Origin of the sequence: Geodermatophilus sabuli (genome assembly GCF_010686765.1) — a bacterium.
GTDB classification, from domain to species: domain Bacteria; phylum Actinomycetota; class Actinomycetes; order Mycobacteriales; family Geodermatophilaceae; genus Geodermatophilus; species Geodermatophilus sabuli_A.
Map to the genome: position 1 here is coordinate 57,672 of NZ_JAAGWF010000004.1, position 55,996 is coordinate 113,667.

The 55,996-nt window shown below is 72.1% G+C and carries 55 protein-coding genes and 2 pseudogenes (2 of these 57 only partly in view); 27 read left to right on the top strand and 30 right to left on the bottom strand.

Annotated features, from left to right (window positions below; genetic code table 11):
- Positions 1-646, top strand: the 3' portion of a protein-coding gene (locus GCU56_RS03095) for an NAD(P)/FAD-dependent oxidoreductase (protein WP_163480055.1). Its footprint begins 542 nt before the window's first position; only the last 646 of its 1,188 coding nucleotides appear in the window; its start codon lies beyond the left edge, outside the window; it ends in the stop codon at positions 644-646.
- Positions 647-902: 256 nt separating this feature from the next.
- Positions 903-1,805: an NADP-dependent oxidoreductase gene (locus tag GCU56_RS03100; protein WP_163480056.1), complete on the top strand. Its 903-nt coding sequence runs from the start codon at positions 903-905 to the stop codon at positions 1,803-1,805.
- A gap of 30 nt (positions 1,806-1,835) precedes the next feature.
- Here the strand turns inward: GCU56_RS03100 and GCU56_RS03105 are convergent, their stop codons facing one another.
- Genes GCU56_RS03105 through GCU56_RS03115 form a run of 3 tightly spaced genes read right to left on the bottom strand, consistent with a single transcriptional unit; the run spans position 1,836 to position 5,945 of the window.
- Positions 1,836-2,969: an epoxide hydrolase family protein gene (locus GCU56_RS03105; protein ID WP_163480057.1), complete on the bottom strand. Its 1,134-nt coding sequence runs from the start codon at positions 2,967-2,969 to the stop codon at positions 1,836-1,838.
- 28 nt (positions 2,970-2,997) lie between these two features.
- Complete coding sequence (locus GCU56_RS03110; protein WP_163480058.1) at positions 2,998-4,080, bottom strand: 2-oxoacid:ferredoxin oxidoreductase subunit beta; 1,083 nt, start codon at positions 4,078-4,080, stop codon at positions 2,998-3,000.
- Positions 4,077-5,945, bottom strand: a complete 1,869-nt coding sequence (locus tag GCU56_RS03115) for a 2-oxoacid:acceptor oxidoreductase subunit alpha (protein ID WP_239521695.1) — start codon at positions 5,943-5,945, stop codon at positions 4,077-4,079. Before GCU56_RS03115 ends, GCU56_RS03110 begins: the two co-directional genes overlap by 4 nt.
- 293 nt (positions 5,946-6,238) lie before the next feature.
- Between GCU56_RS03115 and GCU56_RS03120 the strand changes: the two genes are divergently transcribed.
- From GCU56_RS03120 to GCU56_RS03140, 5 genes are all read left to right on the top strand, one after another.
- Positions 6,239-6,748: a VOC family protein gene (locus GCU56_RS03120; protein ID WP_163480060.1), complete on the top strand. Its 510-nt coding sequence runs from the start codon at positions 6,239-6,241 to the stop codon at positions 6,746-6,748.
- A 5-nt stretch (positions 6,749-6,753) separates the two neighbouring features.
- The gene (locus GCU56_RS03125; protein ID WP_163480061.1) at positions 6,754-7,995 is read left to right on the top strand and encodes a CoA transferase; all 1,242 of its coding nucleotides are present in this window, start codon (positions 6,754-6,756) and stop codon (positions 7,993-7,995) included.
- Complete coding sequence (locus GCU56_RS03130; protein WP_163480062.1) at positions 7,992-8,762, top strand: hypothetical protein; 771 nt, start codon at positions 7,992-7,994, stop codon at positions 8,760-8,762. Before GCU56_RS03125 ends, GCU56_RS03130 begins: the two co-directional genes overlap by 4 nt.
- Before the next feature lie 100 nt (positions 8,763-8,862).
- On the top strand, positions 8,863-9,060 hold the full coding sequence (locus GCU56_RS03135; RefSeq protein WP_163480063.1) for a 4Fe-4S domain-containing protein: 198 nt from the start codon (positions 8,863-8,865) through the stop codon (positions 9,058-9,060).
- A gap of 95 nt (positions 9,061-9,155) precedes the next feature.
- On the top strand, positions 9,156-10,316 hold the full coding sequence (locus GCU56_RS03140; RefSeq protein ID WP_163480064.1) for an MFS transporter: 1,161 nt from the start codon (positions 9,156-9,158) through the stop codon (positions 10,314-10,316).
- A 50-nt stretch (positions 10,317-10,366) separates the two neighbouring features.
- On the opposite strand, the gene GCU56_RS03145 is transcribed toward GCU56_RS03140, so the two are convergent.
- The 13 genes from GCU56_RS03145 to GCU56_RS03205 all read right to left on the bottom strand — a co-directional run bounded on the left by GCU56_RS03145 (position 10,367) and on the right by GCU56_RS03205 (position 24,026).
- Complete coding sequence (locus tag GCU56_RS03145; protein WP_163480065.1) at positions 10,367-11,308, bottom strand: MBL fold metallo-hydrolase; 942 nt, start codon at positions 11,306-11,308, stop codon at positions 10,367-10,369.
- A 130-nt stretch (positions 11,309-11,438) separates the two neighbouring features.
- Positions 11,439-12,338 carry a sugar phosphate isomerase/epimerase family protein gene (locus GCU56_RS03150; RefSeq protein WP_163480066.1) on the bottom strand — a complete coding sequence of 300 codons (900 nt, stop codon included), beginning with the start codon at positions 12,336-12,338 and terminating at the stop codon, positions 11,439-11,441.
- Between the two features lie 3 nt (positions 12,339-12,341).
- Positions 12,342-13,208, bottom strand: a complete 867-nt coding sequence (locus tag GCU56_RS03155) for an HpcH/HpaI aldolase/citrate lyase family protein (RefSeq protein WP_163480067.1) — start codon at positions 13,206-13,208, stop codon at positions 12,342-12,344.
- Positions 13,209-13,332: 124 nt separating this feature from the next.
- Positions 13,333-14,274: a mesaconyl-C4 CoA hydratase gene (locus tag GCU56_RS03160; protein ID WP_163480068.1), complete on the bottom strand. Its 942-nt coding sequence runs from the start codon at positions 14,272-14,274 to the stop codon at positions 13,333-13,335.
- On the bottom strand, positions 14,274-14,744 hold the full coding sequence (locus GCU56_RS03165) for a nuclear transport factor 2 family protein (protein WP_163480069.1): 471 nt from the start codon (positions 14,742-14,744) through the stop codon (positions 14,274-14,276). Before GCU56_RS03165 ends, GCU56_RS03160 begins: the two co-directional genes overlap by 1 nt.
- Positions 14,745-14,755: 11 nt before the next feature.
- The gene (locus GCU56_RS03170) at positions 14,756-15,322 is read right to left on the bottom strand and encodes a hypothetical protein (RefSeq protein ID WP_163480070.1); all 567 of its coding nucleotides are present in this window, start codon (positions 15,320-15,322) and stop codon (positions 14,756-14,758) included.
- A gap of 63 nt (positions 15,323-15,385) precedes the next feature.
- On the bottom strand, positions 15,386-16,885 hold the full coding sequence (locus tag GCU56_RS03175; RefSeq protein WP_163480071.1) for an MFS transporter: 1,500 nt from the start codon (positions 16,883-16,885) through the stop codon (positions 15,386-15,388).
- A 16-nt stretch (positions 16,886-16,901) separates the two neighbouring features.
- Positions 16,902-18,149: a cytochrome P450 gene (locus tag GCU56_RS03180; protein ID WP_163480072.1), complete on the bottom strand. Its 1,248-nt coding sequence runs from the start codon at positions 18,147-18,149 to the stop codon at positions 16,902-16,904.
- The gene (locus GCU56_RS03185) at positions 18,146-18,985 is read right to left on the bottom strand and encodes an SDR family NAD(P)-dependent oxidoreductase (protein ID WP_163480073.1); all 840 of its coding nucleotides are present in this window, start codon (positions 18,983-18,985) and stop codon (positions 18,146-18,148) included. The genes GCU56_RS03180 and GCU56_RS03185 overlap by 4 nt, the downstream gene beginning before the upstream one ends.
- A 258-nt stretch (positions 18,986-19,243) precedes the next feature.
- Positions 19,244-20,119: an enoyl-CoA hydratase-related protein gene (locus GCU56_RS03190; protein WP_163480074.1), complete on the bottom strand. Its 876-nt coding sequence runs from the start codon at positions 20,117-20,119 to the stop codon at positions 19,244-19,246.
- Positions 20,116-20,814 carry an enoyl-CoA hydratase/isomerase family protein gene (locus tag GCU56_RS03195; protein ID WP_163480075.1) on the bottom strand — a complete coding sequence of 233 codons (699 nt, stop codon included), beginning with the start codon at positions 20,812-20,814 and terminating at the stop codon, positions 20,116-20,118. Before GCU56_RS03195 ends, GCU56_RS03190 begins: the two co-directional genes overlap by 4 nt.
- Positions 20,811-21,731, bottom strand: coding sequence for an enoyl-CoA hydratase/isomerase family protein (locus GCU56_RS03200; RefSeq protein WP_163480076.1), 921 nt, complete (start codon positions 21,729-21,731; stop codon positions 20,811-20,813). The genes GCU56_RS03195 and GCU56_RS03200 overlap by 4 nt, the downstream gene beginning before the upstream one ends.
- An 87-nt stretch (positions 21,732-21,818) precedes the next feature.
- A complete protein-coding gene (locus GCU56_RS03205; protein ID WP_163480077.1) occupies positions 21,819-24,026 on the bottom strand; it encodes an acetate--CoA ligase family protein in 2,208 nt (735 codons plus the stop codon).
- Between the two features lie 809 nt (positions 24,027-24,835).
- On the opposite strand from GCU56_RS03205, the pseudogene GCU56_RS25835 reads away from it, so the two are divergent.
- The 6 genes and pseudogenes from GCU56_RS25835 to GCU56_RS03235 form a co-directional block, all read left to right on the top strand.
- Positions 24,836-25,127 (top strand): annotated as a pseudogene (locus GCU56_RS25835) (transposase); the annotation flags it as partial.
- A gap of 448 nt (positions 25,128-25,575) precedes the next feature.
- Positions 25,576-25,764, top strand: coding sequence for a hypothetical protein (locus GCU56_RS03215; protein ID WP_163480078.1), 189 nt, complete (start codon positions 25,576-25,578; stop codon positions 25,762-25,764).
- Between the two features lie 257 nt (positions 25,765-26,021).
- The gene (locus GCU56_RS03220; RefSeq protein WP_204331393.1) at positions 26,022-26,318 is read left to right on the top strand and encodes a hypothetical protein; all 297 of its coding nucleotides are present in this window, start codon (positions 26,022-26,024) and stop codon (positions 26,316-26,318) included.
- 818 nt (positions 26,319-27,136) lie between these two features.
- Positions 27,137-27,361, top strand: coding sequence for a DUF7455 domain-containing protein (locus GCU56_RS03225; RefSeq protein ID WP_239521696.1), 225 nt, complete (start codon positions 27,137-27,139; stop codon positions 27,359-27,361).
- A gap of 143 nt (positions 27,362-27,504) precedes the next feature.
- Complete coding sequence (locus GCU56_RS03230) at positions 27,505-29,712, top strand: VanW family protein (RefSeq protein ID WP_163480079.1); 2,208 nt, start codon at positions 27,505-27,507, stop codon at positions 29,710-29,712.
- Positions 29,713-29,802: 90 nt separating this feature from the next.
- Positions 29,803-30,873 (top strand): YhjD/YihY/BrkB family envelope integrity protein, encoded by a 1,071-nt coding sequence (locus tag GCU56_RS03235; RefSeq protein WP_163480080.1) that lies wholly within the window; start codon positions 29,803-29,805, stop codon positions 30,871-30,873.
- Positions 30,874-30,934: 61 nt separating this feature from the next.
- Here the strand turns inward: GCU56_RS03235 and GCU56_RS03240 are convergent, their stop codons facing one another.
- Positions 30,935-31,162, bottom strand: a complete 228-nt coding sequence (locus GCU56_RS03240; protein WP_163480081.1) for a DUF3039 domain-containing protein — start codon at positions 31,160-31,162, stop codon at positions 30,935-30,937.
- 92 nt (positions 31,163-31,254) lie between these two features.
- Here GCU56_RS03240 and GCU56_RS03245 point away from each other — a divergent pair, with 92 nt between their 5' ends.
- The gene (locus GCU56_RS03245; protein WP_345771600.1) at positions 31,255-32,184 is read left to right on the top strand and encodes a pseudouridine-5'-phosphate glycosidase; all 930 of its coding nucleotides are present in this window, start codon (positions 31,255-31,257) and stop codon (positions 32,182-32,184) included.
- An 8-nt stretch (positions 32,185-32,192) separates the two neighbouring features.
- Positions 32,193-33,069 (top strand): annotated as a pseudogene (locus GCU56_RS03250) (carbohydrate kinase family protein).
- A gap of 58 nt (positions 33,070-33,127) precedes the next feature.
- On the opposite strand, the gene GCU56_RS03255 reads toward GCU56_RS03250, so the two are convergent.
- From GCU56_RS03255 to GCU56_RS03275, 5 genes are all read right to left on the bottom strand, one after another.
- On the bottom strand, positions 33,128-33,469 hold the full coding sequence (locus tag GCU56_RS03255; RefSeq protein WP_163480082.1) for a DUF3099 domain-containing protein: 342 nt from the start codon (positions 33,467-33,469) through the stop codon (positions 33,128-33,130).
- A gap of 164 nt (positions 33,470-33,633) precedes the next feature.
- Positions 33,634-34,218: an HhH-GPD-type base excision DNA repair protein gene (locus tag GCU56_RS03260; RefSeq protein WP_163480083.1), complete on the bottom strand. Its 585-nt coding sequence runs from the start codon at positions 34,216-34,218 to the stop codon at positions 33,634-33,636.
- Between the two features lie 71 nt (positions 34,219-34,289).
- On the bottom strand, positions 34,290-34,916 hold the full coding sequence (locus GCU56_RS03265) for a maleylpyruvate isomerase family mycothiol-dependent enzyme (protein WP_163480084.1): 627 nt from the start codon (positions 34,914-34,916) through the stop codon (positions 34,290-34,292).
- Positions 34,913-35,359 (bottom strand): SRPBCC domain-containing protein, encoded by a 447-nt coding sequence (locus GCU56_RS03270; protein ID WP_163480085.1) that lies wholly within the window; start codon positions 35,357-35,359, stop codon positions 34,913-34,915. The genes GCU56_RS03265 and GCU56_RS03270 overlap by 4 nt, the downstream gene beginning before the upstream one ends.
- A complete protein-coding gene (locus tag GCU56_RS03275) occupies positions 35,352-35,708 on the bottom strand; it encodes a metalloregulator ArsR/SmtB family transcription factor (RefSeq protein ID WP_163480086.1) in 357 nt (118 codons plus the stop codon). Before GCU56_RS03275 ends, GCU56_RS03270 begins: the two co-directional genes overlap by 8 nt.
- Before the next feature lie 312 nt (positions 35,709-36,020).
- Here GCU56_RS03275 and dtd point away from each other — a divergent pair, with 312 nt between their 5' ends.
- Both dtd and sigB read left to right on the top strand, forming a co-directional pair.
- The gene (gene dtd, locus GCU56_RS03280) at positions 36,021-36,452 is read left to right on the top strand and encodes a D-aminoacyl-tRNA deacylase (RefSeq protein ID WP_163480087.1); all 432 of its coding nucleotides are present in this window, start codon (positions 36,021-36,023) and stop codon (positions 36,450-36,452) included.
- A gap of 247 nt (positions 36,453-36,699) precedes the next feature.
- Complete coding sequence (gene sigB / locus GCU56_RS03285) at positions 36,700-37,686, top strand: RNA polymerase sigma factor SigB (RefSeq protein WP_163480088.1); 987 nt, start codon at positions 36,700-36,702, stop codon at positions 37,684-37,686.
- 104 nt (positions 37,687-37,790) lie between these two features.
- Here the strand turns inward: sigB and GCU56_RS03290 are convergent, their stop codons facing one another.
- Positions 37,791-40,574, bottom strand: a complete 2,784-nt coding sequence (locus GCU56_RS03290; protein ID WP_345771601.1) for a bifunctional acetate--CoA ligase family protein/GNAT family N-acetyltransferase — start codon at positions 40,572-40,574, stop codon at positions 37,791-37,793.
- Entirely contained in the window at positions 40,567-41,748 is a 1,182-nt protein-coding gene (locus tag GCU56_RS03295; protein WP_163480089.1) for an acetoin utilization protein AcuC, read from the bottom strand. Before GCU56_RS03295 ends, GCU56_RS03290 begins: the two co-directional genes overlap by 8 nt.
- 193 nt (positions 41,749-41,941) lie before the next feature.
- Between GCU56_RS03295 and GCU56_RS03300 the strand changes: the two genes are divergently transcribed.
- The gene (locus GCU56_RS03300) at positions 41,942-42,649 is read left to right on the top strand and encodes an iron dependent repressor, metal binding and dimerization domain protein (RefSeq protein ID WP_163480090.1); all 708 of its coding nucleotides are present in this window, start codon (positions 41,942-41,944) and stop codon (positions 42,647-42,649) included.
- Positions 42,650-42,742: 93 nt separating this feature from the next.
- Positions 42,743-44,839 (top strand): S9 family peptidase, encoded by a 2,097-nt coding sequence (locus GCU56_RS24985; protein ID WP_345771602.1) that lies wholly within the window; start codon positions 42,743-42,745, stop codon positions 44,837-44,839.
- Positions 44,840-44,845: 6 nt separating this feature from the next.
- Here the strand turns inward: GCU56_RS24985 and GCU56_RS03310 are convergent, their stop codons facing one another.
- Both GCU56_RS03310 and GCU56_RS03315 read right to left on the bottom strand, forming a co-directional pair.
- Positions 44,846-45,934, bottom strand: a complete 1,089-nt coding sequence (locus tag GCU56_RS03310) for a DUF4192 domain-containing protein (protein WP_163480091.1) — start codon at positions 45,932-45,934, stop codon at positions 44,846-44,848.
- A gap of 134 nt (positions 45,935-46,068) precedes the next feature.
- Positions 46,069-46,827: a hypothetical protein gene (locus tag GCU56_RS03315; RefSeq protein ID WP_163480092.1), complete on the bottom strand. Its 759-nt coding sequence runs from the start codon at positions 46,825-46,827 to the stop codon at positions 46,069-46,071.
- 234 nt (positions 46,828-47,061) lie between these two features.
- Between GCU56_RS03315 and GCU56_RS03320 the strand changes: the two genes are divergently transcribed.
- The 5 genes from GCU56_RS03320 to GCU56_RS03340 are packed head-to-tail and all read left to right on the top strand — an operon-like array spanning position 47,062 to position 51,973.
- Positions 47,062-48,315: a glycosyltransferase family 4 protein gene (locus GCU56_RS03320; protein WP_163480093.1), complete on the top strand. Its 1,254-nt coding sequence runs from the start codon at positions 47,062-47,064 to the stop codon at positions 48,313-48,315.
- On the top strand, positions 48,309-49,112 hold the full coding sequence (locus tag GCU56_RS03325) for a methyltransferase domain-containing protein (protein WP_163480094.1): 804 nt from the start codon (positions 48,309-48,311) through the stop codon (positions 49,110-49,112). The genes GCU56_RS03320 and GCU56_RS03325 overlap by 7 nt, the downstream gene beginning before the upstream one ends.
- Positions 49,113-49,149: 37 nt before the next feature.
- Entirely contained in the window at positions 49,150-50,190 is a 1,041-nt protein-coding gene (locus GCU56_RS03330; RefSeq protein WP_345771603.1) for a prenyltransferase, read from the top strand.
- Positions 50,187-51,038, top strand: a complete 852-nt coding sequence (locus GCU56_RS03335) for a glycosyltransferase family 2 protein (protein WP_345771604.1) — start codon at positions 50,187-50,189, stop codon at positions 51,036-51,038. Before GCU56_RS03330 ends, GCU56_RS03335 begins: the two co-directional genes overlap by 4 nt.
- Positions 51,035-51,973: a glycosyltransferase family 2 protein gene (locus GCU56_RS03340; RefSeq protein ID WP_163480095.1), complete on the top strand. Its 939-nt coding sequence runs from the start codon at positions 51,035-51,037 to the stop codon at positions 51,971-51,973. The genes GCU56_RS03335 and GCU56_RS03340 overlap by 4 nt, the downstream gene beginning before the upstream one ends.
- 61 nt (positions 51,974-52,034) lie before the next feature.
- Here the strand turns inward: GCU56_RS03340 and GCU56_RS03345 are convergent, their stop codons facing one another.
- From GCU56_RS03345 to GCU56_RS03360, 4 genes are all read right to left on the bottom strand, one after another.
- The gene (locus tag GCU56_RS03345; RefSeq protein WP_345771605.1) at positions 52,035-52,367 is read right to left on the bottom strand and encodes a TraR/DksA family transcriptional regulator; all 333 of its coding nucleotides are present in this window, start codon (positions 52,365-52,367) and stop codon (positions 52,035-52,037) included.
- Entirely contained in the window at positions 52,360-52,980 is a 621-nt protein-coding gene (locus tag GCU56_RS03350) for a class I SAM-dependent methyltransferase (RefSeq protein WP_345771606.1), read from the bottom strand. Before GCU56_RS03350 ends, GCU56_RS03345 begins: the two co-directional genes overlap by 8 nt.
- 14 nt (positions 52,981-52,994) lie before the next feature.
- Entirely contained in the window at positions 52,995-54,182 is a 1,188-nt protein-coding gene (locus tag GCU56_RS03355; RefSeq protein ID WP_239521697.1) for a YibE/F family protein, read from the bottom strand.
- Between the two features lie 171 nt (positions 54,183-54,353).
- Positions 54,354-54,662 (bottom strand): STAS domain-containing protein, encoded by a 309-nt coding sequence (locus GCU56_RS03360; RefSeq protein ID WP_345771607.1) that lies wholly within the window; start codon positions 54,660-54,662, stop codon positions 54,354-54,356.
- A gap of 234 nt (positions 54,663-54,896) precedes the next feature.
- Here GCU56_RS03360 and GCU56_RS03365 point away from each other — a divergent pair, with 234 nt between their 5' ends.
- The 3 genes from GCU56_RS03365 to GCU56_RS03375 all read left to right on the top strand — a co-directional run.
- The gene (locus tag GCU56_RS03365; protein WP_163480098.1) at positions 54,897-55,394 is read left to right on the top strand and encodes an Hsp20/alpha crystallin family protein; all 498 of its coding nucleotides are present in this window, start codon (positions 54,897-54,899) and stop codon (positions 55,392-55,394) included.
- Positions 55,395-55,470: 76 nt separating this feature from the next.
- Positions 55,471-55,821 carry a helix-turn-helix domain-containing protein gene (locus tag GCU56_RS03370; protein ID WP_163480099.1) on the top strand — a complete coding sequence of 117 codons (351 nt, stop codon included), beginning with the start codon at positions 55,471-55,473 and terminating at the stop codon, positions 55,819-55,821.
- 77 nt (positions 55,822-55,898) lie between these two features.
- Positions 55,899-55,996, top strand: partial view of a metal-sensitive transcriptional regulator gene (locus GCU56_RS03375; RefSeq protein WP_345771608.1) — the start only. Its footprint extends 196 nt past the window's final position; only the first 98 of its 294 coding nucleotides appear in the window; the start codon lies at positions 55,899-55,901; the stop codon falls past the right edge of the window.

The following is a 55,996-nucleotide window of genomic DNA, read 5'->3' on the forward strand; positions in this document are numbered from 1 at the left end:
GGTCCGAGGGCTCGGCCCCCGGATCGGTGAGGCGTTGACTCGTCGGCACCTCGCAGCCGGCATCAACCTCCGGATGGGCGTCGGCGTCGCGGGGATCGATGGCGAAGAGCAAGTCCGCGGAGTCCAGCTGACCGACGGCAGCTACCTCCCCACCGACGTCGTGGTGCTGGGGCTCGGAACGGTGCCGGAGACCAACTGGCTGGTTGACTCCGGTCTCGACCTTCGCGACGGCGTCGTGTGCGACCAGCAGCTGACTGCTCTAGGCGCGGAGGACGTCTACGCCGTGGGCGACGTGGCGCGCTGGCGTCACCCCCGCTATGGCGAGGACGTTCGGGTCGAGCACTGGACCAACGCGGTGGAGTCTGCCTCGGTGGTTGCGGCGAACCTGACCGGCACACCGACCGTCCACGATTCCGTGCCCTATGTGTGGACCGACCAGCTCGGCGGCAGGCTCCAAGTGCTCGGCCGGGTGCGCCCGCAGGACGAGGTCCACATGATCGAGGGCGACCTGAACGACAAGTTCGTCGCCGTGACCGGAGGAGACGGCGGGCTGCAGAGCGCCGTCGGTTTCAGCATGGCTCGCCCGCTGATTCGCTTCAGACAGCTACTGGCCGCCGGGGCCACATGGGAGGAAGCGCTGGCGTGAACCAGGCACAACGCACCTTGGCTTCGTCCTCACTGGCCATCTGTCCATGACCTCTTCCAGTACTTAACATAGTGCAGTAACCTGAGCGTCCAGGTGCAGCCGCTCAGCGCGGCGAGGTCATGCGCCTGGTCGACCAGGTCCTGTTCTCGCGGTCCAGGTCGGCGTCATTGACCGCAGTCGGTCGACGGTGACCGCCTGCTCGCCCACTGTTCCTCCATTGCGGAGGGCGGTAGGCCCACCGACTTCTGGAGGAACGATGCGTGCTGTCGGGTTGACCGAGTTCGGCGGACCGGAGGCATTGACGGTGCTCGAGCTGGACGAGCCGCATGCCAGCCCTGGCGAGGTGCGCATCCGGGTTCGAGCCGCGAGTGTGGTCCCGGCCGATGGCATGTTCCGCAACGGGGCGCTCGCAGCACGATTGACGTCGCCGGCCCCGTGGGTCCCCGGAACCGAGGTCGCCGGCGTCGTGGACGAAGCGCCCGACGGCAGCCCATGGGCGGTCGGCGATGAGGTCATCGCCATCGTCGTGCCGTTCCACCAGCGTCCTGGTGCGTATGCGGAGCACGTCGTGGTACCGGTCGGATCGGTCGGTCCTCGTCCCCAGAGCTGCGACTTCGACACTGCTGCGGCTCTGCCGATGAGCGGGCTCACAGCCTCAGCGCTGGTCGACCTGCTGCACTTGGAGCGGGGCGAGAGCGTCGCGGTCACCGGCGCCGGCGGTGTGGTCGGGAGCCTGGTGGTGCAGCTGGCCAGGAGGGCAGGGGCGACGGTCCTTGCCGATGCGGCCGGCGGCGACGAAGAAGTCGTGCGGGGCGGTGACTATGCGCAGCAGATCCGTCAACTGCGTCCGGACGGCGTGGACGTCCTCGTGGACGCTGCGCTCATCGGCGCCTCGCTGCTCCCGGCCGTGCGGGACGGCGGGCGGGCCGCCTCGCTGCGCGCGGGACAGCTGGAGTCCGAGCGGGGCATCTCCATCGTGAGCGTGTCGGTGTGGGACTACGCCGAGGACAGCGCACGCCTGCGAGCGCTCTCCTCCCTCATCGACGAGGGCGCGCTCGTCCCGCCGCAGGTCCGCACCTTCGCGATGGAGGACGCGGCAGCCGCCCATGAGGCCCTGGGACGGGGCGGACAGCGCGCACGGAGCGTCCTCGTCTTCTAGTCCTGGCCTGCCCCTGCCTGGGTTTTGGAGCTACCGCAAGGGCCGGAAGAACTCGCGGATGTCGGAGACGAGCGCATCCGGTTGCTCCATCGCCGCGAAGTGGCCGCCGCGCTCGTGTTCCCGCCACATCCGCAGGTCGGGGAACTGCGCCGCCGCCCAGTCCTGTGGAGGTCGGTAGATGTCGTGCGGGAACAGTGACGCGCCGGCCGGCACCGGCACCTTCGGCAGCCGACCCCCCCGCTCCTGGGCCATCTCCCAGTACAGCCGCGCCGACGACGCTCCCGACCCGGTGAACCAGTAGATGGCGATGTGGTCCAGGATGCGGTCCCGCCCAAGAGCAGCCACCGGGTCGCCGTCGCAGTCCGACCACGCCCAGAACTTCTCCAGGATCCACGCGCACTGGCCGGACGGGGAGTCCGAGAGTCCGTACCCCACGGTCTGAGGCCGGGTGCGCTGGAGCTTGTTGTAGCCGGAGTCGACGGCGCGGTAGCGCCGCTCGGCCTCCAGTGCCCGTCGCTCCACGTCGGAGAACTCCGTCTGCCCTGGCGGCGGCCCGGCGATCACCATGTTGACGTGCACCCCGACGACACGCGTCGGGTGCCGGGCGCCGAGGTGCGCGGAGACCCCCGAGCCGATATCGCCCCCCTGTGCTCCGAAGCGGCCGTAGCCCAGTCGGGTCATCAGTTCTGCCCACGCATCGGCGATGCGCGCCAGGCCCCATCCGGTCAGGTCGGGCTTGCCGCTCCACCCATAGCCCGGCAGCGAGGGGATCACCACGTGGAAAGCGTCCCGGGGGTCATCGGGGACAGTGAGCGGTTGGATCACCGCGAGAAACTCTGCGACCGAGCCGGGCCAACCGTGGGTGAGCAGGAGTGGCAGGGCGTCGGGGTGCGGAGACCGGGCGTGCATGAAGTGGATCGGCAGCCCGTCAACATGGGTCACGAACTGGGGAACCGAGTTGAGCAGGGTCTGCCGTGCGGGCCAGTCGTACTCGTGGAGCCAGTATCGACAGAGGTCCTGCACATGGTGCAGCGGCACCCCCTGCGACCAGTCGCGCACGGTTTCCCGCTCCGGCCAGCGCGTGACCGCGAGCCGACGCTGCAGGTCCTCCAGCGCCGATGTCGGGACGTCCACCGCGAAAGACTCGATGCCCGGCACCGTCATGGGACGACATGGACGGGATGCGCCGCCCTCATCGCACGGCGGCTGTGACGGTGCCGTCGTGGACTGTCCAGGTGTCGGTGCCGTGCACGAGCGCTCGCAGGTCGGCGCCGCCGGCGTCGACGGCGGTCCGTACCTGCTCCCGCGCGAGGTCGTCGTAGGTGGGGCGGGAGACCTGGCGCAGGACGCCGAAGACGGCATGGTCGAGGCCTTGGTCGGAGAGCCGGGAGAGCGCGAAGGCCAACTCGTGGTCGGTGGCGTCGTGCACGACGACGTCCGCGGGTGCGACTTCGGCGGTGGGCGCGACGCCGAGGCCGAATCCGCGCCGGACCACCGCCCAGCGGCCCTCCGTGCCGAAGGTGATCGGTTCCCCATGCCGGACGGTGATCACCCGCGACTCGGACTTGTCGGGCTTGCGCAACACGTCGAAGGAGCCGTCGTTGAAGATCGGGCAGTCCTGGTAGATCTCGACCAGGCTCGCACCGCGGTGGCGGGCGGCCGCCTCGAGCACCGTGGTCAGCCCCTTGCGGTCGGAGTCCATGGCGCGGCCGACGAAGGTGGCGTCAGCACCCAGTGCGAGGGACACGGGATTGAACGGGGCGTCGACCGAGCCCTTCGGCGTCGACTTGGTGACCTTGCCGACCTCCGAGGTGGGCGAGTACTGGCCCTTGGTCAGGCCGTAGATCCGGTTGTTGAACAGCAGGATCGTCAGATTGACATTGCGCCGGAGCGCATGGATCAGGTGGTTGCCGCCGATCGAGAGCGCGTCACCGTCACCGGTGACCACGAACACCGACAGATCCGGGCGGGACACCGCCAGCCCGGTGGCGATCGCCGGCGCACGGCCGTGGATGGAGTGGAAGCCGTAGGTGTCGAGGTAGTACGGGAACCTGGAGGAGCATCCGATGCCGGAGACGAACACGGTGTTCTCCCGGCGGAGGGCCAGCGTCGGGAGGAACGAGCGGACGGCGGCCAGCACGGCGTAGTCACCGCAGCCGGGGCACCAGCGGACCTCCTGGTCGCTGGTGAAGTCCTTGGCCTTCTGCGGCCCGTCGGCCGCGGGGATCAGGTCGAGGCCGCCGATCGTCGGCAACCCCAGATCGATGGCGCTCATGCCGGGACCTCTTCCTTCGTCACGTACGGGCCGAGGAGTTCGGCGAGCTCGGCGGCCCCGAACGGCATTCCGGACACCTTGGTGATCGAGTCGACAGGCACGCAGAACCGGCCCTGCAGCAGGAAGGCCAGCTGACCCAGGTTCATCTCCGGCACGACCACCCGCCGGTAGGAACGCAGCACCGCCTCGGTGTTCGCGGGGAACGGGTTGAGGTGCCGCAGGTGAGCCTGCGCGATCAGGTGCCCCGCCGCCCGCAGCCGGCGGACCGCGGCGCCGATCGGCCCGTAGGTCGATCCCCAGCCGAGCACGAGCACGTCGGCGTCGGGATCCTGGACCTCCAGGTCCGGCACGGGGATCCCGTCGATCTTGGCCTGCCGAACCCGGACCATGAACTCGTGGTTGGCCGGGTCGTAGGAGATGTCGCCGGTCTTGTCGGCCTTCTCCAGTCCGCCGATCCGGTGCGCCAGCCCGGGCGTGCCGGGCACGGCCCAGGGACGCGCGAGGGTCTCGGGGTCGCGCAGGTAGGGCAGGAACCGCCCGTCAGTACCGTCGGCCTCGCTGCCGTTCGGCGCGGTGGCGAAGGTGACGGTCAGGTCGGGCAGCGCGTCCTCCTCCGGCAGCCGCCACGGCTCCGAGCCGTTGGCGATCGCGCCGTCGGAGAGCAGCAGCACTGGCGTGCGGTAGGTCAGGGCCAGGCGGGCGGCCTCGACGGCGACGTCGAACGCGTCCGATGGTGACCGCGGGGCGACCACGGGCAGCGGCGCCTCGCCGTTGCGGCCGAACAGCGCCTGCAGCAGATCCGCCTGCTCGGTCTTGGTCGGCAGCCCGGTCGACGGGCCGCCGCGCTGGACGTCGACCACGAGCAGCGGGAGTTCGGTCATGACGGCCAGCCCGATCGCCTCGCTCTTGAGCGAGATGCCCGGCCCGGATGTCGTCGTCACCCCCAGCGCCCCGCCGTAGGAGGCGCCGATCGCCGCGCCGACGCCAGCGATCTCGTCCTCGGCCTGGAACGTCGTCACACCGAAGCGCTTGAGCCCGGCGAGCTCGTGCAGGATGTCGGAGGCCGGGGTGATCGGGTACGAGCCGAGGAACACCGGCAGACCCGACCGGCGGCCGGCGGCGACGATGCCGTAGGCCAGCGCCGTGTTCCCGGTGATCTGCCGGTACGTGCCGTCCGGCAGCACCGCCGGGGCCACCTCGTAGGTGACCGCGAACGCTTCCGTCGTCTCTCCGTACGCGTGCCCGGTGCGGAACGCGACGACGTTAGCCTCGGCGACCTCGGGACGGCGGGCGAACTTGCTCCGCAGCCAGCGCTCAGTCTCCTCGGTGGGCCGGGAGTACATCCACGACAGCAGGCCGAGCGCGAACATGTTCTTGGACCGGTCGGCGTCCTTGCGACCGACCCCCAGGGGTTCCAGCGCCCCGGCGGTCAGCGCGGCCATCGGCACCTGGTGGACCGTGTACGGCTCGAGTGAGGAGTCCTCGAGCGGATTGCCCGCGTACCCGGCCTTCGCCAGGTTGCGCGGGGTGAACTCGTCGACATTGACGATCAGCACCGCGCCGCGCGGCAGGTCCCCGAGATTCGCCTTCAGCGCCGCCGGGTTCATCACTACCAGCACGTCAGGCCGGTCGCCCGGGGTCAGGATGTCGTAGTCGGCGAAGTGCAGCTGGAAACTGGAGACCCCGGCCAGCGTCCCCGCCGGTGCCCGGATCTCCGCCGGGAAGCTCGGGAACGTCGCCAGGTCGTTGCCGAACGCCGCTGCCTCTGCCGTGAACCGATCACCGGTCAGCTGCATCCCGTCGCCGGAGTCCCCGGCGAACCGGATCACCACCCGAGCGCGGCGCTCAACCCTCTGCTGGACCATGTGTAGTTCCTCCAGTCGCGGAGCCCTGACCATGCGCTTTGCGGACGCACCACCTCGGGTGGGTGTGCGCCGGTTCGGCGGCGAGGCGCGGGCCTCCACCCGCCTCTGCCGCATCGACCACGAGGGGCTCGTCTCGGATTCGAGCAGGAACGCGAGGCAAAATGCTACACCAAGCTAAGCATAGGGCCGGGCGTCGTGCAATCCCCCGCTGACGACGGATCGGGCGGTGCGACGGGGCTTGTCTCCAGATGCTTAACCGTGTGTACTACCGATGGTCGAGCCGAGGAGATCTCATGAATCCCGCCCCGCTCATGCGGCTGTATCACACCGGCATCATCGTCAACGACTTGGACAAGGCCATGTCTCAGATGGGGACGGCGCTGGGACTCCTGTGGGCTCCGCCGAAGACGTCGACAGCACCCCTGCTGTGCCCTGACGGCATCGTGGACCGAGAGGTGCGCTTCACGTACTCGCTCCAAGGGCCGCACTTCATCGAACTGCTCGAACAGGTCAATGCCGCGCCCTACCTCAACCTGACCGGCGGGCGCTACGTCCACCACCTCGGATACTTCACCGACGACCTCCCGGGGGCGGCCGACTACCTGGAGCAGCAGGGATACCGCCGAGAACTGTCAGGTGCTCCGGAGAACGGTGCGATCACCCGCGCCTCCTTCCACTACAACCCCGAAGCGCCTGGAATGTGGATCGAACTGGTGTCACACGAGATCGCCGGCGAGATCGGCGACTGGATCGCGGAGGCCGCCGCCGAGGCCGGCCTTCCCTATCAGTCGCCCTTCGAGTGAAGAGCGTGGCCGGGCCGCTGAGTGACCTGCACATCGTCGATCTCTCCACCTATGTGGCGGGGCCGTCGGCAGCCCTGGCCCTCGCCCAGCTCGGGGCTGACGTCGTTCGCATCGATCCGCTCGGTGGCGCCACCGACACCCGGCGTCTGCCGCTGGCACCGGACGGAACCAGCCTGTACTGGGCCGGCCTGAACCGCTACAAGCGCTCGGTCGAGGTCGACCTGCGCACTGCCCAGGGGCGCGATCTGGTCCGGAGCCTCCTCGCGTGCGGTGGTGACGGCCACGGCATCCTGATCACCAACGCGGTGGGGCAGAGCTGGCTCGACTACGAAGATCTGCGACGGTCTCGCCCCGACCTGATCATGATCCACATCGCGGGTCGGGTGGACGGAAAGCCCGCGGTCGACTACACGGTCAACGCCGAGGTCGGCCTGCCGTGGCTCACGGGGCCGTCCGATTCCAGCGCACCCGTCAATCACGTTCTGCCGGCCTGGGACCTCCTGACCGGCCTACATGCCTCGCTGGCCTTGGTCACGGCCGACCGGGAACGGCGCCGTAGTGGCAACGGCCAGTACATCCGCATCAATCTCTCCGACGTCGCGGTCACCACAATGGCTCATCTGGGATTCATCGCTGACGCAGCGGTCAACGGCAGTCAGCGGCTACGAGAGGGCAACTACCTCTACGGGAGCTACGGCAGCGACTTCGCCACACGTGATGGCCGGCGGGTCATGGTCGTCGCACTCACGGCTCGGCACTGGGCGAAGCTCGTCCAGTTGACCGGCGTGGGGGACGTCATCACCGCGCTCGAACACTCGTTGCGCGTCGACTTCTCCCAAGAACAGGTTCGGTACGAACACCGGGACGTCATCACTGCCCTGCTCACGCCCTGGTTCGCCGCCCGGGCTCACGCCGACGTGGTCCGAGAGCTGGATGACGGGCAAGTGCTCTGGGGCGACTACCGGCGCGTCGACGAACTGGGCCGCCACGGCGATTCTCCCGTCAGCACCAGCGGTCTCTTCGTCGACGTCGACCAGCCCGGGGCCGGGCGTTACCCGGTGCCCCGGTCGGCGCTGCGCACGAGCGGATGGGAAGGCCCCACTCCCCGTCCCCCTGCGAGGGTCGGGCAGGACACCGCCGACATCCTCCAGGAGTGGCTCCAGATGCCTCGGGAGAAGCTCGTCGAACTCCAGCACGCCGGCGTCATCGCAGGTGCATCCCCCCGTCGAGAGGGACAGCTCACATGACCGTCCGACGGATGTTCCTGTCCATGACGTCGCTCGCCGACAGCACGCACCACGCGGAGTACAACGCCTGGCACCAGCTCGACCACCTACCGGAGAACCTCCTGCAGCCGGGGGTCGTGTGGGGTGACCGTTGGGTGTGCACCCCGGACTGTGCCCCCTACGTCGTCGGCAGGGACCGGGGCGCGGGGCACCAGTACGCGATCATGTACTGGTTCCGGGCTCCCGTCGAGGAGAGCGTCGCTCGCTGGACCGAGCTGAACCAGACAGCCGTGTGGTGGGGACGGCGCCCGGAGCTCGATTGGACCCGACGAGCGCCTGTGGGCTTCTTCGCGCCGGTCAAGTCCTACGCAGCGGCGTCCGCGCTGGTCGCACCCGACGCGATCCCCCTGCGCCCTCATCGCGGGGTCCACCTGACGATCTCGCGGTTGCTCGACCCCGGGAGTTCCGCGGCTGTCATGCACATGTCCGACTACGACCGAGCCCGACTGCCGAACCTCCTGGCGTTGCCGGGAGTGGCCGGGGCAGCGACGTACTCCTTCCACTCGTCGGCGCAGGGCTTCGGATCCGCGGAAATCGACGACACCGACAGAGGTCTGCTGATCCGACTGCTGCACCTCGACGGGGACCCGGTCGAGACCACCGAGCGCGTCCTGTCGGTGGACCCGGGCTGGACGTCGGACACCGAGCAGGAGCAGGTCCTGTGGGCAGCCCCCCTCCGTTCGATCACACCGCACGCGTGGGACTGGTTCGCCGGCACCGCTACCTGAGTCCAGAGAACCGGCACCACGACTGCCCCATCTCGTGCGGCATGCACGGTCGGGATCTCGCCCTCCGACGCGAGATCGACAACGAGGAAGGAAGCACCCCGTGAAGATCACCGTCGACCGCGATGCCTGCATCTCCAGTGGGATCTGCGCACTCGATGCACCAACACTGTTCGACCAGGACGACGAGGGCGTCGTGCTGCTCCGCACCGACAGGCCGGCCGCAGAGGACGAGCAGCTCGCCCGAGACGCCGCCTTGGCCTGCCCCGCGTCGGTGATCACCGTGACAGAGGTCGAGTGACCCCTGATCCAGGCCCCTCCGGTCACGAGGGAAAGGTCGGCGAGGGCCCGCCGGGTGCGCGATCCGGTCTGCCGTGGTTGGTCCCCACACTGCTGATGACGGCGGCAGCCGGGCTCGCCCAAGGCGTGTCGCGGATGACCTTCGCGTTCGTCCTGCCAGACATGACCGAGCAGGTCCTCGGCACGTACAGCGTGGCGGGCTTCCTCGGGGCAGCCAACCTGGGTGGCTACCTGATCGGGGTTCTCGTCAGTGCCACCCTCACCCACATCCGACCGACGAGCCAGGTCAAGGCGGGGGTCGGCCTCACCCTGCTGGGCTTCGCACTCATGGCCCTCTCCCCCACCGTGTGGCTGCTCTTCGTGGGCATGCTCACCCTGGGAATGGCGAGCGGCATCGTCTGGATCGCCGTCATCCCCGTCGTGGCGGCGCACGCGCCGAGTCGGCGCCGAGGCCTGGCGTACGGACTGATGATGTCGGGAGTCGGCGCAGGGATCGCCTCCATCGGCCTGTTCGTCCGGGCGGCCGACTCCTGGTTCGGCCCGAGCTCCTGGCGGGAGACCTGGCTGCTCGAGCTCGCCTTCGGTGGCATCGTCCTCCTGCTCCTGGTCCTGCTGCTGGAACCCGTCGCGGGCGTGCCACGACGCCCCCGACGCACGGGCGACCGTCCTCGGCGACTCGGCATCCATTGGTTGTTCGTCTGCTACACCTGTTTCGGCGTCAGCCATGCCCTGTTCACGCACTTCCTTGTCGCCGCGTTGCGCGAGGACGCCGGATTCACGCTGGCCGAGTCGATCAACGTCTACTCACTACTGGGACTGGCCAACATCGTCGGCGGGTTGCTCCTCGGCCGGCTCTCCGACCGCGTCGGCAGACGACCCATCCTCGTGGGCGCGATGTTCGCCATCTCCGCGTGCGCCAGCACCATCGCGCTGGCCCACGGCGCGCTGCTGACGTCGTCCGGAGTGTTCTACGGACTGCTGATGAGCGGGTTCTCCACCGTGGTGATCGCATACCTCGGCGACGTGGTGGGGCCCGACCGACTCCCGGGCGCGTATGCGGCGATCACGGTCGCGATCGGTGTCGGCCAGATGGTCGGGCCACCGATCGGCGGCGCGCTGGCCGACGTCTCCGGCTCCTTCGAGAGCACCTACCTCCTCTGCGGCCTCGTTGCGGCGGTCGGCGGTATCGCAGCCACGAGGATGGCCGACGACCGCACGTTGCGGCGGACGGGCAGCAGCACCACGGCGCTCGGCTGACCGTCGGAGGAGGGCTGTTCCGGGCACGCCTCGTGTCGCCGAGCTGCAGGTCAGTCCGGCGTGGACGGCCGGGCGCTCCAGATCGGCGGTGGGGAGCCGTCGGTCGCTACGAGCCCGCGAGCTGCCAGTTCCCGGAGGTGCGCCAGCGTCTCGGCAAGAGCCATCCGACGGCGCCCACCCAGCGTCTGCTCCCAGGTGCGCGACCACGGGATGCCGGCGGCGATCTCCCAGACGGTTCCACCGCCGATCTCGAGGAGTCGCGCCCGGATCTCCGCCGCCCGCTGTTCGTGGTGGCGGCCCAGGGCGGACACACGGGTCCGGACGCCACGGAAGCGATACTCGTGCGCGGGGAGTACCTCGGGGTCGAGTTCGCCGACCCAGGTCACAAGGGCATCCAGAGAGTGCAGGTACTCGCCGAGCACATCCGGTCCGCCCGCGTCGTAGGTGCCGACGTGTGAGGTGATGCGCGGCAGCAGATGGTCCCCTGTGAACAGGACTCCAGCCTCGCGGTCCACGAAGCAGAGGTGGCCGGGAGTGTGACCCGGCGTCCACCGGGCGTGGAGATCGCGGCCGGGTACCAGCCCAACCGCGCCGTCCTCGACGAAGCGGTCGGGTGTCAGCTCCCCGATGCGTGCGTGCCACGCAGGATCGACCAGAAGCGCGGTCTGCTCCTCGGCCGGCACGCCGCAGAGCCGCAGGAAGTCCCCGTTGCGTTTCTCGGCTTCGCTTCCGTCCCTGTAGGTGGCGAGCAGTTTCGCGTCCTCGCGGTGCATGCCCACCCACGCTCCTGATGCCTCGCGGACGCGCGCGGCCAGTCCGTGATGGTCGCTGTGGGCGTGGGAGATCAACACGCCGTGGACGTCCGTCACCGCCCAGCCGGCGGTGCCGATGCCATGCGCCAGGGCATCCCAGCTCACGTCGGTGGGCCAGCCCGGGTCCAGCAGCACCGGCCCCGACGAGCTCTCCATCAAGTAGCAGACGACGTAGCGCATCGGGTGGCCGGGCATGGGGACCGGAATGGACCAGATGCCCGTAGCCACACGTTCCACGCGCGGCAACTGTTGCTTTTGCCACGCCTCCCATTGGGCCCGACCCGTGACCACGACGCCCGGCGCTGGCACCTCAGACCGTTCCGACGGGGGCATGTCGTGGGCCTCCGATGACCCGCTGGATGACGTCGCGAGTTGCGGCACCGGCCCGCTGGGCGGCGGCAGCACTGCTCATGCGGGTCAACTCGTCGGAGTACACCTCCACCGAGACCGACGCCGCGAGACCGGGCCGGTTCATCGCGGCGAGCCAGCGAGCCAGGTCGAACTCCCCCTCTCCCGGGCAGCGGCGGTGATGGACGGAGTCCACGGCGCGGTTGCTGTCCACGGGCACGACGGGTCCGTCGTTGATCTGGATCATGCGGATGATCGCGGGATCCACAGCCTCGAGAGCGTCGAAGTCGGCGCTTCCGCGGAAGAAGTGCCAACTGTCCACGCACAGGCCGCCGTTGGGCCGCCCCGCGTCGGCCACGATCTGGGCGGCGGCGGCGAGATCGGGGATGTCGGTGTAAGGGACGAACTCCAGAGCGACCGCCATGCCGTGCTCGGCCGCCCGGTCACAGAGGGAACTGAAGGCGTCGGTGGTTCCGGATCTAGTCGGTGGCGACGCGAAGCGGCCGGTGGTCTGGACGTTGCGCACGCCGAACACGTCGCCCATGTGGAACGCGGCCAGCTCCGCCTCCGCGTCCGCATAGACCAGGCCCGGCCGCTCGGGGATGTTCGCCGGCCCGGACGGGCCGGCGAAGCCGAACAGGACCTCCACCTCGTCGATCGTCACGTCGTGCTGCTGCAGCACATCCAGCAGTTCCTCGTCGGTCCACCCAGCCTTCCGCAGAGCCAGGTAGTCACCGATCATGAGTCCGATCGACGGGATCCCGGCGGCTGCAGCTGCGGCGACGCGGTCCGGGAAGGCGGCAGCGCGGACGGTCCCCCAGGCCAGCACCAGGCGGGCATCGGCGAGCGGTGAGCTGGTCATCCATCACTCCATGTCTGCGGGGGTTTCGCGGGCATCGCGCCCGAGGCTCATCACGATTCGGCGTGCTCGTTCCAGGACGGGCCGGTCGACCATCTGCCCACGCACCGCCACGGCCCCGCCTGCGACGTCGGCGCGTAGCACCTCCCGTGCCCACTCCAGCTCGTCACCATCGGGGGCAAATGCCGCATGGACCACGGGGACCTGACGCGGATGGATGCACAACTTGGCGCCGAAACCCAGCGCGCGGGCCCGCCGGGTTGCCGCAGTCAGGACACCGTCGTCGCGAAGCTCCACGGTGACCCCGTCCACGGGCGCGGCGAGCCCTACGCTCCGCGAGACCACGACCAGCCTCGAGCGGGCATAGATCAGCGCTTCCCAGCTCTCCTGGGCGCCGAGATCCAGGGCCAGGTCGACCGATCCGAAGGCCAGCCGCGGAATGCCCGGCGCCGTCACGAGGTCTGCGAGCCGCTCGATGCCGACCGCGGTCTCCACGAGAGGCACCACCGGCCGCGCCGTCGCCGCGGCGACGCGGCGTACCTGCTCCGGATCCTCTGCCTTGGGCACCATGACACCGAGCAGTCCCGGGAGCCCCCCGATGGCATCGACGTCGTCGCGCGACCACGGGGAATCGAGGCCGTTGATCCGCACCACGACCGGTGGGCCGTGGTGCAGGTGGGCGCGGACGCCACGGCGGGCCGCGGCCTTGGCATCAGGGTCGACGGCATCCTCGAGATCGAGGATCACGACGTCGGCCCCGCTGGCCACCGCTTTTCCGAAGCGGTCGGGACGGTTGCCCGGCACGAACAGGAAGCTTCGCGCGGACGCCAAGCGCTCGACGCCGAGCAGGAACCGGTCGTGGCGCGACGTCATGGCCCGTCCATCGGCGAGATCCTCGTCTTCAGGGACAGCCGAACGACGCGGTCGTCGACAACGACGGGAATCACCAGCACGGCTCGTCCGCCCTGTCTCCCTCCGGCTGTCCGCATGAGTCAGGTCAGATCTCCTCGAGACGGCCTCGCGAGACCAGTCCCTGCCGTGCCGCCCAGACCTCTACCGAGTCCAGGACCCCGCGGTCGCCGGTCGGATCCGGAGGAACCCGGTAGGCAGAGAGTCGCTGGGACCCGACCGCCGGACTCAGCAGGCGGTAGGCGAACCGGCGCTCGTGAAGGCGTAGTCCCGACCGGCGGAGCACCTCCGCTGCCAGGATGATCTGCAGCGGGCCGTGGATCACGAGGCTGGGATAGCCCTCGTGCGCGGCGTACTCCTTGTCGTAGTGGATGCGGTGCGCGTTGTACGTCAGAGCCGAGAAGCGGAACAACAGCACAGGGTCGACCGAGAGTTCCAGCCGTCCCGAGCCGGCCCCGGGAGCGGGCAGGTCTCCTTCGGGCTCCAGGTGGGGTACGCCCCCGTCCGCCGGCGGCTCCGGCTTGTAGACGATGTCCTGCTCGTCCACGACGCAGAGCCGCCCGCTCTGCGTGATGTCGTGCCGAACGGTGACGAAGGTGAGCCTGCCGGACCGCCCGGACTTGGTGACCGACTCCACGATCCGGCTGGTCCGCAGTGCGGGCGCGCCGATCTCCAGGCCGTGGTGGTGGACCGTGCGCCCACCTGCGAACATCCGTCGACTGCCCGGTACGGGAGGGGACGGAAGTCCGCTGAGCGAGTGCCCGTCGGGCCCGAGATCCGACTGAGGGCTCGCCTCCAGCAGGTGGACCAGATGCCACATCGGGGGCAAGACCCCGCCGTCGAGCAGCGGCTGCGGAGCTACCCCGAGGAGACCGGCAAGGGCTCGGGTGTGGAACTCGTCCACGGTGCCCGCGCGCCGCACCGGATCGGCCGTCCGCTCCTGCGCCGCATCAGGAACCCTCGTCGGGATCACCGGCCGCTCACGGCCCGGAGGATCGTGGCGACCGGTGATCGGCGACGGGTCGGACATCAGAAGGGCGACAGCAGCGGGATGTCCGTCGGAGCGCTCACGAACCACCTGTTGACCACGCGCTCCGCGATCTTCCAGACCCCGGCACGACGCTCGAACACGTCGTTGTACGTGCCGCCGACCAAGCACACGAGTCCCTCGTGCTGCTCGCACATCGCGTACACGTCGCTGCGTCCCACCGCGCGATCCTCAGACTCGAAGCCGACCACGAGGTTGGTCGTCCAGTGGTAGGTCTGCTTCCATGCCTTCGCGATGACCTCCTGGGATTCCCGAATGCGCTCGATCCCCACGAAGTCACCTCGGCCGCCGGGAATGAGATAGGAGGCGTCGTCGTGCCACAGGGACATGAACAGGTCGAGGTTCTGTCGGTCCACCCCCTCGCAGTAGCCGGCGACGAGTTCGGCGATGGCGGTCCGGCTCTCGATCCTGTCGAGGCGCGCGGCCAGTGTCGTGGTGTCGACGTCGGACATGGGAGCTGACCTCACTTCTTCGTGCGGAACTGGGCCGGGTAGTTGTCGGGGAGGTCCTCCTCGGCGAGGGGCTGCAGCTGGTGGCAGAAGACCGCCCGGTCCTCCCCCTTGGCCTTCCCCTCCTCGTCGAAGTCCCAGAAGACGATCGTGCGCGCCGCCAGGACGTAGAAGTCGCTCTGGGGGGTGTCCGGCTTCACGAAGCCCATCTTCTCGGCGACGGCGGCCGTCAGGATCTGCCGAAAGGTGCCTTCGGTGACGATCTCGTCGTCGGCCACGACGACGCGCGTCTTCTTCGACTCGATGACGTAGGAGCCGTTCGCGACCATCTCGGAGTAGTTGGCCTTGACGGCAGCCATCCCCTTGGGTCCCGTGTCCTCGAGAGTGTCGGCGAAGACGCCGTACTCGTGGTACTGGGGATCCTCGGACAGCGTCGGCAGCACCATGTCGAGGTCGGCGGAGACCTCGCCCTTCGAGTGATGCACGACGGTCTCGAGGTTCGCCCGCTGCCGCGGGGTCTTCGCCTTGTGCATGTGCTGCTCGAAGCTGGTGTACGTCAGCTCGGGCCTGAGGTCCTTCATCTTGTGTCCTCCCTCGTCACGCCCCCCGGCTCGGGCAGCGCAGCAGATATATAGCCATGTAAACTAATCGCCGCGGGTGACGGTCGCAATAGCGATCGGCTGGGAACTTGGAGTCTGCGAGCCGGCGTCGAGCAGAGGCCGCAAAGGCCGGGCACGCAAGCCGGCCGGGCGCTCCGCCAGTCGGTCACGGCGCTCAGGGACGGTCAGGCTGACGAGCATCGACGCCAGGCAGGCTGCCGCACACAGCCCCAGCGCGAGGTCCACCCCCGACTCTGTGGCGAATCCTTCCAGAGCGCCCGGGTGCGCACCGAGAACGGCCGCTGTGCCGGCACTACCGAGCGCTCCTCCGACCGCGCGGAGCAGGATGTTGAAGCTGGTGGCGCTCCCTGTCTCGGACGGCTCGACGGCGGCCACGATCAGGTTCGGCATCGTCCCGAAGGTCGCACCGGAGCCTAGGGACGACACGGTGATCGACGCGACGAGTGCCCAGACCTGCCCTTCGCCGGCGATCAGTACGACAGGACCGGCGCATGCGAGCAGGCCGCCGGCAGCCAAGGCGAAACGCGGGCCCACAGCGCCGGTCAGGATGCCCGACGCCCAACTGCCGACCAAGTTTCCCGGCGCGATCGCGATCATGACCAGCCCGATCGTCGCGAGGCCGAGAGCCGCTCCGTAGCCCGTCGCGTGCGGAGCCTGCCCCATCCGGCTGATCAGGACCGGCAGGCTGTACAGGCTCACGCCCATCAGCACCGCCGTGAGGTTCGCCGCCATGACGTTCCGGTGGCGTAAGAGGCGCAGGTCCACGAGCGGCGCTGCGACCCTCAGTTCGACCCACCACCACGACGACAGGGCGCAGACGCAGACTCCCGCGAGTGCCAGGACGCGCGGGTCGAGCCACCCCCACGCATTTCCCTGACTCAATGCGAGCAGTCCGGCGGATGACCCGGTGATGAGCAGCACGGCCCCGCCGACGTCCACGCGGCGTCGCCGAGATGGGCCATCGGCACGTGGCAGGCCGGCACACCCGGCCAGCGTCACCAGGACGCTCAGTGCCGCCGCTCCGCCAAAGGCGACAGCAAGCCCGAAGGTCTCGGTGACCCACGTCGTCAACGGATAGCTGAAGCCGGCGCCCATCGCCGTGGTGACCGACAGCAGCGCGACCACCCCGGGGACCCGACCGGGAGCCACATGGTCCCGGGCGGTGGCGATCGTCATCGCCACCAGTGCCACGGCCAGACCTTGCAGGGATCGCCCGGCGATGAAGACGGCGAACGACGGGGCGAAGCCCGACAACCCACACCCGACGGCGACCAGACCGCTGACGGCGATCGTGGCCGGCCTCCGCCACCCCCCGTCGGCGAGTCTCCCGAGCAGCGGCGTACACGTCGCGCCCACCAGCAGCGTGATCGTGTACGACCACTGGGCACTCTCCTCCGAGACGCCGAACTCGGCCTGGATCTCGGGGACGAGCGGCGCCCCCAACGTGACGACTGCCGCCGAGATCAGCGCGGTCGCGACCAGCGTGGGAACGAGCGGGAAGCGTCCTCCTGCATCGCCTCTCATCCCGCGAAGCCGACGATCAGAGAGTGACAGGCAGCGACTCCACCGATCGCATCTTCAATCCGGCCCATCTGGGCGCGACCCCGTCCGCGAACTGCATGTCGGGGAACTTGTCCAGGAGCGTGTTGAGAGCAATCTGCAGCTCACCCCTGGCCAGCATGGCGCCGAGGCAGAAGTGGCGACCGAAGCCGAACGCGAAGTGCTCCCCGCTGGCAGCGAAAGCCTTGGAGTGGTCGAGGTCGGAGCGGTCCGGATCGAAGGTCTCCGAGTTGGCGAAACGGCGCTCGTCCCGATTCGCCGAGGCAATCAGCAGCATCACCACAGATCCCTTCGGAATGGTGACGCCCTCGATCTCGACGTCCTCGGTGACCTTGCGGCCGTTCATCTGCGACGGCGGCGTGAACCGGAGCGTCTCGCTGACCGCGGCCATCAGATAGTCCCGATCGCTCAGAGCTCGCTCAAACAACTCCCGCTCGGTGAGGAGGTGCGTGACCGCGCTGGCCAACGTCTTGCCGGTTGTCTCGGACCCGGCATTGAGCAACTGCGTGATGTGCGTCCGGACCTCCGCGTCGTCCAGCGACTCACCGTCGATCTCTGCCGTGACCAGCGCGGAGATCAGATCCTCCCCCGGATTCCGGCGGCGTTCCTGGATCACTGGTGTCAGGTACTCCCACAGCTCGGCCGTCGCCTGCCGACCAAGGGCATCGATCCCGGGATCGCGTCCCAGATTGCCGAGGAAGTTGACCTGGGCCGTGTACCACCCCAAGAAGCGGTCGTAATCGCTGTGCGGGAGACCGAGCATGTCCGTGATGACGTAGACCGGGAGGTAGTAGGCGAACTCGCCCAGCAGGTCGACGGTCTTCCCCGGCCGGAATCCGCTGACGAGCATGTCCGTTGCGTTCTGGACCGACCGGTCGAGGATCAGGTTGACGTTCCGCGCGATCACCGGCAGCCACGACTCCAGGCCCTTGCCGCGGAAGTGGGGAGTCACCAGCCCCCGCTTCCGGCTGTGTTCGCTCCCGTCCATCTGCAGCAACGAGCGTCCGAAGACCGGTTCGAGATGGACCTCGTAGTTCTGCGTCGAGAACACGCTGTTGCGATACGCGGCCCCGACGTCGGCGTGCCGACTGAGCAGGAACCCACCGAAGTTCTGATCCCAGTGGACGGGTGCTTCCGCCCGGAGCCGGCGGTAGAAGGCGTAGGGATCCGCCGCGACCTCGGGCCCGAGGAACGCCGGGAGCGTGGTCGAGGTCGAGGTCGAGGTCATGCTGACACCTCCGCGTACTGGCTGTTGAGCTGATCGAGTCGGTAGCCGGGGGCACCGCCGGCCAGCGGCATGACCGAGAGGCTGACGCCACCATCCACAGGGAGGTCCACCCCGGTGATCTGCGATGCCTGCGGACCGGCGAGGAAGAGCACCGCGTCGGCGACGTCGTCCGGACGTCCGATCTTGCGCAGCGGGATGAGCGCCTCGCGATAGGCGCGATTCTGCTCGGATGCCGAGCTGACACCCGCTCCGAAGGAGTTCCGCGTGAGCGAGGTGTCCGTCGGGCCGGGAGACACGCAGTTCGCCCGGATGCCGTACTTACCCCACTCCAACGCCATCTGCTTGATCAGCATGACCAGCGCGGCCTTGCTGGGACTGTAGAGCCCGGCCGGAGGAGTCGGATGCGTCGCCGAGATCGAGGCCGTCGCCACGATGGAGCCGCGCGACTCCTTCAGCGCAGGGAACGCCGCCTTCCCGAGCAGCCACGTGACCCGGGTGTTGATCGCGAAGGTCTTCTCGTAGGCATCGAGCTCGATGTCCTCGAGCGGACCGCCGAGGAGCACCCCGGCGTTGCTGATGATCGCATCCAGGCCGCCGAAGGCCTCGATCGCGGATCGTACGGATCCCGCGGGGGCGACCGGGTCCTCGAGGTCGACCACCAACGGCAGGATGGTCACACCGCTACCGGCCAGTTCCTCCGTCAAGGCGCCGAGGGCTTCCTGGTCACGATCGATCAGTGCGAGCGAGACAGGGTGATCACCCGTGGCTCGACGGACCGCCTGGGTGGCAACGGCACGGCCGATCCCACTGGCGGCACCCGTGATCAAGTAGCGCATGGACCATCCTCCTGCGGCCTGATGACTGGAGTACCCGGGTGAATCATTAACCTTGTGAAGTACCTTCCATCGTCCCCGTGATGGCGCTCACTCGTCAAGCCCCCGCTCCGAGCGTCAGGCGAGAGCGAGACGGTGCCCGGTGCGTGGGTCGGCTCGGCGCAGAACCACTGCGGCAACCCCGCACGCGCGTTGTGGGGCGCGTCTCGACTCGCTCTGCAACCCCACCGGCACGGGCCCGCCGACCGCTCGGGTCACCGGTCAGGAGTGACTTCGTGACCGCGCGAGGGCGGCGTCGGTTCCGTTGTCCCTCGCGTCCTTGAGGAAGTTGTACTCGTCCGGCTGGAAATGGATGTTGCTCAGGGATGCACTGACCACCGTCGCTGCCGCGAACGAGTGAGTGACACCCATCTTCGCCAAGGAGGCGAACACGGCGTACTTCTCGGTCACGATCCCGTCGCGCATGATCGACGCACACATGCCCGCGAACTCAGCAGTGGCAGTTGCCGGATCGATCGACAGCTTGTCCACCAGGCCGTACCGATGGGCGTCGGAGGCACTCCACGGCCGTCCCCCGTACATCATCTCCTTGGCGCGCTTGAGGCCGACCGTGGCGATGAGGAGGGACAGATCCCCGTCGGCACCGACGTTCTGCCACCTCGGACACGCGAATCGCGCATCGGGCGAGGCGACGACGAGGTCGCTGCAGAGGGTCAGATAGAGCCCCGTCTCGAAGCAGTCGCCGACCGCTTGGGTGATCGTGACCTTCCGACAGTGGAGCAGTCGCGAGTAGAGCCCGTCCGGTCCCCACCAGTAGTCGTCGAGGGCGATCAAGCGGGCGCGCTGGCTCGGGTGCTTGCGGACGGCCCCTCCCGGAGCGTCCTGATACTGCTGCCACGCATCGTCCGGATCCCAGCCGCTGGACAGGTGCTCACCTTCACCGCGGATGACGACCACCTTGACCTCGTCGTCACCGTCGACGACGTCGAGGTGACGCACGAAATCGCGCGCCATCGTCCTGGTCAAAGCGTTGCGGCGCTCGGCCCGGCGCAGAACGATGTCGGCCCGGTGGCTCTCCCGGTCGATCAAGAGATCGACCAGCGGCGCGGGCGTGCCCACGACATCGCTCGCGCTCACTTTCCGCCCCACAGGTCGCGGGCGTAGTGGGGGGCCATGTCGAACTCCCGCCCGACGCCATGACCATCGAGCACGGCTTGGAGAAGCATCTTCGACATCGTGATCCCGTCGAGTGGCATTCGGCAGACGTCCTGGGCAAGGGAGGCGGTTCTCGACCACACCTGGTCGACGGGCTCGAGAAAGTTCACCAAACCGATGGCATGCGCCTGCTCGGCCGGCAACACGTCGTCGGTGAGGGCCCAGGCCTTGGCTCGGTTGAGTCGCATCGTCAGCGACGCGAGGGCGAAGTTGGCCTCGGGTATGGCGGCGAAGGGTGACCCGAACGTGCTGTCTTCCCCGGCGACCGTGAGATCCGAGCAGAGCACGAGCACGGTACCCGCGCCGGTGCAGCGCCCCTGGACCTCGGTGACCACCACCTTCTTCGAGAAGCAGAGCGTCTGATAAATGGCGGCCGAGCCGGCGAAGTCACGACGCCAGGCGGGCAGTCCGCTCGGCCGATCCTGGTCGCCTGCGGCGCCCGGCGGTGCGAAGTCCGGGCCGGTCGCCCTCAGCAGCACGACCTTGACGTCGTCGTGATCGTTGAGCTCCAGCACGGCGTCGCGCAGGTCGTGCGCGAAGTCGTGGTCGTACCGGCTGAGAGGGCTGAAGTCGTCGACCTCGATCGTCCCCACCCCCACAGCCAGCGATGTGTTCATCGAGGACGCTCCGCGACGGCACGAGGATCGGCTGCACCCTTGCGCTTCTTGTCCGCGTCCAACGCGCCACCCACCCCGACTTCCTTGGCTGTCTTCCAGAAATCCATCTCGTCGGGCGCGGACTGCAGGAAGTGCGACACGAGCAGACCGGTGATCGACGGCACACTGGTGTCCATGAGCCCCTCCGCAGCTCGGATCCGCCGCACCAGGTACTGCTGGTGATGCGTCGGGGTGGCGGCCAACCGCCGGGCGAGCGTCGCCGTCACGTCGGGAAGCTGGTCAGCGGTCGTGACGGCGTACACCAGGCCGAGTGACTGAGCCTCGGACCCGCTCATCGCCTGGGCCGTGAATCCAGTCCGGCGAGCGGCCTTCATGCCGAGGATCCGGTTGATGTGGACGCTGGCGACCGCGCCGGCCGGCCCCAGAAATCGCGCCTCGAGCGCACCGATGCGGGCGTCGTCGGCCGCCACGACGAGGTCGCACTTGCAGGCAATCATGAAGTACGCCGCGGCCGCACAGTATCCGTGGAGCTGGGCGATGGTGATCTTCGAGGAGCGAGAGATCGCCTGGCTGAAGCCCAGGCGACCCCACGCCATGTCCGCGCCGTATCGGTAGCCGACGGTCAACGTGCGACGCCGCTCGTGCGGTCGCCGCTGACCCCACTCCTCGTTGATCTCGTTCCCGCTGCAGAACGACCGGCCGGCACCGCGGAACACGACGACCTTGATGTCGTCGTCGAACTCGATCTGGCCCATGAGATCGGTGATCCGATCCCGCATGGGGACGCTCATCGCGTTGTGCTTCTCGGGGCGATTCAGCGTGATGGTGGCGACGCCGCTGTCCCGGTCGACGTCGAATTGAACCTGGTCCTCGGCCGCAGCGATGCTCTCGTCGGTGCCGTACCTCTTGGCAGCCATGCTCACCTCACCCCGGCGCTGAGTTCGAGGCAGAGCCGGGGAGTCGGGCCGCCACCCATCTGCCTGCCGATGACAGTGATGTCGAATTCACGCATCGGTCGGCACTCCCGTCTGCTCAGCAGGCTTGTCCCCCACGGTCACCACGAGGACGTCGAGACCCTCGACGACGCTTCCGTCGACCCGGAGGGGGTTGACCTCCAGAGTCTCCAACCGATCTCCCAGCGCGAGAGCGGCCTGGGCGATCTGCACGATCACGTCGCTCACCGCGTCGACGTCCGCGGGCGTGGCCCCTCGCGCTCCCTGGAGCAACGAGACGGCTGTGAGCTCGAGCAACATGTCCTTGACCGTGGCCGCATCGACCGGCAGGACGCGCAGGCTGACGTCCCGCAGGATCTCCACCCAGATGCCACCGAGTCCCACGGCGAGCACCGGACCGAAAGTCGGATCCATGGTGATCCCGACGAGGAGTTCCTGTCCGCCCGTGCGCATGGGCGAGACGAGCACTCCCCGGAGGTCAGCGTCCGGGACTTTCCGGCGGACGGCGGTGGAGATCCGCTCGTACGCGGCATGAACAGCCTCCGAGCCGTCGACCCCCAGGACGACGCCGCCGACGTCCGACTTGTGCGTGATCGCGCGGGAACAGATCTTCATGGCGGCCGCGCCGTCGAACCGCAGCGCTGCGGCTGCCGCGTCGTCGGCCGTGGTCACCAGCTCGGCCGGAACCATCGGCACACCGTTCGAGGCGAGGAGCGCCCGGCCCTCGTCCTCGGCCCACGCACCCTCGATGGCGGGCGCCGAGTCATCGCCTGCGCGGACTGCAGTCTTCCCCCTCGCAAGTATGCGGTCCCGCTGGTCGATCCAGCGCATCATGCTGCCGAGCGAGGACATCGCCAGATCGCCACCGGGCATGAGGAACAAGCCGGAGGACGCGAGCAGGCGTTGTGGGTACTCCGGGACGTCCAAGCAGGTGTTGGACGATAGGAAAACCGGCACGGGCGAGTTCTTGACGATGTCACCGAGGATCTCGAGCCGACTCTCGATGAACGTCGGATCGTCGGGCCGGGTCGCCGGCAATGGCGTCATCATCGTGAACATGAAGTCGATCCCGGGGTCCTGGACGGCGATCTCCATCAGGTCGTCCTCGGCCTTCGTTGGTCGGGGCCGCGCCCGGGCGTGCCCGTAGCCCGTCGTGTCGAGAGGGTTGAGGATCGAAGCGAACGGCGGCAGGTGCTCGCTCAGGTTCGCCACGGTCTTCTCGTCCCACGGCGGTAGCTCGAGTCCGTTGGCCACTGCGAGGTCGGCGATGATGTTGCAGCCACCCCCCGAAGAGGTCACCACCCCCATCCGGCGGCCAGTGGGCCGGCGACCGTGATAGCCCAGCAATGCCGCCGTCGACACCAGTTCTTCGATGCTCTCGACCCTGACGATCCCCGCCTGCCGGAATGCCGCGTCCACGACTGCGTCATCGGTCGCCACAGCGCCGGTGTGGGCCGAGGCCGACCGCTTGCCCTCTTCGCTGCGTCCTGCCTTGAACGCGACGATGGGCTTGTCGAGTTCGAGCGACTTACGACCGAGCTCCATCAGGCGCTCGGGCTCACGCACGCTCTCCAGGAAGAGCGCGACTGACTTCGTCGCCTCGTCCTCCAACAAGTATTCGAGGATGTCCAGACTGGTCATGACGGCGGAGTTCCCGACGGATGCCCACAACGTCGAACCGACGCCGTGCGCCTGGGCGAACTCGTGCGTCGCCCGAGCCATCGATCCGCTCTCGAACACCGCCCCGACCGGACCACGGAGCGGGGCACGGTTGGTCGCCACCGCCCATGGGGCCACGCCCGCCGGGGCGTTGATGAATCCGATCGTGTTCGGACCCATGATCGTGATGTCGAGGCCCAAGGCGAGCTGAGCGAGGCCGTGCTGGCGAGCGCGCCCGTCGTCGCCCGTCTCGCCATATCCGGCTGCCAGGATCACCGCGTTCTTCACGCCGGCCGCGGCGGCGTCCTCGAGGATCTCCTCGACCCGGGTCGGTCCCACCAGGATGAACGCCATGTCTGCCGGTTCGTCCAGGTCCCGAAGGTTTGGGATGGTGGGCTGGCCGAAGAGTTCGTTGTGCTTCGGGTGGACGAAGGTCAGCTCCTTGTGCCCACCGGCATGACGCAGGCTGCCCATGAGGTTGACAGCCCAGCTCGAGGAGTCAGACGCACCGACGACGGCGATCCGACGAGACCCGAAGAAGCGGTGAAGCCGCTCTGGGGTGACCAGCCGCCGCCGATCCTGGTAGTCGAGTGATGACACGAGGGCTTCCTTCCTGTGGTCCACCTGGACCAGCAACCGCTCGGGACCCTGTGGTCCACCTGGACCAGCAACCGCTCGGGACAGTTGCTTAGCGTGGTTTACTTTTTCACGGCACCGGCTCGCACACAAGGACATCGGGGCGGAAATTCCCGCTCCACACCGCGTAACCGGTCCGAACGGGGCTGCTCCTCGCTGACTTGCGTGACTACCTGGTAAGACCCACGTGAAGATCGACGGGATGGCCGCCTCGGGACCGGCGCGGCCTCGGGACTGGGGGCCGCCACGGGTTGCCGCTCTGGCCGAACAGGGAGCCATCGTCTACGGCCCCGACCTCCAACCCGCGGCGGAAGACGCCAGCCGCCTTCTCGAGGGACGACACCTGCCTTACGCCGACGTCACTGCCCGACGGGCACAGCGCGGAAGGGCTGCGGATGACGATGCTGCCGGTCCTCACCGACCTCCCGACCTCGCCCGGCAGACCCTCACCTGGGGCCAGGGCTAGGAGATGGCCTGCCACCACCTGCTCGAGGAGTACTTCGCCGACGGCATCTTCTTCGCACTACCGGGCAGCCCCTGACTGCGCAGCACGAACGAGAACATCATCGGGCTCCTCCGCCAGCACTTGCCCAGAGGCAGCCCCCTGAGCGCCTTCACCGACGATCTGGAAGCGGTCGATCAGCGCATCAACGGCCGTCCTCGGAAGCGACGTGGCTGAGCCGCCAGTCCCGCAGGTCGGCGCCGTTGCTCCGTGACCCCGAAGACGGCCTGCGGGTCTTCGCCGGCTACCCGTCGCACTGGGAGGGAGTCGGTCGACCAACCCGCTCGAGCGGCTGAGCGAGGAGATCAAGCGCCGCACCGATGTCGTCGGTGCCTTCCCCAATCCCGAGGCCCTGCTGCGCCTCGCCGGCGTGGCGCTGGTCGAGGCGCACGACGAATGGCAGGTCTCCGACCGCCGCTACGTCTCCGAAGGCTCCATAGCCCTGACTCAACCGGCCCGAGAACCCGACCAAGGAGGTGGCGCAACCGGCCCTGTCCGTCATAGGCATCACACAGCTGACCAACACGGTGAGGGCTGCACATCCACCACTCAGCGGGACGTGACCTCCGGCCCCACCTCCAGGATCTATGCAGCTCTCAAGATCACAAGGCATCACACCTCATGCACGCGGGGTCGGCCAACTCGTCGGACGGGTTTCAGGAGGATGCCCCGGACGCTGAGTGCATGGCAGTTGGAGGGTGCGCCGACGACCGAGCTCGCAGGCGCGAGTCTGAACGGCGACGTCGGGAGCGCACCGCGCAGCGAGGCGTCACCGGCCAGTCCGCGCCGGCCGACGTACCGGCGAGCACATCGTCTGTTGGCGGCGACCGACGGGCAGCCGCTGTGTCTTGCGCCTGGTGCGGCGGCGCCATCTTGCCTCGGCCTCGAGGACCCATCCCGAAGTGGTGCTCGGCCAGTTGCCGTCGCCGCGCCTGGGAGCAGGGCCGCGCGGCGGCCTCCGGGCGGTCGGCTGTCGCAGTCGTCGAGCGTCGGGTCAAGGTTCACGTGCCGATGTCGCCAACGCGCCGGGACTGGGCGCCGCTGCTGAGCGAGCTGACCCGCCAACTGGAGGATGGCCGCGTCTACGACCGCGACCTCGCGGATCTCGCCGCGGCGCTGAGGACTGTCCTCGACGCCTACGGCCGACGGCCGTACGTGCGGGACCGGAGCGTCGGAGGTCACTCCGCCGATCTGTGGTGAAGGTCGAGCCGGTTCAACCGTCGACAGTGGTTCGGCGCCTCGACCGGCCGCGTGAGTCGAACCAAGGTCTCCAGTCATCCTGCAGCGCAGACGACGACTCCAGAACGAACTGGAGCCGAGGAGTCCGCGGCTGCCCGATGTCACGGGCAGCAGGGCTGGAGAACAACAGGACCTCCCATTCCGCTGCCGTCCGGCAGGTCGGCGCGCAGACAACTCGCCTCAAGGCGAACTGGAGGAGGGCGAGCAGCCTTCGTGGCATGACGGCCGACCGCTTCCTGATCGCGCGGCTCGCCGCGCACCAGTCGTGGGCCAACACGGCCGACCGCAGCGCGCGTACCGCACCGGCACGACGCGCCATGCTGGACCGCTTCGAGAACCAGGTCGACCCCGACGGCGTGCTGTCGCCGGCCGAGCGGGCGCGTCGAGCCGGGCACGCTCGTAAGGCCTACTTCACCCGCCTCGCGCTCCGGTCGGCGCAAGCGCGACGCAGGAAGCTCGGGTCATCGGCGGGGGATGGTCGTGCCGATGCTTCGGGCCAGGACCAAGCGCGGTAGTTCAGCCCGGCCAACCGCAGCGAGAGACGCCCCTAGGGGCCTGCGGCCGTCAAGGCGGCACTCGGCGGCGCAACCAACCCCAGCCTCAGTACAGCGGACACAACCCGACGCCAAGACTGCGTCACTGCGTGAGCGGCCCAACGAGGGCGCTCCTGTAGCCCGCTCAGGAACACAACGGACCGAGACCCCCGAAGGGATGCCATGCCCGCTCGGCCCGGGCCACATAGAATTGGCCACTTCCGCCAACCGGTAGCGAATATCTCAACTGAGCTGGGCTCTCAGTCCAGGATATTCCACTGCACAGCGCTTCTCACCAGGACGCTTGATCGCAGGTCAGCACAGCGCTCAGGCCTGCCTAGTGCGCGACTACCTGGACTGAAGAAGGACCCCTCTCCTCGCCCCGCCTCGCGAGCTCGGCGCGGGCCCAGGGAGAGGAGCCGTCGCGCCCGGCCCCCGACCAGTGCGGTCGGGGGCCGTCGGCTGTGTGTCGGTCAGGTCACGATCTCACCCTTCGGTACCGGGTGGGTCGTGTACGCCGTCGCCCGCCGGGTAAGCGGCGTAGCGTGGGGGACGTCAAAGACAGCAGCGGACCCACTGCCGGACCGAGCCCGGCGCAACGGAACCGATCACGACGACAGATCAGCATCATCCAGGCACGGCGTCCCTGCTGACCGACCCACCGGCACCTCTGGCCCCGGACTCACCACTCATGGCGAGTCCACCGGCCGGAACGCCCGGGTCGGGAACACAGGGGTCCATCCTGGCGCTGTGCAGGAGGCCGATCCGCAGCCGCGGGTCCGTGCGGTAGAGAGCGAGTGATGACCCAGATGACCCAGACGCTGACGACGACCCCGCCCGCCGACGACCTGGTCGTCCCCTTCCACTGTGACCGCTGCGGTGCGCTGGCCAAGGTGCGGGTGGTCCTCGCCAGCGGCAGCGACCTCGTGTTCTGCGGGCACCACGCCCGTGAGTACGAGGGGAAGCTCCGCGACATCGCGGCCGACATCATCGAGACTGACGGCGAACAGCGCGTCACCTCCTGACCGAGGCGCTATCGTCGCGCACAGCGATGAAGCCCTCACCCGACGCCGCCGCCGGCGTCCCTGCTCCGCCTGGTGCGGACGGGGCGCCGGCGGCTCCGTCGTTCCCGGGGTCCCCCGGTCGACGGCCACCCGGAGATCCCCCCATGCCGCAGTCCCCCAGCCAGCAGGACGAGACCGCCCGGCTCGACGCCGAGATCCTGTCCGACGACACCCGGCCGGTGCCGCGCGACCGCGGCCCGGTCGGCCCCGAGGGCTCCGGTCCGGCGGTGCCCCCTGCACCAGCCGGCCCCGCGCCCGCCCCGGCTGACGTCCCCGCCGACGATCCCCCTGCCCCCCGGGCCGACGATCCGGCGGTAGCGGGGATCCCGGCGCCCGGCGTCGCTGCCGACCCGGCCGACGAGGGCGAGACCCAGGACATCCGCTTCGCCCCCGGCGAGGAGCCCGGCCGCCTGCCGCCGCCCACCGCGGACGACGCCGGCTCGACGACCGCCCTGCTCCCCCGCGACCAGCCGACCCCCGTCCCCGCGGAGCACACCGACCCGTCCGCCGGCAGCTCCCTCCCGGACGGCGGTGGCCCCGGCGGACCGCCCGACGCCGGTTCCCCGCGACCGGCCCGCCCGTGGTGGCGCCGTCCGGCCGTGCTGGCCCCCGTCGCCGCCGTCGGTGTCCTGGCCGCCGCCTACGGGGTGGACCTGCTCGTGGCCGGCGACGACGTGCCCCGCAACACCGTGGTCGCCGGCATCGACGTCGGCGGCCTGTCCCCCGCCGCCGCGGCCGAGCGGCTGGAGTCCGACCTCGCGCCGCGGGTGACGGCCGACCACGTCGTCGTCGCCGACGACGTGGAGGGCACCCTCTCCCCCGCGACGGCCGGCATCACCCTCGACGTCGACAGCACCGTGGAGTCGGCCGGCGACCAGCCGCTGAACCCGTGGACGCGGCTGGTGTCGCTGTTCACCGAGCGCGAGATCGACCCGGTCATCACCGGTGAGGACACGGCGCTGGCCGCGCAGATCGACACGATCGCCGAGCAGGTCGACCGCGCCCCGGTCGACGCCACGATCACCATCGAGGGGACGACGGCCCAGGTCGTCGCGCCCGAGGACGGCCGCACGCTGGACCGCGAGGGGGCCGCCGACGCGGTGACCGCCGCGCTGGCCTCGGGCGGAGACCCCACCACCCCCATCGACCTGCCCGTCGACGTCACCGAGGTGTCGGTGGACGCGGCGGAGGCCGAGCGGGTGCTGGCCGGGACGGTCACCCCGGGCCTGGCCGCGCCGGTCACCGTCGTCAGCCAGGACGGCGCGACGTCGGTGGAGGTGCCCGAGACCGCGATCGGCGCCTCCCTGACCTTCACCCCGCAGGAGGACGGCACCCTCGCCGTCGCGGTGGACCCCGCCGCGCTGCAGGAGGCCATGGGGGACGACTTCGCCGCGTTCGGCACCCCCGCGGAAGACGCCCGCTTCGAGCTCTCCGGCGGGGCGGTGACGGTCGTCCCGTCCGTCGACGGGACCGGTGTCGACCCCGCCGCGCTGGCCGGTCAGCTGCTGGAGGTGCTCCCGGCGGCCGCGCCGCGCACGGTCACGGCGCAACTGGGGCCGGTCGAGGCCGAGTTCAGCACCGCGGACGCCGAGGCGCTCGGCATCCGGGAGCAGATCAGCACGTTCACGACCAACTTCACCAGCGCGGCCAGCGGCACCAACATCCGCGTGGGCGCCGCGGAGATCGACGGCGCGCTCGTCCGGCCCGGCGAGACGTTCAGCCTCAACGACTACACCGGGCCCCGCGGCACGGCGCAGGGCTACGTCGAGGCTGGCGTCATCAACAACGGCCAGTTCACGACCGCCGTCGGCGGCGGCATGAGCCAGGTGGCCACGACGCTGTTCAACGCGGTGTTCTTCGCCGGCCTCGAGGACGTCTTCCACAAGCCGCACAGCTACTACATCAGCCGCTACCCGGCCGGCCGCGAGGCGACCGTCTACTACGACTCGATCGACCTCGCGTTCCGCAACGACAGCGACACCGGCGTGTACATCGACACCCAGTGGACGCCGAGCTCGCTGACCGTCTCCTTCTACGGGACCAAGCGCTACGACATCGAGTCGATCAGCAGCAACCGGTTCAACCTCCGCCAGCCGGTGGTGCAGGAGAAGCCCGACGACGGCAGCTGCAGCCCGCAGGGCGGGTCCACCGGTTTCGACATCACGGTGACCCGGGTGTTCAAGGACCCGCAGAACGGCGCGGAGGTCCGGCGGGAGGACTTCCGGACCCGCTACGCCGCCGAGCCGGTCATCCGCTGCGTCCCGCCGGCCGCCCCGGCCGCTCCGGAGGGCACCGCACCCGTCCCCGGCTGACCGGGCCGGAGTTCGCCCGTTCGGGCGAGCGCCGTCGGGCCCACCGGCCGGCCCGCCGTCCCCCGGGCTCCCGGCGTGCACACTGGGCCGGTGAGCACGGTCCTGCCCGGGGGGTCACCGGCCCGAACCGGGAGCGGTCCGGACGACGCGACCGGTGACGGGGACAGCGGCGCGGCCGGCGCCACCGCTGCGGCCACCCCCGCGCCGGCCGGGCGACTGGCCCGCTGGCCGGCCGCGCTCCGGGTCCCGCTGCAGGTGCTCGGCCGGACCCTGGCCAAGGCGTGGCAGGACCGGATCCTGGGGCTGTCGGCCGAGGCGGCGTTCTGGCAGATCCTGTCGGTGCCCCCGCTGCTCATCGGGTTGCTGGGCTCGCTGGGCTACCTGGGCAGCTTCATCGGCGCCGGGTCGGTCGCCGAGATCGAGGACCAGCTGCTCACGGCCTCGGCCCAGGCGCTGACCCCCGACGTCGTCGACTCCCTGGTGCGGCCGACGCTGGCCGACATCCTCGGCTCGGGGCGGCTGGACCTGGTCAGCGTCGGCTTCCTGCTGTCGCTGTGGGCCGGCTCGTCCGCGACGGCGACCTTCATGAACACCATCGTCATCGCCTACGACCAGCGCGACGTGCGCGGCCCGATCCGGACCCGGCTCAAGGCCCTGTGGCTGTTCGTCGTCGGGATGGTCGTGGCGGTGCTGACCCTGCCGCTGCTCGTGCTGGGCCGCGAGGTGCTGGTCGGCTTGCTGCCGGTGACCTGGCGGGACACCGCCACCGTGCTGGTCAACGCCGTCTACTGGCCGGTGGTGCTGGTCGGCCTCGTCCTGGCCCTGACCAGCTTCTACCACGTGGTGCTGCCCCGCCGGCTGCCGTGGAAGCGGCACCTGCCGGGGACCCTGCTGGCGGTCGCCTTCTTCCTCGTCGCGGTGCTGCTGCTGCGCGCATACGTCGCCGACATCCTCACCGCGACGCTCCCCTACGGGGCACTGGCCACCCCGATCGCGGCGCTGCTCTTCTGCTTCTTCTTCGGCATGGCGGTGCTGCTGGGCGCCGAGCTCAACGCCACCGTCCAGGCCCGCTGGCCGGCACCGCTGCGCCGGCACGAGCGGAGGCGTCAGGAGCGGCGGGCGGCGAAGCTCGAACAGGCCCGCCGCCTGGACTTGATGTGACACCGACAGGCGGCCCGCTGCAGGGTCCCGCCGCGGTCCCGCCCCGGGCAGCGGGGTCCTGCTACTTCTTGAGCTGCTCGTAGACCTCCTTGCAGGCCGGGCACACCGGGCTGCCGGGCTTGGGGCTCTTGGTCACCGGGAAGACCTCGCCGCACAGGGCCTCGACCATCGTGCCCATGACCGCGCTCTCGGCGATCTTGTTCTTGCGGACGTAGTGGAAGACCTCGTTGGCGCTGCCGGTGTCGCCCTCGCGGACGTCGGGCTTCTCGAGGAGGTCGGTGTTGCTCACGGTGCTCCCTCAGGTCGCGGACGGCGGCCGGGAGGCGCCCGGCCACCCAACGGCGGCGACGGGCACGCTCCGCCGCCCACCATGATGGCAGGGTGCAGCCCGACTCCCCCGCCCTTCCCCTGCGGCTCTCCCCCGAGGTCGCCGACGCGCTCGCCGATGCCCGGCCGGTGGTCGCCCTGGAGAGCACCCTGCTGGCGCACGGCCTCCCCCGGCCGGCGAACCGCGCCGCGGCCGACCAGGTCGAGGGCGCCGTCCGGGCCGGCGGGGCCGTGCCCGCGACCATCGCCGTCCTCGACGGCGTGGCGCACGTCGGACTGACGCCCGACGAGACCGACCGGGTGTGCGCCGACCCGGACCTCGCCAAGCTCGGCGTCCGTGACCTGCCGGTCGCCCTGGCCCTGGGCGGCAGTGGGGCCACGACGGTCTCCAGCACCGCGCTGCTGGCCGCCCGGGCGGGCATCGAGGTGTTCGCCACCGGCGGCCTCGGCGGGGTGCACCGGCAGGCGGCCGACACCTTCGACGAGTCCGCCGACCTGACGGCCCTGGCCCGCACGTCGCTGGTCGTCGTCTGCGCGGGGGTGAAGTCGATCCTGGACGTGCCGGCGACCCTGGAGCGGCTGGAGTCCCTGTCGGTCACCGTCGTCGGCCACCGCACCCGCGTCTTCCCGGGCTTCTACGTCGCCGACTCCGGCTCCGTGCTGGACTGGTCGGTGGACGACGCGGAGCAGGCCGCCGCCGTGTTCGCCGCCCGGCGCGGACTCACGCCGGGCGCGGTGGTCGTGGCCAACCCGCTGCCGGTCGCCGAGCAACTGGACCGAGAGCTGCACGACCGCGTCATCGCCGGGGCGCTGGCCGCCGCCGAGGCCGCCGGCGTCCGTGGCAAGGAGGTGACCCCCTTCGTGCTCGACCACCTGCACCGGGCCAGCGAGGGGGCGACGCTCGCGGTCAACGTGCGCCTGGTCCTGCACAACGCGGAGCTGGCCGGGCGGATCGCCGCAGCCCTCGCCGCGCTCCCCCGCTGAGCTCCGCCGTGGCCCGCGTCGTCGTCGTCGGGGACCTGGCCTCCGACGTCGTCGTCGTCCTGCACGGGCAGCCGGCGCCCGGCTCGGACCGGCCCGCCTCGATCGCCACCCGCGGCGGCGGGGCCGGGGCCAACGTCGCGGCGCACCTGGCCGCGCTGGGTACGCCGGTGGTCTTCGCCGGGTGCGCCGGCGACGACGCCGCGGGCGCCGGCCTGGTCGCGGAGCTGGTGGCCGGCGGGGTCACCGCGGCGGTGCGGGCGGTCCCCGGCGCCGCGACCGGCACGATCGTCAGCCTGGTCGAGCGGGACGGGCAGCGCAGCATGCTGGCCGACCGAGGCGCCAACCTGGCGCTGCGAGGCCGCTGACGTGCCGGCACCGGAGGCGGGCGGGCACCTGTACCTGTCCGGCTACACCCTGCTGCACCCGGACCCTCGGACCGCGGGGCTGTCCGCGCTGGCCGCGGCCGTCGCCGCCGGCTGCACGACCTCGGTCGACCCCGCCTCGACCGGGCCCCTGGCCCGCTACGGCGTCGAGGACTGGCTGGCGGACACGGCCGCGGCGACGCTGGTGCTGCCGAACGAGGCGGAGGCCGCGCTGCTCACCGGCTGCACCGACCCGGCCGACGCCGCCCGGGCCCTCGCCGGCCGGTACCCGGTCGCGGTGGTGAAGCTGGGTGCCGACGGCGCGCTGTGGGCCTCCGGCGACGTGCTGGTGCACCGGCCGGCCCATCGGGCGCGGGTGGTCGACACCACCGGCGCGGGTGACGCGTTCGCCGCCGGTCTGCTCTCGGTCTGGCTGGCCGATCGCGGCGGGGACCCGGTGCACGCGCTGGAGGCCGGCCTGGCACGCGCGGCCGCCGTGGTCGGCCGGCCGGGCGCCCGCTGAGGCCCCCTGCAGGGGTCCGCCGGGGTCGTGCGAGCGGTGGAGGGCAGGACGTCCTCCGTCAGTGCTCGATGACCCGGTCCGGCCGCGCGGGGTTCTCGAGGATCCGGTCGGGGCGCGGCGGGGCGTAGCGGTTGACGTCGAGCCGCTTCTTCGGCGGCGCGTCGTTGGCCATCATCACCGCGACCCACGGCAGCACGGTGCCCAGGAACGCGAAGATCAGCGCCAGCCACAACGTCTGGTAGAAGACCGCGGCGAGCACCAGGCTGACGCCGCGGACGGCCATCGTCAGCACGTAGCGCTTCTTCCGCGCCGCGTGCTGCTCCTCCCGGCTCAGCTGGGCCTCGGTGATGAGGACCGGCTGCGGCCGGCGGGGACGCGCGGGCTGCTGGCTCGTGGCCACGGACTTCCTTCCCTCCGCCGACCGGGTGACCGGCACTCGGCAGATCCCTCCGCAGCTGTGCGTGCCCGGCGTCCCGACGGCGCCTGGGTCCCGGCACAACCCCGGGTCCGTCGCCCATCGTGCCACCGGATCCCGGGCGGTGCAGGCACCCCGGAGTTGCGTTCTCAGCCGCCCGCAGCGGCCTTCGCGGCCTGCTTGGCGGCCTGCTTGGACGAGCGCACCTCGGCCAGGGACTCAGGGCCGGTGATGTCGGCGACCGAACGGCGGGAGCCCTCCTCGCCGTAGGCGCCGGCGGCCTCCCGCCAGCCGGGCGGGGTCACGCCGTACTGCTTGCCGAGCAGGGCCACGAAGATCTTCGCCTTCTGCGCGCCGAAGCCCGGCAGCTCCCCGACCCGCGCCAGCAGCGCCGCGCCGTCCGGGGCGTCGGTCCAGAGCGCCTCGGCCCTGCCGTCGTACCGCTCGACCAGCAGCCGGCACAGCGCCTGGGTCCGGGCGGCCATCGAGCCCGGGTACCGGTGGACGGCCGGCGGTCCCCGGAACACGCGCGTCAGGTCGTCGGGGTCGTGGGTGGCGAGCCGCGCGGCGTCCAGGTGGTCGATCCCCAGCCGGTCGGCCAGCAGACGAGGACCACCGAAGGCGCGTTCCATCGGGAACTGCTGGTCGAACAGCATGCCGAGGAGCAGGGCCAGCGGGTCGCGGCCGAGCAGCTCGTCGGCGGCGTCGTCCTGGGTGATGTGGAGTGTCGGCACGCGAGGATCCTGCCGCACCCCGGGCCCAGACGGTCCGGGCTGACGCCGGCTTCCCCGGCCGGACCGGACCGTCAGCCGCTGGTGAACCGCGCCGCGCTCGGACCGGAGAGCGACCCGGCCGGCAGGCGGCGGTCCATGAGGACCAGGAGGAGGTGGCGGGCTCGCCCGCGCAGCGGTTCACCGTCCCCGAAGGCCCAGTCGAGGTCGTCCGCCTCGAGCCGGGTCCCGGTCAGGTCCAGACCGGAGTGCCGCAGGCTCAGCGGGGTCGTCGCGTGGTCGAGGACGACGCGCAGGGCCCGCTCGCTGACCGGGTGCTCGACGCCCAGCGGGACGGTGACGTCCAGACCGTGGACGACGTCGTGGGTGAGCGCACCCGCCAGCCCGCCGCCCGGGGGCTTCCACGGGTGGGCCACGTTGGTCCGCCAGCCGTCGAGGAGCACGCCGATCGGCGCCTGGGCGTCCCGGCGGGCGACCCGGTCGGCCATCCGCGCGAAACTCCCCCGGGACCGCAGCAGCTCGGCGAGGAACCGTGGGGCCGGGTAGCGGAAGGGCATCGTCATGTGCGCGACGACCTCGCGCACGCGCCAGCCCGAGCACAGCGACGGGGTGTTCCAGTCGGACTCGGACAGGCCGTCGAGCACGTCGCCGAACGACGCGCGCTCGGTCGTGATCGTGGCCATCAGATCGGTGGTCGTCATGACCGTTCCGCCCGGGTCAGCCGGTCCAGGTGGGCGGCGAAGCGGTCGAGGGAGGTGCGGAAGCCCGCCTGCGCACCCGGGTCCAGCATCTGCGCCGGCACGTGGGCCTGTTCGATGTCGACCTGGGTGCGGTCGTCGCCGAGGTCGGTGAACCGGACGGTGACGGTCATCCCGGAGTGGGCCTCGACCCACGACAGCCGCTCCGGCGCGCTGACCTCGGTGTAGCGGGCGCTCGTCGGGTAGGTGCTGCCGTCCGCGTCGTTGACCATGACCGTCGTGAAGGCGCCGCCGGGACGGGCGTCGACGGTGATCTGGTCCAGCGGCGTGGTGACGCCGATGGGACCCCAGAAGTGGGTCATGTGCTCCGGTTCCACCATGCAGCTGAAGACCAGCTCCCGAGGAGCGTCGAAGACGCGGGTGTAGCGCAGGACGTGCTCAGTCACGGTGATCTCCGTTCGAGGGCGTGTGCACGGTGCGGAGGTGCTCGTCGAGCTTGTCGAAGCGCTCGGACCACAGGCGCCGATTCGTCTCGATCCAGTCCACGGCGGCGTCCAGGGCCTCCCTCTCCAGGTGGCAGGGACGGAACTGCGCCTCGCGGCGTCTGGTGATCAGCCCCGAGCGCTCGAGCACCTTCAGGTGCTTGGAGATCCCGGGGAGGCTCAGGGCGAACGGTTCGGCCAACTCGTTCACCGTCGCGTCGCCGGTCGCCAGCCGGGCCAGGATGGCCCGTCGGGTCGGATCGGCCAGCGCGGCGAACGTGGCGTCGAGCCGCTGCTCGAGCGCCGACGTCACGCCGTGACCCCGGTTGCCGCCATGGATGTTAGTTAACCGTGTAGCTAATTAACCGTCAAGCTGAATGGGCCGGTCGACCAGCACAGCGCGTCGCGATGGCGTTCGACTCTGCCCGGACGGGTAGGGCACGTCCACGGCCGTCCGGATCCCGGGGTGCGGACGACCCAGACCCGGCGGTCCAGAACCGTGGCCGCCGGGTCGCCCCGCTCCGCTCGGGTCACTCCCGTCGGCACGTCGCCCGCGGGATCCCGGCACCGCGGGCGTCGGCACGCCGGTGGCCCGGTCCGGCGGGCGCCGGGCGAGGATGGCCGGGTGCGCGCGGTGGTCAGCAGGGTCGCGACGGCGGCGGTGCGGGTGGACGGCGAGGTCGTCGGCGAGATCGGGTCGGGACTGCTGGCGCTCGTGGGCGTCGGCCGGGCGGACGACGCCGACCGGGCCCGGCTGCTGGCCCGCAAGGTGCACGAGCTGCGGGTCTTCCCCACCGACGACGGCGCCCGGTCGGTGGCCGACCTGGGCCTGCCGGTGCTCGTCGTCAGCCAGTTCACGCTCTACGCCGACACCCGCAAGGGCCGCCGTCCCTCGTGGGACGCCGCCGCGCCCGGTGACGTGGCCCAGCCGCTGGTGGAGGAGCTCGTCGCTGAGCTGCGCCGACGTGGGAGCGAGGTGGCGACGGGGGTGTTCGGGGCCCGGATGGCGGTGTCGTCGGTCAACGACGGCCCGATGACCTTGCTGCTGGAGGTCTGAGTCCCGCAGCCCGGGGTATCAGACGGTGACGCAACACACGGCCTGTGCATCTGCTGTCAACCGGGTGCTCGTGGAACACCAGGGCGGGTCCGGGCCGTTGTGCAGTGCGTACCACATCGGATCACAGAGGGCTGAGGCCGGCTGACGGAGCCGGTCCCCGGGCCCCACCCACGACGCGCGGATGCGCCACCGCCTCACCGACGACCGGCGGCTGCATCCGAACCGAAGGCAAGGACGAAGACAGATCGTGACGCTGCTGCAGTCTTCCCCCACCGACACTCTCGAGGTCCGCTCGCCGCGGCGCGAGCCCGACACGAGCGGCCTGGTCTCGACCGACCTCGTCCGGGTGTACCTGAACACCATCGGCAAGACGGCGCTGCTGACCGCCGAGCAGGAGGTCGAGCTCGCCAAGCGGATCGAGGCCGGCCTCTACGCCGAGCGGCTGCTCGCCGAGAAGCAGGGCCTCTCCCCCACCTACCAGCGCGACTACAAGGCGCTCGCGATCGACGGCAAGGCGGCCAAGCGGCACCTGCTGGAGGCCAACCTCCGGCTGGTCGTGTCGGTGGCCAAGCGCTACACCGGCCACGGCATGACGTTCCTGGACCTGATCCAGGAGGGCAACGTCGGTCTCATCCGGGCGGTCGAGAAGTTCGACTACACCAAGGGCTTCAAGTTCTCGACGTACGCGACGTGGTGGATCCGCCAGGCCATCACCCGCGCGATGGCCGACTCCGGCCGCACCATCCGGCTGCCCGTGCACCTGGCCGAGCAGGTCAACAAGGTCGTCCGCACCCGGCGCCGGATCCACCAGGAGCTGGAGCGCGAGCCCACCGCCGAGGAGCTGGGTCTCGAGCTGGACATGACCCCCGAGCGGATCACCGAGCTGCTGGAGTACAGCCGCGACCTGGTCAGCCTCGACCAGACCGTCGGTGCCGACGAGGAGTCCCGGCTCGGTGACTTCATCGAGGACGCCGACGCCGCCGTCGCCGAGGACGCCGTCGCCTTCCAGATGATGAAGGGCGACGTGCGGACGGTGCTCTCGACGCTCGAGGACCGGGAGCGCGACGTCGTCGTCCTCCGCTTCGGGCTCGACGGTGGCCAGCCGCGCACGCTGGAGCAGATCGGCAAGCAGTTCGGTCTGTCCCGCGAGCGGGTGCGCCAGATCGAGCGCGAGACGATGGCCAAGCTGCGCGACCCGCAGCGCGCCGACGCGCTGCGCGACTACCTCGCCTGAAGAAGAGGACCCCGTCCCTCTCCCCCCTCGCGAGCTCGGGGCGAGCCTCCGGACGGGGCCACGGCCGGAGCCGGTCACCCCACGGTGACCGGCTCCCCTCGTCTCTAGACCCCCGGTGTGCGCATGCGGCGGGGGCCGGCGTCGACGCGGGCGGTCGGCGGACCGACCCGCACCGTGGCCCCGGCGACGACCAGGGACCGCCCGCCGTGCCACGGCTCGGCCGGGCCGACGATCACCGGCTCCAGCGTCAGCTGGAGCACCTCGGGCAGGTCGTCGGCCAGCCGGGCGACGCGGAGCAGCAGGTCCTCCAGCGCCGCGACGTCGACCGGCTCCGAGCCCCGGTAGCCGTCCAGCAGCGGCCACGCCCGCGGTGCGCGGACCAGCTCCGCGGCGTCCAGGTCGGTCAGCGGCAGGGTCCGGTAGGCCCGGTCGCCGAGCAGGTCGGTGGCCACCCCGCCGAGTCCGAAGCTGACCAGCGCGCCGAACGACGGGTCGTCGACGATCTCCACGACGGTCGCCACCCCGGGCGCGGCCATCTCCTGCACGATCACGGGATCCCCGGAGGGGATGGCGGCGAAGGCCGAGCGCACGGCGTCGGCGTCGGCCAGGTCCAGCCGGACCCCGCCCAGGTCGGAGCGGTGCCGCAGCCAGGGCGCCGTCGACTTGAGCACCACCGGGTAGCCGACCGCCTCGGCGGCGGCGACGGCGGCGTCCGCGTCGCTCACCGTGCGGGTGCCCAGCAGCGGCACCCCGTAGGCGGCCAGCAGCGCGATCGTCTCGTCGTCGCCCAGGTGCCGCCCGGCGGGTGTGTCGGCGAGTGCGCCGAGGACGACGTCCCGCGCGGCCGGCTCGTCGACGCCCGGGAGCTCGGGGAGGGCCCCGACCGGCCGGCGGCGCCACCGGGCGTACTGCGCCACCTTGGCCAGCGCGATGACGGCGCGTTCGGGCGTGGAGAAGGAGGGCACCGAGCCGCGGTCCGGCGTCCCGTCCTCACCCGGGATGGCCAGCTCCGCCGGGATGCCCTCGGTGGAGAGGAAGGTGGCGACGACCGGCTTGCCGGCGTCCCTCGCCACCTCGAGGAGCGCGCGGCCGAACTCGTCCGACCCGCGGCTCAGCGGCGGCAGGAACACCGCGACGACGGCGTGCACCGACTCGTCGTCCACCGCCTCCTGGAGGGCGGCGCGGAACTCCGCGGCCGTGCCGCTGGCACCGATGTCCACGGGCGCCTCCCGGGCCAGCTGCAGGCCCTCCTCCAGGACGGCGTCGGCCACCAGCACGCCCATCGCCGTGGAGTTGCCGACGACGGCGACCCGGTCGCCCTCGGGCAGCGGCTGGTGGGCCAGCAGCGTGCCGACGTCGAACAGCTGCGCCAGCGTCTCGACCCGGATGACACCGGCGGAGGCGAACAACGCCGCCACCGACTCCTCCGGCACCGCCACCGACGTCCCGGCCAGTCCCTCGGTCATGCGGACGTGCCGGCCGCTCTTGACCGCCACCACCGGCTTGGTGCGGCCCACCCGGCGGGCCAGCCGGGCGAACTTGCGCGGGTTGCCGAAGCTCTCCAGGTGCAGCAGCACGACCTCGGTGCCGGGGTCGGTGGCCCAGTACTGCAGCAGGTCGTTGCCGCTGACGTCGGCGCGGTTGCCGGCGGAGACGAAGCTGGACAGGCCGATGTTGCGGGTCCGCGCCTGCTCGAGCAGGGCCGACCCGAGCGCGCCCGACTGGGCGAAGAAACCCACCCGGCCGCGGCCCGGGATCCGCGGCGCGAGGCTCGCGTTCAGCCGCACCTGGGTGTCGGTGTTCACGATGCCCAGGCAGTTGGGGCCGACCACCCGCATCCCCGACGCGCGGGCGGCGGCGACCAGCGCCCGCTCGGCGACCCGCCCACCGGGACCGGCCTCCCCGAAGCCGCCGGAGATCACCACCAGCCCACGGACCCGCTTGCGCCGGCAGGCCTCGACCACCCCGGCAACCTCGTCGGCCGGCACGGCGAGGACGGCGAGGTCGACGTCGTCGGGGATGGACTCGATGGAGGCGTACGCCGGCACGCCACGGACGTGCCGGGTGCCCGGGTTGACGGGGTAGACGGGGCCGCGGAAGCCGAAGTCCAGCAGGTGCCGCAGGACGGCGTGCCCCATCTTGCCCTCGTCGTTGGAGGCACCCACGACGGCGACCGACGACGGGGTGAGCAGCCGGGCGATCGACCGGGACTCGCTGCGCTGCTCACGCTCGTAGACCACCGCCAGCGCGGTCTCGGTCGGCGCGATGGGGAAGGTCAGGTGCACCACGCCCTCCTCGTAGGTGCGCTCGGGGGTGTACCCGGCGTCGAGGAAGACCCGGACCATCCGGTTGTTCTGCGCCAGCACCTCGGCGACGAACCGCTCGATGCCCCGCTCCCGCGCCGCCGCGGCCAGGTGCTCCAGCAGCACCGACCCCAGCCCCCGGCCCTGGTGGGCGTCCTCGATGAGGAAGGCCACCTCGGCATCGCTGGTGTCCGGGTACCGGTCGTAGCGACCGACGCCGACGACCTGGTCGCCGAGCACCAGCACGAAGGCCACGCGGGAGTCGTGGTCGACGTGGGTGAACCGGTACAGCTCCTTGTCCGACAGCCGCTTCAGCGGGCCGAAGAACCGGTAGTAGCGGGTCTGGTCGGAGCTGCGGTCCATGAGACCCACCAGCCCGTCGCCGTCCTCGGGCCGGATCGGGCGCAGGTGCACGGTGCCGCCGTCGGCGGCGATGATGTCGGCCTCCCAGTGCGCCGGCGCCTGCGGCGGCGGGGGTTCGTCGTCCCGGGTCGCGGGTGGCCCCGCCGCAGCGCCCGCGGCCCCGTCCAGAGGCTCGCCGCGAGCCTGCGAGTGGTGAGGAGGACGGGGCCCTTTCTCAGTCACGGGGGTCGTCCGGGTCCAGGCCGAAGTACGGGAACGCCGCGGTGCGGGTGCGGGAGATCGCGCGGTCGACGCGGGACTCGGTGAACGGGTCCCAGCGTGCGAACCCGGTGTAGCCGCCCTCGGTCATGTGCGTCGGCGGCCGCGCCCGCAGCCCCCGCCGGACGACGTCCTCCCGCCAGCTCTCCGGGATCTCGGTGGCCGGCTCCAGGCGGCTGCCGCTGACCTCGGCGATCAGGTGCGTCCACGCGCGGGGGACGCAGCGGACCAGGCCGTAGCCGCCGCCGCCGAGGGCGATCCAGCGGCCGTCGCTGACCTCGTGCGCCAGGTCGTGCAGCGCCCGGTAGCTGGCCCGCTGCCCGTCGACGGTGAGCGCCAGGTCGGCCAGCGGGTCCTCGTGGTGGGCGTCGCACCCGCACTGGGTGACCAGGATCTGCGGCGCGAAGGCCCGGACCACGCTCGGCACCACGGCGTGGAAGGCCCGCAGCCAGCCGGAGTCGTCGGTGCCGTTGGGGAGGGCGAGGTTGACCGCGCTGCCCAGCGCCTCGTCCGGGTCCCCCGTCTCCTCCGGGAACCCGGTGCCCGGGAACAGGGTGAGCGGCGTCTGGTGGATGCTCACGGTCAGCACCCGCGGGTCCTCGTAGAACGCCGCCTGGACGCCGTCCCCGTGGTGGACGTCGATGTCGACGTAGGCGATCCGCTCGTACCCCCGGTCGAGCAGCCACCGGATGGCGATGGCGGCGTCGTTGAAGACGCAGAACCCCGACGCGCGGTCGGCCATGGCGTGGTGCAGCCCGCCGGAGATGTTGACCGCGTGCTGGGCGCGGCCACTGTGCACCTGCTCAGCGGCGAGCACGCTGCCCCCGGTGATCAGCGCCGCCGCGTCGTACATGCCCGCGAAGATCGGGTTGTCGGCCGTGCCGAGGCCGTGGCCGACGTCGGGGTGCTCCGGTGCCCGCCGCACCGCCTCGAGGTAGGCGGGGTCGTGGACGAGTTGCAACGTGGCGGCGTCGGCCGGTGTCGGGCGCAGCACCTGCAGCCGGTCGCTCGCCAGCACGCCGAGGGCGTCGGCCAACCGCATCGTGAGATCGAGGCGGATCGGGTGGAGGGGGTGGTCCCCACCCATCGTGTAGCCGAGCAGCGCGTCGTCCCAGACGACCGTGACCGAGTCGCTCACCGGCTCTCCTCACTGACCGTGGCGGCGCCGGCGGCCCACTCCGGGCGCCCGACCGCTCGGGAGGCGACGCTACCGCCGGGCCACCGGCACCGTGCCCTGCAGCGCCCCGGCCGGCGGCGTGACGCCGGCCGGTCGGCGAGCCGGTTGCACGGGCCGGACCCCCGTACCATCAGGGCCGACACGGAGGAGACCTGTGAACGACCTGATCGACACCACCGAGATGTACCTCCGGACGATCTTCGAGCTGGAGGAGGAGGGGATCGTCCCCCTCCGCGCCCGCATCGCCGAACGGCTGCACCAGAGCGGCCCCACGGTCAGCCAGACGGTCGCCCGGATGGAGCGCGACGGCCTGCTGACGGTCGAGGGCGACCGGCACCTGCAGCTGTCCGACGAGGGCCGTCAGCTGGCCACGGCCGTCATGCGCAAGCACCGGCTGGCCGAGTGCCTGCTCGTGGACGTCATCGGCCTGGACTACGCCGACGTGCACGAGGAGGCCTGCCGCTGGGAGCACGTGATGAGCGAGGCGGTGGAGCGCAAGCTGCTCAACCTCCTCGGGAACCCGACGGTGTCGCCGTTCGGGAACCCCATCCCGGGCCTGGACGCCCTCGGCGGGGAGACCTCCGCGGTGCTGGACTCGCTGACGCTGCTGTCGACCACGGCCACGCCGGAGGGGCGCCGGGTGGAGATCAAGCGGATCAGCGAGCAGCTGCAGGAGGACTCCGAGCTGCTGCGCCTGCTGGCCGACCACGGCCTTCGACCCGGCGCCACCGGAGTGGCCCAGCTGGTCGCCGGCACGGTCAGCCTCGACGGCCAGGTGCTGCCCGCCGGAGTGGCCCAGCACGTGTTCGTCAGCGCGCTGGACGAGGAGCTCACCCCGGTCGAGGCGGCGCCGCGCCTCTGACGGGGCACCGCCCGCTCGGGGACACGCGCGCGCTCGCGGTGGGACCCGGCACGCGGGCCACCGCGTTCCCGGGGCGGTCACTACGGTGACCGGGTGAGCGAACCGCCCGCCGCCCCCGACGCCACCGCCGACAGCTCCGCCGACGAGTCGCCGGTGTCCCCGTTCGCCGACCTCGGCGCGTTCGCCGCCCTCCCCCGCGTGGCCGGGCTGGCCCTCTCGGCGGACGGCCGCCGGCTGGCCGTCGGGGTGCAGACACTGGACCCCGAGCGGACCAAGTGGCTGTCGGCCCTGTGGGAGGTCGACCCGGAGGGCCGGCGGGCGGCCCGCCGGCTGACCCGCAGCGCTCCCGGCGAGTCCGCACCCGTGTGGGCGCCCGACGGCTCGCTGCTGTTCACCTCCGCCCGGCCCGACCCCGCCACCAAGCCCGGCGGCGAGGACCCCCAGCCCGCGCTGTGGAGCCTGCCGGCCGACGGCGGTGAGGCCCGACAGGTGCTCACCCACCCCGGTGGGATCGGCCGGGTGGCCGTCGCCGCCGACACCGGGGACGTCGTCGTCGTCGCCGCCACCCTGCCGGGGGTGGCGGACGCCGAGGCCGACGCCGCCCGCCGCAAGGAGCGCAAGGAGGCCGGGGTGACGGCGATCCTGCACGAGGCCTACCCCGTGCGGTACTGGGACGCGGACCTGGGCCCCGCCGCGCCGCACGTGTTCTGGGCCGGCCGGCTGCCCGCCGATCCGCCGGCCGGTGCCGCGCCGGATCCGGTCGGGCTGCGCGACCTGACCCCCGATGCCGTCCCGCCGATCGGGTCCGGTGACGACGTGGCGCTCTCCCCCGACGGCGCCCTGCTGGTGCGCACCGAGGCCGTCCCGGACGGCCCCGCCGGACGCCGCGATCGGCTGGTCGCGGTGGAGACGGCCACGGGCGGCACGCGGGTGCTCGTCGACGACCCGCTGGCCGACGTCGGCTCCGCCCGCTTCTCCCCCGACGGGACCGCGCTGGTGTGCGTGCGCGAGTCGTTGACGACCTACGACGAGCCGCCGGACTACACGCTGCTGCACGTCGACGTCGCCACCGGCGCCGTCCGGGACCTCACCGCCGGATTCGACCGCTGGCCCAGCGCACCGCAGTTCGGCGCCGACGGGTCGTGCGTCTACTTCCTCGCCGACGAGGACGGCCGGCACGCGGTGTTCCGGGTGCCGGTGGACGGCGGCGAGCCCGTGCGGCTCACGGCTGACGGCGCCTACAGCGACCTGCAGGTGGCGCGGGACGGCAGCGCCCTCTACGCCCTGCGCTCGGCCTACGACGAGCCGCCGGCACCGGTGCGGCTGGACCCGGAGACCCCCGGTCAGCACCCGGACCCGCTGCCGAACCCCGGGACGCTCCCGCAGCTGCCGGGCACCCTGCACGAGGTCGAGGCGACCGCGGCCGACGGCACGCGGGTCCAGTCCTGGCTGGTGCTGCCCGAGGGCGCCTCGGCCGACCAGCCGGCTCCGCTGCTGCTGTGGATCCACGGCGGACCGCTGATGAGCTGGAACTCCTGGTCGTGGCGGTGGTGCCCCTGGGTGATGGCCGCCCGCGGCTACGCCGTCCTGCTGCCCAACCCCGCCCTGTCGCAGGGCTTCGGCCAGGACTTCGTCCGCCGCGGCTGGGGGGAGTGGGGCGAGGCGCCCTACACCGACCTGATGGCCGCGGTCGACGCCGTGGAGCAGCGTGCGGACGTCGACGCCACGCGCACCGCGGCCATGGGTGGCTCGTTCGGTGGCTACATGGCCAACTGGGTGGCCACCCAGACCGACCGGTTCCGCGCCATCGTCACGCACGCCAGCCTGTGGGACCTCGACTCGTTCACCGGGACGACCGACGCGGCCTACTACTGGGAGCGGGAGTGGGGGGACCCGCTGTTGCACCCCAAGCGCTACGAGCAGAACTCCCCGCACCGGTTTGCCGACGCCATCCGGACGCCGATGCTGGTCATCCACGGCGACCGGGACTACCGGGTGCCGATCGGTGAGGCGCTGCGCCTCTGGTACGACCTGCAGAAGCGCGGCGTGCCGTCGAAGTTCCTCTACTTCCCCGACGAGAACCACTGGGTGCTCACGCCGGGAAACGCGACGGTCTGGTACGAGACGGTGCTGGCCTTCCTCGCCGAGCACGTGCTGGGCGAGGGGTGGCAGCGGCCCGGGCTGCTCTGAGCGCGCTCACCCGACGCTCCGGGACCCGTCGAGGTCGGCGGCCGTCGCCGCGATCAGGTCGCGCAGCGCGGCGGGCGGCAGGCAGGTGGCCAGGCCCTGCGCCAGCAGGCCCGCGAGGGTGTAGGTCGGGCGGCTGTCCAGCGCCCGCTCGAGGGCGACGTTGGCCATGGCGCCGTCCCCGCGCAGCCAGGCGCTGACCGCCAGCAGCGTGGCCGGTGCCGCGTCGAGCGGCGCCGGCGCCCGCCGGGTGCACTCCGTCCACAGCGTCTCGGCGGCGGCCGCGTCCTCCCCGAGCGCGAGGCCGAGCGCCCGGTCGCGCACCCGGACGTCGGCCAGCGCCCACAGCACCCCGGCCACGTCCCGGTCGGGCACCGGGGCGACGCCCGCCCGGCCCGGTCGGCAGCGCGCCACCACCCGCCGGACCGTCGCCCACGACCGTTCCGCCTCGGCGTCCGGATCGGCCAGGGCTCCTCGGGCGTGCCGGTCCCCGACCCGCCAGACCAGGGCCTCCATCGCGGCCATCGCCGCGCCGTCGGGACGGCGGATCCGGCGATCCAGCGCCGCGCGGTCCCGCTCGACGACGGCGCCGACGGCCACCGACGCCGCCGCCAGCTCGGTCACGCCCCCGGGCAGAGGTGTCCCGGCGTCGGGCGCGCAGCACGGGTGCGGGCAGTCGTAGGACCACCACCGGCCCCGGCGGACCAGCAGTGCGTCCCGCACCGGGATGTCCCGCGCGGCCAGGGCCACGACCGCGTCGTGCACGACGGCGCGGTGCGGCAGGCCGGCCACGGCCTCTCCGGGCGGCTGACCGGGGAGCGGTGCGCAGTCGTCCGGGGCCTCGGACACCACGGCGACGACGACCGCGGCCGGATCGTCGGTGGCGACGCTGCGGACCAGCGCCTCGACGACCCCCGGTGCCGCCGCCCGGACGGGCAGGTCGCCGCGGACGGGCAGTCCGACCCGGCCGCCGCTGGGGCCGCCGAGGGCGACCAGCAGGAGCGACTCGTGCGGGTGGAAGCCGATCAGGTGCGGCAGCGCCGCGGCCACCTCACCGGGATCGGCGATGCGGACCTCGGCGCGGAGGGGTTCGTCCATGCGACCGACCCTGTCCGCGCCGGACGTCCCCGCGGTCCCGGCGCGGTCATCTGTGGACCGGCGGACGGCTGTGGACGGAGCCGGGCGGAACCGTCGGCGCCTTGTGCCCGGCGGCGCCTCGTGCCCGCGGCGGCTCAGTCGAGCGCCGCGGCCTGCGTCTCGTACGCCCGGGTCAGGAGCGCACCGAACGCCGCCTGGTCGACGGGCCCGCCCCTCGCGTCACCGGTCGCCAGCGCGACGAGCCGGTCGCCGTCCGGCACCAGGCCGACCAGCCCGGAGAGGGTGACCTGCCGGCCGTCGGGCGTGCGCGCCGTCGCGGTCAGCGCGAGACCCAGCGCGTCGTCCCCCAGCTCCTCCGGCAGGTCGACCGGGGTGACGACGACGGTGCCGCTGCCGTGCCCGGGTGCCTCGACGGTGGCGTCGGAGCACGCCGCGGCGGCCCGCTGGAGCGTGGGGACGGCGTCGGCGGTGGCCGGCCCGGCGACCAGTGCCTGCACGGTGGCCGAGGTCCCGGTCACGGCCACCTGCGCCGCGAACTCCGGGACGTCCCCGTCGGGTGTGGGCAGGGTCGCCAGCACGTCGGCGCACTCCTGCGGGGTGACGGTCAGGTCGGTCGGCAGCCCGGCGCCCGGCAGTCCGCCCATGGGCAGCCCCGACCCGGCGAGCAGGTCGGGGGTCAGCGGCACGACCCGCGCGCCGGGACCGAAGGCGTCCGCGGGCAGGAGCCCCTCGGCCAGGTCGGTCGCGGGGTCGGTGGCGGCGGCCGGCACGGCCGCCGGAGCGGTCGCCCCCGCCTCCTCCACGCCGGGCTCTCCTCCGCAGCCGGCGAGCACGCCGGCGAGCAGCCCGGTGGCGAGGACGGGGACCAGACGGGAGCGCACGGGACCGGCCATGCGACCGACGGTAGACGCGGCCGGCGCGCCGCGCACCGGCCTCCGACCTCGTGCTCGGCGCCCGCCCGGGGCGGCGACGCGGGAGGCGACGCGGGGGTGACGCGCGGGTCCACGTCGCCGGACCGGGTGGACAGCGCGACGCGGCGCCGCAGGCCGGCACCCCGCGACCCGGCGTCGCGCGGCCCCGGCATCGGGACACGGGCACGCGACGACCGGCCGTTAGAGTCCCCGGCCATGGGACGGTCGCTGCGCATCGCACTGCTGTCCTACCGGAGCAAGCCGCACAGCGGCGGCCAGGGCGTCTACGTCCGGGCCCTCTCCCGCGAGCTCACCGCCCTCGGCCACGCCGTCACCGTGCTCAGCGGGCAGCCCTATCCGGAACTGGACGACGGCGTCCCGCTGACCCCGCTGCCCAGCCTCGACCTGTACCGCGAGCCCGATCCCTTCCGCACGCCGCGGCCCGGCGAGTTCCGCGACTGGGTGGACGTCGCGGAGTGGGCCACGATGTGCACCGCCGGGTTCCCGGAGCCGCTGACCTTCAGCCTGCGCGCGGCCCGGGAGCTGCTCCCCCGCGCCGCCGAGTTCGACGTGGTGCACGACAACCAGTCCCTCGGCTACGGGCTGCTGCGGCTGGCCCGCGCGGGGATCCCGACCGTCGCCACGGTCCACCACCCGGTGGCCATCGACCGCGACCTGGAGCTCGCCGCCGCGCCGTCCCGCCGCCGGCGGCTGACCCTGCGCCGCTGGTACGCCTTCACCGCGATGCAGGCCCGCGTCGCGCCGCGGCTGGACGGCATCACGACGGTGTCGGAGAGCTCCCGGGCCGACATCGAGACCCACCTGGGCGTGCCCGCCGCCGCGGTCGACGTCGTCCCCGTGGGCATCGACCCCGACGTCTTCACCCCACCGCCGGCCGGCCGCCCGCGCGACCCCGCCTCCATCGTGGTCGTCACCAGCGCCGACGTGCCGCTCAAGGGGCTGGTGCACCTGCTGGAGGCGGTGGCCAAGCTGCGCACGGAGCGGGCGGTGCGGCTGACCGTCGTCGGCACCGCGCGACCGGGCGGGCCCGCCGAGGCGGCCCTCGACCGGCTGGCGTTGCGCGAGGCGGTCCGCTTCACCGGCCCGGTGCCGGAGGCCGAGCTGGTCGGGCTGCTCCAGGACGCCGCCGTCGTGGCCATCCCGTCCCTGTACGAGGGCTTCTCCCTGCCGGCGATCGAGGCCATGGCCTGCGGCACGCCGCTGGTCACCACCGACGCCGGCGCGCTGCCCGAGGTGGTGGGCAGCAAGGCCGGGCTCCGGGTGCGGGCCGGCGACGTCGGCGAGCTGACCGCCGCACTGGCGCTGGTCCTCGACTCGCCGTCCCTCGGCGAGCAGCTGGGCCGGGCCGGGCGGCGCCGGGTGCTCGCCGACTACACCTGGCGGGCAACGGCCGAGCGGACCGCGGAGTGGTACGCGGAGGTCCTGCAGCGGAAGGGGCGCGCGTGCTGACCGTCGACTACGACCTGCTCGACCTCCGGCCGGGGATGACCGTCCTCGACCTGGGCTGCGGGGAGGGCCGGCACGCGTTCGAGGCCTACCGCCGCGGCGCGCACGTGGTCGCCGTCGACCGGGGCGTACCCGAGGTGGAGACGACCAAGCGCTGGCTGGGCGCGATCGCCGCGGCCGGTGAGGCCGGCCGGGCGGACGACGGCACGGCCGCGCGCTACGAGGTCGTCCGCGGCGACCTGCTGGCCCTGCCCTTCCCCGACGCCAGCGTGGACCGGGTGATCGCGGCCGAGGTGCTCGAGCACATCCCCGACGACGCCGCCGCGCTCGCCGAGATCACCCGCGTGCTCGCGCCCGGCGGCCGGGTGGCGGTGACCGTCCCCCGGTTCTTCCCCGAGCGGGTCTGCTGGGCGCTGTCGGACGCCTACCACGCGAACGAGGGCGGCCACATCCGCATCTACCGCGCCGACGTGCTGCGCACCCGGCTGGCGGCGGCCGGCCTCGAGCCCGGCGACCAGCACCACGCGCACGCGCTGCACGCCCCGTTCTGGTGGCTCAAGTGCGCGGTCGGGGTCGAGAAGGACAACGCCGCCGTCCGCGCCTACCACCGGATGCTGGTCTGGGACCTCGTGCGGCGCCCGTGGCTCACCCGGACCGCCGAGCGGCTGCTGGACCCGGTACTCGGCAAGAGCCTGGTCGTCTACGCCGACAAGCCCGGCGCCGCGGGGTCGCCGGCCCGCACGGTGTGGACGACGGAGACGGCGGCAGCGGACCGGGAGCGGATCCCTGCCCGGCGCTGAGCTGCCCGACCTGCCCGGTGTGCTGACCGGGAGGCAGGTGCGGGCGACGGTCGCCGCGATCGCCGCGGAGCAGGACGCCGACGGGTCGCTGCCCTGGTTCCGCGGCGGGCAGCTGGACCCCTGGGACTCCGTCGAGGCCGCGATGGCCCTCGACGTCGGCGGTGCGCACGACCGCGCCCGGGCCGCCTACCGCTGGCTGGCCGCGCGGCAGCGTCTCGACGGCTCCTGGGCCAGCGAGTACCGCGCCGGCGCCGAGACCGCGCCCGCCGCGGAGAGCAACCACGCCGGGTACCTCGCCGTGGGCCTCTGGCACAGCTGGCTGTGCACCGCCGACGAGGCCCTGGTCAGCGAGCTCTGGACGGTCGTCCGCCGAGGGCTGGACCTGGTCACCCGGATGCAGCTGCCCGGCGGCGCGGTGGCGTGGGCGCTGCGCCCCGACGGCACCCCCGACGACACCGCGCTGCTGACCGGCAACGCGAGCCTGTTCCAGGCGCTGCGCTGCGGCGTGGCGCTGGCCGGCCTGACGGGTGAGCCGCAGCCGGACTGGGAGCTGGCGGTGACCGACCTCGGCGCCGCCCTCCGCGAGCGGTCCGACGCCTTCGCCGACCGCAGCCGTTACTCGATGGACTGGTACTACCCGGTGCTCGCCGGCGCGGTCACCGGCGGGGCGGCCCGTGACCGGCTGGCCGGCGACTGGGCCCGCTTCGTGGTCCCCGGCCTGGGCGTCCGGTGCGTGGCCGACCAGCCGTGGGTGACCGGCGCGGAGACCTGCGAGCTGGCGCTCGCCCTGGCCGCGGCCGGGCAGACCGACGCGGGACTGGAGCAGCTGGCCGCCATGCAGCACCTGCGGCACGACGACGGCTCCTACTGGACCGGGTTCGTCTACCCCGACGACGCCCGCTGGCCGGTCGAGCGGACCACGTGGACCGCCGCGGCCGTCGTCCTCGCCGCCGACGCGCTGGCCGGCACCGGTCCGGCGTCGGGGCTGTTCACCGACCCGTCGGCGCTGCCGGCGGCGGGAACGTCACAGGAGAGCGCCGGTTGGCTGCCCGGAGGTGCGGGCACGGTGACCCCGTGAGCACCGCGGACGTCACCGTCGTCGTCATGAGCCGCAACCGGCGGGAGGACCTGCTCGACTCGCTGCCGCGTCACGAGGCGCCGGTCGTGCTGGTGGACAACGCCTCCACCGACGGCACGGTGGACGCCGTCCGGACGGCGCTGCCGCACGTGACCGTGCTGCCCATGGGGCGCAACGAGGGGGCGAACGCCCGCACCGTCGGCGTCCGGCACGCCCGGACGCCGTTCGTCGCGTTCGCCGACGACGACTCCTGGTGGGCGCCCGGCGACCTCGCACGGGCCGCCGGGATCATGCGCGCGCACCCGCGGCTGGCGGTGCTCAACGCCCGCATCCTCGTCGGTCCCGAGGAGCGGCTGGACCCCGTGTGCACGGAGATGGCCGACAGCCCGCTGGGCACGCCGCCGGACCTGCCCGGTCCCGCCCTGCTCGGGTTCGTCGCCTGTGGCGCGATGGTGCGCCGCGACGCGTTCCTGGCCGTGGGTGGCTTCGACACGGTGGTGCGCTTCCCCGGCGAGGAGGAGCGGCTGGCCCTCGACCTGGCCACCGCGGGCTGGGGCATGGCCTACGTCGACGAGGTCACCGTCCACCACCACCCGTCGGTGCACCGGCACGCCCCCGCGCGCCGCCGGACGGCGATCTCGCGGAGCAAGGTGCTCACCGCGCTCATGCGCCATCCCGTCCCCGAGGTGGGCCGGGTCGTGGTCAGCGCGCTCCGCACCGGGGGGCCCGAACGGGAGGGGTTGGTGCGGGCACTGCCCGACGTACCCGCCGCCCTCCGCCGGCGCCGGCCCATCCCGGCCGCCGTCCGCGCCGACGTCCGGCTGCTGGCCGCGGAGCCCGACGCATGACGGCGACCGAGGCACGGCCGGACACCCTGCAGGGGGGCCGGCCGGACCCGCGGGTGGCCGTCGTCGTCATCACCCACCAGCGCCGCGACGAGGTGCTGCTGGCGCTGTCCCGGCTCCGGGCGCTGCCCGAGCAGCCGCACGTGGTCGTCGTGGACAACGGCTCCACCGACGGGACGGCGGCGGCGATCGCCGAGCGCTTCCCCGAGGTCGAGCTCGTCGCCAGCCCGGAGAACCTCGGCGCGATCGGCCGCAACGTGGGCGTGGCCCGGGTGGACACCCCCTACGTGGCCTTCTGCGACGACGACACGTGGTGGGACCCGGGGTCGCTGCGCATCGCCGCCGACGTCCTCGACACCCACCCCCGGCTGGCCGTGCTGACCGCCCGGATCCTGGTCGAGCCCGCCGGGACCGAGGACCCGATCGTCCCGGAGCTGCGCGACTCGCCGGTCCAGGGTGCCGACTGGCTGCCCGGCCCGGCGCTGGGCTCCTTCCTCGCCGGCGCCTCCGTCCTGCGGCGGGAGGCGTTCGTCGAGGTCGGCGGCTTCTCCGAGCGGCTGTGGCTGGGCGGTGAGGAGGAGCTGATGGCCGGCGACCTCGCGGCCGCCGGCTGGGAGCTGTGCTACCTGCCGCAGCTGACCGTGCACCACCAGGCCAGCACCGCCCGCGATCCGCACAAGCGCCGCCGCGACGGCATCCGGAACACCCTGTGGACGACGTGGCTGCGGCGGCCGCTGCGGCCGGCGGCGCGCCGCACCCTGCACCTGGTGCGCACGGTGCCCCGCGACCGGCTGAGCGTGCTCGGCGTCCTCGACGCGGTGCGCGGGCTGCCGTGGGTGCTCCGCGAGCGGCGGGTGCTGCCCCCGCACGCCGAGGCCCGGTTCGCCGCGCTGGAGGAGGCCCAGCGCACCTCGACCGCCCGCCGCTACGTCAGCTGACGGAGGACCTCCGTGCTCCCCACCGCTCGCAGGCTCGCGGCGGGCCCCTGCACGGGGGCCGTCAGCGGGCGCAGGTGATGCAGGTGCGGGCCGCCGGCCGGGCGGCCAGCCGCTCGGGCGCGATCGGCCGCCCGCAGCTCTCGCAGACGCCGTAGTCGCCGCTCGCCCGGCGGGCCAGCGCGGCGTCGACGTCGGCCAGCCGGCGACGGGCGGCGTCGAGCAGCGCCGCGACCTGCTGGCGCTCGAAGGCGATCGTCGCGCCCTCGGGGTCGTGCTCGTCGTCGGCGTTGGACGCCCGGGACGCGGCGACGACCTCCTCGAACTCGCCCGTCAGCGCCTCGATCTGGCTCAGCACGGCCGCGCGCTCGGCGAGCAGCCGGTCCCCCTCACCCACGGCGGAGCAGCCGCAGGGAGCCGGTGCCGGGCATCTCCGTGAACTCCCCCGAGGCCAGCACCCGCGAGTAGACGCCGAAGGGGGCCTGTCCCCCGTCGGCCGGGTCGGGGAAGACGTCGTGGATGGCCAGCGTGCCGTCGACGGCCACCTTGGCGACCCAGGCGTCCTGGTCGCGCCGGGCCGACTCCTCGGTGTGGCTCCCGTCGAGGAACAGCAGGGCCAGCGGCGTCGACCACAGCGGAGCCAGCACCTCGGAGCGGGCGACGACGGCCAGCACGACGTCCTCGGCGCCGGCGTCGGCGATCGTGCGGCGGAACCGCGGCAGGGTGTCGACCAGCCCGACGGCCGGGTCGACCAGCGAGGGGTCGTGGTACTCCCAGCCCGGCTGGTGCTCCTCGGAGCCCCGGTGGTGGTCGACGGTGACCACCTGCCTGCCGGTCTCGCGGGCGGCGGCCGCCAGGTACAGCGCGGACTTGCCCATCCAGCTGCCGATCTCCAGCAGCGGGCCGGGCACGGTCACGGCGCGGGCGGCCTCGTAGAGCGCCCGGCCCTCGTCGTCGGGCATGAACCCGGGCGCGGCCCGGGCGGCGGTCAGCAAGTCGGGCGGGGGCACGGGACCAGCCTGGCTCACCGGGCGAACCGGCTGCGCAGGGCGGTCAGCCGCCGCTCGGTGCTCGCGCCCGCCTGGGTGTCGGCGGCCTTGGCGAAGAACGCGCCGGCCGCCGTCGTCACGGGGACGGCGAGCACGAGGGCGATGGACCCGACCAGCGTCCGGATCACCTCCTCCGCCATCGCCGAGCTGGTGAGGACGACGTCCCACGGCTGGGCGTAGAGCTCGAACAGCATGAGCAACGGCAGGGAGGCGCCGGCGTAGGCGAACACGATCGTGTAGACCGTCGAGGCGATGTGGTCGCGGCCGACGGCCATCCCGCGGCGGTAGAGGTCCCGCCAGGTCATCCCCGGGTCGACCTCGTGCAACTGCCAGATCGCCGAGGCCTGCGTGATGGTGACGTCGTTGAGTACGCCGAGCCCGGCGACGACGACCCCGGCGAGCACCAGTCCCGAGAAGTCCAGAGCCGGGTCGTACTGCAGCAGCGTGGTGGTCTCCTCGCTGGTCAGCCCGGTCAGACGCGCGACGTCGACCGACACCGCCCCGAGGACGGCGACCAGGGCGAGGCCGAAGAGGGTCCCCACCAGCGCCGTCGTGGTCCGCGCCGAGAAGCCGTGGGCCAGGTAGAGGACGACGAACATGATCGCCGCCGAGCCGACCAAGCTGATCAGCGTGGGCGAGCTGTCGCCCAGCAGGCCCGGCAGCAGGAACTGCAGCATCACGAAGAAGGCGAACGCCAGGCCGAGGAGGGCGGCCAGCCCGCGCAGCCGGGCGACGGCCACGGTGGCGACGGCGAAGACGACGGTCAGGACGACGATGGGGACGTCACGGTCGTAGTCGCGGAAGGAGTACCCGCCGCCTTCCTCCGCGGCCGCGTCGCGGTTCAGCACGAGCACGTCGCCCGTCTCGACACCCGCGGCGTACACCTCCGCCGGGATCTCCAGTTGCTGGAACTCCCCCGCACCTTCCCCGTCGAGCACCTCGACGACGACGATGGCGCACGTCAGCTCCTGCGCCGGCCCCCCGGCGCCGGGCAGCGAGCAGTCGAACGGCTCGACCGACGACACCCGCCCCTCGGGGTAGGTGGTACCCGGCGGGAGGAACAGCTCGGCCGCCTGCTGCGCGCGGGTCGGCTCGTCCCCCGGCCACAGGGCGACCAGGCCGATGACCGTGGCCAGCCCCACCGGGACGAGCAGCAGCAGCATCAACCACACGGCACGGCGCCGGCGGGTGCGCACCTCGGGGCTCGGCGGCGGTGCGTCCGGGTCGGGACCGTGGCTGTGGGGATGGCTGGGCGGCACCCCGTCAGGCTAGGAGTCGACCCCGCCCGGCACCGAGCCGACACCGGCACCGGCACCCGGCACCGGGACGGCGGATCACCCCTCGTCGACGGGGAACCGCAGCCACAGCCCGGACAGCTGCAGGGGCCGGGCCACCGCCGGCGGCGGGTCGACCAGCACCAGTTCCACGCCCCGCGGCTGCCCCAGCTTCTGCAGCTGGACCAGCACCGCCATGCCGGCCGAGTTGAGGTAGTCGACCCCGCGGGTGTCCAGCCGCACGCGGTGCAGCGGGGTCCCGGCCAGCAGGAGGTCGGTCACGGCGCGCACGAGCGGGCGCCGCGCCTCCTCGGTCAGCTCCCCGGTGACGGTCAGGGTGGCCACGTCCCCGTCGAGGGTCGTGGCCACGTCCGGAGTCCTCCCGGTGGGTCGCGGCGGCACGGGCGCGGGCTGGGTCGTCTCGTCCACGACGTCCCACTGCCCCGCGCGGGCCCGGATCACGCCTTGCGGCAGCCGGACCCGGAACAGTTCTCCGCGACTGATGTTTACACCAGCGCACAACCGAGGTAATCTGTAGTCGCCAGTTGAGGTTCATCCCTCCGGCAGCGAACAGACCGCACCGACCACAGGAGGTTGCCAGCCATGGCGATGCTGACCGCCTACGACCCGTTCGCCGCCACGTCCGCCGCCTTCCGCGCGCTGGACCAGCTCACCGGCCGTTCGGGCTCGATGACCGCCCGCCCGCTCTCGGGCATGCCGATGGACGCCTACCGCGTGGGTGACAACTTCGTCGCCCACTTCGACCTGCCGGGCGTCGACCCCGGCTCGATCGACCTGTCGGTCGAGGGCACGACCCTGACCGTCACGGCCGAACGCTCGGTGCCCCAGCTGGAGAACGCCGAGTGGAGCGTCGCGGAGCGGCCCTACGGGAGCTACACCCGGCAGTTGGTGCTCGGCCGCAGCCTGGACACCGACCGGCTCGAGGCCAGCTACCACGACGGCGTCCTGACCCTCAGCATCCCGGTCGCCGAGAAGGCGCGGGCCCGCAAGATCACCGTGACCCGTGCCGACACCCCGACATCGGTCGGGAGCCGCACCATCGAGGGCGAGCAGTCCTCGGCCAAGGCGGTCGAGAGCTGATCGACGATCCCCCGCGCAGGGGCCGGGTCCGCACGGACCCGGCCCCTGCGCGCATCGGGCACCACGAGGAGCCTCCATGACCGACGGCACCGCAGGGAGCGACCGGCTCCGGCGCCTGGACGACCCGGACTTCCCCGCGCTCACGATGAGCCAGGCCGCCGCCCTGCTCGGGGTGCAGGCGGCCTTCCTGCGCAGCCTGGACAGCTCCGGCGTCCTACAGCCGCACCGCTCCCCCGGCGGTCACCGTCGCTACTCCCGCCACCAGCTCGCCCTGGCCGCCCGCCTGCGGGAGCTGCTCGACGACGGGCACACCCTCGCCTCCGCCGAGGTGATCCTCGGCCTGCAGGACGAGCTGGCCGACGCCCGCGCCGACACCGAGCGGCTGCGCGCCGCGGTGGACCGGTTGCAGGCCGGCGACGAGGGGTGACGCAGACCTCGCTGCACGAGGAACCCTAGGGGGGTATAGTTCCGGTTCGACAGCCCCCGAGCCGCCTGGAGGACCCCGTGGAGTCGGCCCCGCACGGCTACATCCACCGCAAGGACGACTACCTCAAGCGTCTGCGCCGGATCGAGGGCCAGGCCCGCGGACTGCAGCGGATGGT

What these genes read in the sequence shown, in the direction of transcription:
- GCU56_RS03100 (WP_163480056.1), top strand. Translation starts at nt 903, where the DNA reads ATGCGTGCTGTCGGGTTGACCGAGTTCGGCGGACCGGAGGCATTGACG.
- GCU56_RS03105 (WP_163480057.1), bottom strand. Translation starts at nt 2,969, where the DNA reads ATGACGGTGCCGGGCATCGAGTCTTTCGCGGTGGACGTCCCGACATCG.
- GCU56_RS03110 (WP_163480058.1), bottom strand. Translation starts at nt 4,080, where the DNA reads ATGAGCGCCATCGATCTGGGGTTGCCGACGATCGGCGGCCTCGACCTG.
- GCU56_RS03115 (WP_239521695.1), bottom strand. Translation starts at nt 5,945, where the DNA reads ATGGTCCAGCAGAGGGTTGAGCGCCGCGCTCGGGTGGTGATCCGGTTC.
- GCU56_RS03120 (WP_163480060.1), top strand. Translation starts at nt 6,239, where the DNA reads ATGAATCCCGCCCCGCTCATGCGGCTGTATCACACCGGCATCATCGTC.
- GCU56_RS03130 (WP_163480062.1), top strand. Translation starts at nt 7,992, where the DNA reads ATGACCGTCCGACGGATGTTCCTGTCCATGACGTCGCTCGCCGACAGC.
- GCU56_RS03140 (WP_163480064.1), top strand. Translation starts at nt 9,156, where the DNA reads ATGACGGCGGCAGCCGGGCTCGCCCAAGGCGTGTCGCGGATGACCTTC.
- GCU56_RS03145 (WP_163480065.1), bottom strand. Translation starts at nt 11,308, where the DNA reads ATGCGCTACGTCGTCTGCTACTTGATGGAGAGCTCGTCGGGGCCGGTG.
- GCU56_RS03150 (WP_163480066.1), bottom strand. Translation starts at nt 12,338, where the DNA reads ATGACCAGCTCACCGCTCGCCGATGCCCGCCTGGTGCTGGCCTGGGGG.
- GCU56_RS03155 (WP_163480067.1), bottom strand. Translation starts at nt 13,208, where the DNA reads ATGACGTCGCGCCACGACCGGTTCCTGCTCGGCGTCGAGCGCTTGGCG.
- GCU56_RS03160 (WP_163480068.1), bottom strand. Translation starts at nt 14,274, where the DNA reads ATGTCCGACCCGTCGCCGATCACCGGTCGCCACGATCCTCCGGGCCGT.
- GCU56_RS03165 (WP_163480069.1), bottom strand. Translation starts at nt 14,744, where the DNA reads ATGTCCGACGTCGACACCACGACACTGGCCGCGCGCCTCGACAGGATC.
- GCU56_RS03170 (WP_163480070.1), bottom strand. Translation starts at nt 15,322, where the DNA reads ATGAAGGACCTCAGGCCCGAGCTGACGTACACCAGCTTCGAGCAGCAC.
- GCU56_RS03175 (WP_163480071.1), bottom strand. Translation starts at nt 16,885, where the DNA reads ATGAGAGGCGATGCAGGAGGACGCTTCCCGCTCGTTCCCACGCTGGTC.
- GCU56_RS03180 (WP_163480072.1), bottom strand. Translation starts at nt 18,149, where the DNA reads ATGACCTCGACCTCGACCTCGACCACGCTCCCGGCGTTCCTCGGGCCC.
- GCU56_RS03185 (WP_163480073.1), bottom strand. Translation starts at nt 18,985, where the DNA reads ATGCGCTACTTGATCACGGGTGCCGCCAGTGGGATCGGCCGTGCCGTT.
- GCU56_RS03195 (WP_163480075.1), bottom strand. Translation starts at nt 20,814, where the DNA reads ATGAACACATCGCTGGCTGTGGGGGTGGGGACGATCGAGGTCGACGAC.
- GCU56_RS03200 (WP_163480076.1), bottom strand. Translation starts at nt 21,731, where the DNA reads ATGGCTGCCAAGAGGTACGGCACCGACGAGAGCATCGCTGCGGCCGAG.
- GCU56_RS03215 (WP_163480078.1), top strand. Translation starts at nt 25,576, where the DNA reads ATGTCGCCAACGCGCCGGGACTGGGCGCCGCTGCTGAGCGAGCTGACC.
- GCU56_RS03220 (WP_204331393.1), top strand. Translation starts at nt 26,022, where the DNA reads ATGACGGCCGACCGCTTCCTGATCGCGCGGCTCGCCGCGCACCAGTCG.
- GCU56_RS03225 (WP_239521696.1), top strand. Translation starts at nt 27,137, where the DNA reads ATGACCCAGATGACCCAGACGCTGACGACGACCCCGCCCGCCGACGAC.
- GCU56_RS03230 (WP_163480079.1), top strand. Translation starts at nt 27,505, where the DNA reads ATGCCGCAGTCCCCCAGCCAGCAGGACGAGACCGCCCGGCTCGACGCC.
- GCU56_RS03265 (WP_163480084.1), bottom strand. Translation starts at nt 34,916, where the DNA reads ATGACGACCACCGATCTGATGGCCACGATCACGACCGAGCGCGCGTCG.
- GCU56_RS03310 (WP_163480091.1), bottom strand. Translation starts at nt 45,934, where the DNA reads ATGGACGAACCCCTCCGCGCCGAGGTCCGCATCGCCGATCCCGGTGAG.
- GCU56_RS03315 (WP_163480092.1), bottom strand. Translation starts at nt 46,827, where the DNA reads ATGGCCGGTCCCGTGCGCTCCCGTCTGGTCCCCGTCCTCGCCACCGGG.
- GCU56_RS03320 (WP_163480093.1), top strand. Translation starts at nt 47,062, where the DNA reads ATGGGACGGTCGCTGCGCATCGCACTGCTGTCCTACCGGAGCAAGCCG.
- GCU56_RS03340 (WP_163480095.1), top strand. Translation starts at nt 51,035, where the DNA reads ATGACGGCGACCGAGGCACGGCCGGACACCCTGCAGGGGGGCCGGCCG.
- GCU56_RS03355 (WP_239521697.1), bottom strand. Translation starts at nt 54,182, where the DNA reads ATGCTGCTGCTGCTCGTCCCGGTGGGGCTGGCCACGGTCATCGGCCTG.
- GCU56_RS03365 (WP_163480098.1), top strand. Translation starts at nt 54,897, where the DNA reads ATGGCGATGCTGACCGCCTACGACCCGTTCGCCGCCACGTCCGCCGCC.
- GCU56_RS03370 (WP_163480099.1), top strand. Translation starts at nt 55,471, where the DNA reads ATGACCGACGGCACCGCAGGGAGCGACCGGCTCCGGCGCCTGGACGAC.